This window comes from Kurthia zopfii (genome assembly GCF_003143955.1).
Classification (GTDB): domain Bacteria; phylum Bacillota; class Bacilli; order Bacillales_A; family Planococcaceae; genus Kurthia; species Kurthia zopfii.
Window position 1 is genome coordinate 1 of the sequence record NZ_QFVS01000027.1, and the last position, 40,501, is coordinate 40,501.

A 40,501-nucleotide genomic window follows, 5' to 3' on the forward strand; every position below is an offset into this window, starting at 1 on the left:
AGCTCGGTCAAATAAGAGAAACCGCTGCAAGTAAAGAAATACACTTGCAAGTACGCTCTATTCCCAAGAAGCTCCCACTTCAAGCGTGAAGAACCGCAAGGTTTAGCTAAGTGGTGAGTAGTTCACAGGTTGGCATCTTTTACATGGTCTATATGAAGCAAGCGTTGCCTCCTTCGCCGTTTGAAAAAACTCACAATTTTCTTTTTTAGGCTTTTTCGCAGGGCAGGTCGGTCTGCAAAATATGCCAGTTGTTTTCACCCCTACGAAGAAAATTCCTTCATACTTTGAATTTTTTTCGACAAGCATTTTATAATATTCATCAATTATTCGCTCATTTTGAATCATTCAACTACCCCCTTTTTCTTTCAAATCATACTAAAATTTGTCGACGAAAAAACCAATTTTCTTAACATCAATATTTTATTTCACCACTAAATTAATATCATTTTTGGTAAATGCCACTATACTCACATGTTTATTTAATTTTATGATACTTTTATCTATTAATAAACATTTTTAACAATAGATTCTTTATACCTATATGAATTTGTATCTTTTTATTTCAAAAACAGTAAAAAACTCATACGAAAGTATTAACTTTTCTCCATTGTCATGTTATCTTTAAGGTAAGAGTTTTTATGAATAGAGGCGAACAAATGAAAAATATTTCTGTCAAAACGAAAATTGTTTTCTTTGCATCGATTATTACGTTACTAGTCTCTATTTCTACAACGGTGATTAACTACCATATGAATATGACTGCTACAATCAATTTATTAACTCAAATTTCCAAACAAACAGTTGATGCATGGTCTGATCAAATAAATCCAAATAATGTTGAGAAGTTGGTAAAAACACAGGATCCTGAATTAGAAAAAGAAATGGTCAAGCATTTTGATACACTTAGTAAATTTCAACCTCAAGTTGCCCAAGGTTATTTATTTGGCGTTGAATTAAAAAATGGTACGGATACTAGTGTCATTGCAGGGCCGACCGTATTAATGGATGATTTCAATAAAAAAGGTTTATTCATAGGCGATTATTACACGCAACCAAAATCGATTGCGGACGCAATTACGAAGATGAAGGAAAATGGTCAACAAACTGTTTCTACTATTTATACGGATAGTTACGGTACATGGTTAACTGTTTTAGAACCTCTCTTTGATCATAACGGCAAGGTGTTTGCTTACTATGGCGTTGATTTCGATGCGGACTTATACTTAAATGGTGAATACGAAAAGATTAAAATCACTTTAATTATACTTATTCTCTTACTAATTTTCGTATGCTTTATTCAATATGTGTTTATCAGCTATTTATTCAGACCAATGAATGATGTTCTGAATAAAATAGAAAAAATGAATGAAGGCGATTATTCTACTGAACTGAATGAATCAGATGATGAAATCGGTAAAATATCGACGAAAATTAATGAAATGAGTAATCAATTAAGTAAAAATAATCAAGCAGACGCAAAAAAGAAACGAAAATTTTCGATGACATCTAATATCGACCAAGAAAATAATGATCAATAAAAAAAGAACTTCCACAATTAAATGCGGAAGTTCTTTTTTGTGGTTCTTAAAGCAATTCAAATACTGAAGAACTGTCTTCAAGCGTTTCACTTTTGGTTGTTCCAATGTCTAAAAATAATTAGCAATCTAATACAAATAAATGAACGAAATAGACACAGAGTCTTTTTGATTCTTCCCTATTTATTACTTTTTATTTTGTACTAGCCAAATGACAAATACGAAAAACAAAGCAAATAATGTGCGTAAAAAAATACTAAAAATTATATTATATTCATCGAAAAAACTATCTTTAAAAAGATAAGTTGATAAATAACCTAAAATAAAAATAATGAAATACCTAAACACTGAATACCTCCTACTTAGTAGTTTTAAGAGAAGTTCTTCTTAAATTTTTTTAATGAAAAAATCCACAAATAGATCCCCTTCACATCCATTCTTTCCTAGACCTAAGGATCAGCAAACGAACTCAATTTATTTAATCAATCCTGTGATAAATACATCCAGTTCGAATCTTCAATTTCATGTTCATCCAAATATACATCTGATTTTAAACACTCTAATAACCGATTAAAAAAAGGAATTGTATCAACTCTAAACTCATGATTAAATAAATCATTGACTACAATACTCTTAAAAATCATAGTAGTTAAGTTCGTAATATTTAATAAATCATTGAAAAAGTTCGTCAAAAACAAACGATCTTCTTCACTCAATTCTAAATCACTGGCAAATGTAATTTTAAAAACGTTTAAAATTTTATCAATATCTTCTTCATCCATATAACAAAAAGGATCTATTTTTTTATCCGCATCAGAAAGAGGTTTTCTAGTATCTTCAACAACTATATAACTTACAACATTACGATTTCTTAAAAATTGAAATATCTCTAAATCTCTTGATTTAAAAACTCTAACAAATGATTGCATTTAATTAACATCTCCCTACAATCTCTTTTATTCTATATTTACAGTATACTGGAAATAATGAAACGGTGCTTTTTTTACATTCATCATTGAAAAATGAAGAAAATAACGGAATTTCTGTACTTAAATGAAAAATCATCTATGCTCACTTAGTTTAATTAAATTAATACAGAAAAAAATACAAAAGGAGGAGAAAATGAAAAAGACAATACATAGCATACTTGCAATCATCGTTATTGTACTTATTGCCTTTATTACATATATCGCCCTCACCAATGAGGATAACGGTAAAAGAAAAGCCATTGACGGGACTTCAATTGATTGGAATTTACTTTTAGATGACGAAAGTGTACCTGGAATCCTTCAAATTAAAGTGGATCATGTTGCCGTAGAAGATAGCGCTTTTTACTTTGATTTTATTAAGAAATTCAATGATCACGCGGATCTAATCACTAACAAGAAAAAGAAAGGTTATTCAAAAGTTTATGTCAGATTCGATAAGGCAGGACATTTACAGTTAGCTTATGATAAAACCAAATACGATGGAAAAGAAACAACGTTTTATATCAAAACTTCGGTTATTGAAGAAAATCTAAAAGAAAACAAATACTAACCTGAACTACACAATGACTTCTTAAAAAGTGGCTCTGTGTCAAATGTAGGGGTGAATGAAATTGGATTTTCAATTTCATTCACCTTTTTAATTCAGCCCAGATGTAAACCAACCACTTTGTACTTTATTACAAGCGTAAGCCCGAAATATAAAAAATACCCACCTCTTCAGGTGAGCACGACGAATAGCCAACGAGCCGATGATTTTTTCGGATTGTTGGTGAATTGTACGTCCTGTAGGTTGCCGTAAGCTGCGTAGCCATCACAAATAACGATCCCTTTAAAACCTTCCACTAAATTTTCTAATATAGCGCGACCACAAGAGAGTGCGCTTTTAAAGAAAATGAGGACGCTTCCTTCTTGGGCAACGCTACGACACGATCGATGAAGACCCTAATTTTTCATCAAGCGACACCGGAACGTCTGTTAGATTTGTGGACATAAAAAAGCAGATCCAGTAAATGATGACATCCGTTTACTGAATCTGCTTGCTTGGTTTGATAAATTGAATCTAATCTGAACTTGGGTCATAATTTTTCAAATCTTCAGTAGGAATAGTTTTCCCGCTATGATCATAATATTCGAATTGCCCTTTTACGTGATGTGAAAAATAACTATAGACAATATTCGGTTCGTTTTGAAAAGTAATATTAACATAATATGTTGGTATACCTAGAAAGCTATATACACTTTGCACACTTTTTATGTCACTCTTTTCGTATCCTTTTTCTTCTATTAAATATTGAACTACACTTTCAGAGGCTTGGTGTTTTTTGAACTGAATATACATGAATGAACTACAAATAAAAAAAACAATAATTATGACTACAATCACACTCTTTTTCATATTTTCACATCCTTGAGCTGAATTTATGAATTAAATGAAGTTAAGTAAAATAATTTTGATGTGGTAGTAAACATTGAAGGCAATACCCAGCCGGTAAAAGAATCTGTGTAGCCTGAACCACTAACGTCATAACCGCTTCCGTAATAAAATGCTTGCCATAAGAATTTTGAGCAATAATTATCTTTAATTACCTTTACACTAAGGTTTGAAAGTTTGTAATTAATAGCAGATCCATAATTATTTTTTGCCCATGTAGCTGCTTTTTCACCACCACTACTTGGACGATACACTTTAAGCTTTTCTCCAGTATCATGACGACCCCTGTATTGTGTCAGGGTGTCTCTTTTCCCAGCAACAGAACCTGAAGGATTTACATGATAGATATAATAGTCTGGGCCCACTATCGCTACGTGACCTACTATTTTAGTAGATGATATAAATGTTTTACTTGAGTATATTACGTCTCCAGGCTTAAGAAATGTTTTTGTTCCTGGGTAATAGTTTTCATTATCAACAGCTAGTGGATTTACTATTAGATCCACTTCTTGATTCAGCGTAGTTAGATTCTCTGTAATCAATTCATCGTTATCAGATTCACTTGCAAAAGCAATATCATTTGTCGATGATATTACAAATAATCCAATAACTAGTAAAAATAAAGGGAATAATTTTTTCATCTCACTCACTCCTAACTATTTTTATAACAACCACTAAATATATTATATTCCCACGCGTGTTGATTAACCAAAAATACCCATATAAATTTGATGGACTGCCCTTTGATAGTCTAAAATTTCACGGAGCCTTATTCGCCATTCCACGGGTAAAGTACCACGCAAAAATTGGCGCGTGAAACTAGCGAAAGATAAGCGTTTACAGCGATTTCCCTTCTGTCCATCGACATGTAAAAACTTTAATAATGCATAGGCAATAAGCGCCGCAGCGGCCAAAGATGTTACAGATTTACTTATATTCATTAGTATCCCACCTATCTTTTTTGGAATATTATAACATAATTACATAAGTCTGTAATACTAAAATACCCACCTCTTCAGGTGAGTACGACGAATAGCCAACGAGTTGATGATTTTTTCGGATGGTTGGCTTACTTACAAGCCGGACTTCGGTTTGAAATCAATCAAATCATTTATAGCTTTAGGCATTTCTTTTCAGTCAGAATACGTTTTAAAAAAATAAATTTGTATTCATTTATCGTGAGTTTTCGAAGTAATGGATTGGTGAATCTGTATTTATTTTTGCCTTTTGTCACATAGATCCACATTGAAAGAAATAACGAGGACTCCTGCCGAAAAACAAGTGTGAAGCATTCGTTTCTTTGTCTAGCTTGTTCCACTACTCTCTTTGAGTCACTTCGAAAGGTTTCTCCCAGGGTTTTTGTGTCTAGTTCCAAACGCTATATACTTTGGGATACTTCAGGTTTTCGGACGAAAGTGGTGGGACGTTTACTTTCGTTTCAAACCTTGCAGTACCCTCGTATATGATCAAGCGTTTTTCACTTTTCTTTCTGTGTCTAGTTCCAAACGCTATATGCTTTCAGCTCTTCAAATTCTCGGGGAAAAGTGGTGGGGCGTTTACTTTTCCTTCGAATTCTCCAGATCTTCCGCATATGATCGAGCGTTTTTCACTTTTCGTTCTGTGTCTAGTTCCAAACGCTATATGCTTTCAGCTCTTCAAATTCTCGGGGAAAAGTGGTGGGGCGTTTACTTTTCCTTCGAATTCTCCAGATCTTCCGCATATGATCGAGCGTTTTTCACTTTTCGTTCTTACTTTCCCTTCGTTTCCTCCAGTGCTCTAGAGAGTCCCGAGTGGAAACGCTTTTCGTTATTTCCGAAAGTTACAACGTGAATTGTTTTAAGACCCCAACATATATAATAGAACCAAAAAAGATGAATGAAATTGAAAACTCAATCTCATTCATCTCTATTTTTATTATGCTTCTACTAATTCAACTGAGCGAATAATGTGGTCAAAAGCACTTAAAGAAGCTGTTGCACCTGCACCCATTGAAATAATGATTTGTTTATGAGCCGAATCTGTACAGTCACCTGCAGCAAATACGCCTGGGATATTCGTTTTACCATTACGGTCAACGATAATTTCACCATGTTTGTTTAATTCTACTGAATCTTTCAGGAACTCTGTATTTGGAAGTAAACCGATTTGAACGAATACGCCGTCTAATTCGATATGTTTTTCCTCACCAGATACACGATCAACATATGAAAGACCATTTACAGTTGAATCACCTGTTACTTCAGAAGTTAATGCATCTGTAATAACCGTTACGTTTGGTAAACTGCGTAGGCGATCTTGTAGTACTTGATCGGCTCTTAGCTCATCCATCGCTTGTAATACCGTTACGTGATTTACGATACCAGCTAAGTCGATTGCAGCTTCAACACCTGAGTTACCGCCACCTACTACTGCAACATCTTTCCCTTTGAATAAAGGACCATCACAGTGTGGGCAATATGCAACACCTTTGTTTTTGAATTCTGCTTCGCCTTTAACGCCTAATTGACGGTAGCGAGCACCTGTAGAAAGAATAACTGTTTTACTTTTTAGAACTGCACCGTTTTCTAATTCTACTTCGATTAAATCTTTTTTCTCGATACGCGCAGCACGTTGAGATTTCATAACATCGATTTCGTAGTCAGCAACATGTGCTTCTAGACTTGCGACAAATTTAGGACCTTCAGTCGCTTTAGTACCGATGATATTTTCGATTGAAAGTGTATCATTTACTTGACCGCCGAAACGATCAGCTACGATCCCTGTGCGAATCCCTTTACGAGCTGAGTAGATTGCAGCACTTGCACCTGCAGGGCCTCCACCGACAACTAATACATCAAATGGTTCTTTGCTATCAAATTCAGCTGCATCAACAGTTGAACCAACTTTATCTAAAATTTCATCTAAAGTAATACGGCCACCTTCGAAGAAATCTTCTCCGCGGTAAATTGCAGGAACAGCTAGGATTTCACGTTCTTTGACCTCAGCTTGATAAGCGCCACCTTCGATCATTGTATGTGAAATATTTGGGTTTAGAACAGCCATAATGTTTAATGCTTGTACAACATCTGGACAGTTATGACAAGTTAATGATACGTATGTTTCAAAGTGCATTGGCTCTTTGATTGCTTGGATGCGTTTAATAGTTGTTTCATCAACTTTTGGCGCACGTCCACCAACTTGTAGTAACGCAAGTACTAATGAAGTGAATTCGTGACCAAGTGGAAGACCTGCGAATTCAATACCTGAATCAGATCCAACTGGGTTTACAGAGAAACTTGGCGTACGTTTTAATGACGCTTTTTCAACTGTGATTTTATCTGACATATCATCTAAAGTTTGTACAAGTTCCATCATATTTTTTGAAACTTCATCTTCTCCAACGCTCACTTTTAGGACAAGATTATTTTCAAGCATTGCTAAATATTGTTTTAATTGCGCTTTAATTTGATCATCTAATAACATATTTTCTGCTGCAAATCGTAATTCTCGCAAAATAGTCGTATAAAATATCCGAGATTTTATCTATTGAACAAGATTTTACGCTCTCTGATGCAACAGGTTTTACACCTCTTTAGTTCAAATTTCACCGTTTTTAGAGAGAAATACACGTTGAAATTGATTTTTTGTAAAAACAGAGCGACAAATACCAATCTTCGGACTGATTTTTGTCGCTTGTCATTTTTGTATCTAGATTACAAATCTAAAACTAGATTTTACCTACTAAGTCAAGGCTAGGAGTTAAAGTTTCTGCTCCTTCTTTCCATTTAGCTGGGCAAACTTCACCTGGGTGATTACGTACGTAAGTAGCTGCTTTCATTTTGTCGATTAATTGAGAAGCGTTACGACCGATACCATCGTTGTTGATTTCCATAGTTTGAACGATACCGTCTGGATCGATTAAGAATGTAGCACGTTGAGCAAGACCTGCTTCTTCATCTAAAACGTCGAAGTTACGAGAGATTGTGTGGTTTGGGTCACCAATCATAGTGTATTCGATTTTAGAAATAGCTTCTGAATGGTCATGCCAAGCTTTGTGTGTGAAGTGAGTATCAGTTGATACAGAGTAAACTTCAGCGCCTAGAGATTTAAGTTCTGCGTATTCAGCTTGTAAATCTTCTAATTCTGTAGGACATACGAATGTGAAGTCAGCTGGGTAGAAGCATACTACTGCCCATTTACCTTTTAGTGATTCGTCTGTTACTGTTTTGAATTCTCCACCTTGGAAGGCTTGAGCTGTGAATGGTAAAATTTCTTTGTTTACTAATGACATAATATTGTTCCTCCTATGAATTGAATATATATTTTATTAATAATTACTCCTTAATTAGAATAATTATTGTTTACAATGAAATTATCATACAAAAAGGATCTCTTGTCAACCCTTTATATATATCATAACAAATTTTACGTCATTTTGTCCAAGAATATAGTATTTACAATGATTTACACGCAATTCACGATTCTGATTCAATTGTAACTACCAAACAATTTCTATATGTGAAATAATTAACAATATTCTACTTTAAGTGATTTATTCATCGTTTAAACGAACTTTTTGTCGATTATGCCATACTCTTACAAAATCAGTAAAATTATTGGTACATCAACGTTTTCCTGTCACAATTCCGTCTTATTTAAAGTTTTTCTCATGGAATAAACCTCACTATTCTTGACATTTGTACGAGAAAAGAAGGCTTTATCTCATTTAAAGCGTTTTTTCAGTGTAATTGAGAATGAAAAACCACCCAACATAAGTGGGTGGCTCAAATTTATTTTATTTTAATCGATTTAAAACAGCAAAGAGTTGTGGCATACCACCTTGAGCGCCAAATTTTTCGACTGACAGTGATGCAGCGATATTCGCAAATTGCACCGCTTCTTCAATAGAGTAGTTATTTGTAATGGCGTAAGCGAATGCTCCATTAAATGTATCCCCTGCTCCTGTAGTATCGACTGCAGTCGTCTTAAAGCTCTCGACGAAAACATGCTTGTCACCATCAAAATAACGCGCTCCTTTTGAACCAAGTGTCACAATTAGACGGTTCGGGTATTTTTCAAGTGCTTGATCGACATCATCTTTGAAAATTTCAACACATTCCGTTTCATTTGGCGTGAAATATTCGATTCGATCCATCCACTCCACTTTAAAACTTTCTGCTGGTGCTGGATTCAACAATACTTTCGTTCCAACTTCTTTACAAACGCCAAGTGCATACTCGACAGTTTCCTGTGGAATTTCTAACTGCATGATGACAAGATCACTTTGCTCAATCAATGATTTGGCTGCATCAATATCTTGTTCGTTCAACTCGCTATTGGCACCTGGAACGACAACAATGCGATTATCATTTTCAAAAAGTGTGATATTTGCAATACCTGTCGCTTTTTTCCCTTGTTTCACAAAAGAATGCTCAATATTTTCTGCTGCTAAAACCGATACCATCTCTTTACCAAATGCATCGTTCCCAACTGCTCCAACCATATGAATGTCGCTACCTAATCTTGCTGCCGCAACCGCTTGATTTGAGCCTTTACCACCTGGAACTGTATGGAATGAAGTGCCTAGCACCGTCTCCCCTTGCTTTGGAAAAATAGCTGTTTCAACTACGATATCCATATTTATACTACCGATTACTGTAATCATTCGATTGCCTCGTTTCGTTAATTTCGTCCATTTTAGTATAAATTATTTATCGTTCTTTTGCATGAAAAAAAGTATGCTTGCACATACTTTTCACAACTTATCATTCACTTTCTGCTTTTTTCTTTTTCGTTTTTTGATCAAGCATTACGAGCGTCATAAGCCATACAGCTATAAAGCCAAATAGCCAGATGACAGGACCAAATTTGTATAAAAGGAACATAAAAATCAAAGCGAAAAACAGATTTACGATGAATTTATTCAATGAAGTGCCTCCCAAATATCATAATCTATTGATAATTTTATCATAAATAGGTAGCATATGTAATTCTTTACATTTTTCATGTAACTGAGCTATTGGCAACCATGCGACATCGCTATTTTCATCTTCACAAATTGTTAATGGCAATTGATCATCAGCTTCTACTAAATAAGTTACGTTCATATGGAGATGTTCCGATACGTAAGCACCTTTTTTCATATGACCTAGAACAGTTAGTTGTTCAATTGAGATTGGTTGTTCTGAAACTGGTCGCGCTTGAATCCCTGTTTCTTCTTGTACTTCACGTAAAGCTACTGCCAGGAAATCATCTTCACCATCCGCATGTCCGCCAGTCCAAGCCCATGAATCGTAAATATTGTGATACACCATTAATGCATGCGTGCGTGCTTCATTGACGACGAAAGCTGATACAGTCATGTGAGCAAGCGGATTTTCTCTCGTTAAAACATCATTAAAGGATGTAAATGCATATTGAAATGCTTGTAAATCCTTCTCTTCTTGTTCATTCCCTGCTTCAAATGTTAATAAATCCTTTTGCCATTGCTTCATCTTTTTTCCTCCTAAAAAGCCGACTACACCCTACTAGATGTAATCGACTCGCTTTTAAATTTCGTATTCTAATTTTACCGATTGGTTAATGCTTGGTGATGGTTGTGAATGATACACGCGAGAATGCGGCACGATTGAATGTGTTAACCAAATATTACTACCTAACACTGAATCATGGCCGACCTTCGTTTTACCACCTAAAATTGTCGCACCAGCATAGATTACGACATTGTCTTCGATATCTGGGTGACGTTTGATGCCTTTGATTGGATTCCCATCATCATCTAGCGGGAAGCTTAATGCGCCTAGCGTCACGCCTTGATATACTTTTACATTATTACCAATCGTACATGTTTCACCAATTACGACACCTGTACCATGGTCAATGAAGAATGAATCGCCAATCGAAGCACCCGGGTGGATGTCGATGCCTGTTAATTCATGCGCGTATTCTGACATAATACGAGGAATGATTTTAACATCTTGTTTATATAATTCATGTGCTAAACGGTGGATACATACTGCTTGAATGGAAGGATAGCTTAATAAAATCTCTTCAATTGAAGTGGCAGCTGGGTCACCATTGTATGCTGCTTGAATATCCGATTGCAATGTACGACGAATTTCAGGGAATTTCTCCATCAATGTCATAACAATCTTATCTGCACATTCACGCGCTGCTTTTTCACATGCTTTTTCTTCTGATTCGCTGTAGAATAACGCTTTTTCAAGAACATCTCTTAAATCTAATGCAGCTTTACGTAAATTATTACTAACCGCTACATTTAATCGAACTTCATCAAACGGTTTTTGATCATAAATTCCAGGGAAAAGTGCGATTTGGAAACTTTCGATTACTTTAATTACTTTATCGCGACCTTTAAATCCAATTGAATTTTCCATATCGAAGTATTGTTGATTAATCTCCGCTAAATCAGTTGCGATTTGTGGTACTTTTGTATTTAACCATTCATTTAATTCCATTTAACTCAATTCCTCCTCATCTGCTTCAATGCAGATCTGAACAGCTCTACTCAGCTTATTTCTATATTCTAACGCACCTCTACTACATCTTCCAATAAAATTACTCTAGATTCGTAAATTTTCACCATAATTTCGTATGAGTGATTGATTCAAGGAAAAGTGAAAATAAATAGTGCGACACTTGTCGGCGGAAAGCCTTCGCTATTTCTGAAAATCGAGCGTTTTCCGCTTTTCGTATTATGTCTAGCTCCGGTGGCTTATCTCTTTGAGTCACTTCAAAAACTCGGACAAAAGTGGTGGAGCTTTTACTTTCTCTTCAAACCTTGCAGTACCCTCGCATATGATCGAGCGTTTTACGCTTTTCGTATTATGTCTAGCTCCAAACGCTATATGCTTTCAGCTCTTCAAATTCTCGGGGAAAAGTGGTGGAGCTTTTACTTTTCCTTCGAATTCTCCAGATCTTCCGCATATGGGCGAGCGTTTTACGCTTTTCGTTCTCTGTCTAGCTCCGGTGGCTTATCTCTTTGAGTCACTTCGAAAACTCGGGGAAAAGTGGTGGGGCGCTTACTTTTCCTTCGTTTCCTCCAGTGCTCTCGAGATAAACGAGCCACCTCCGCTTTTCGTTTAAAAAAACTGCTGTCTGTAGAAACAGGCAGCAGCTTTGAATACTTCATTATGGGTAAATACGGTTTAATAAACGTGGGAATGGGATTGTTTCACGAACGTGATCCGCTCCAGTAACCCATGATACAGTACGTTCAAGACCTAGACCGAAGCCAGAGTGAGGAACTGAACCATATTTACGTAAATCTAAGTACCAGTTGTATGCTTCTTGATCTAAACCGTGTTCTTCAATACGTTGTTTTAATAGATCATAATCCCAAATACGCTCAGAACCACCGATAATTTCACCGTAACCTTCTGGCGCGATTAAGTCTGCACAAAGTACGACATCATCACGATCTGGGTGAGGTTGCATGTAGAATGGTTTGATTCCTGTTGGGTAGCAAGTAATGAATACTGGTAAGTCATAGTGGTTTGCGATTGCCGTCTCGTGTGGAGAACCGAAATCATCGCCCCATTTAATATCATCAAATCCTTCTTTATGAAGGAACTCAATTGCATCATCATAAGAAATACGAGGGAATGGCGCTTTCACTTTTTCAAGTTTTGAAATGTCACGACCAAGAATTTCTAACTCTAATTTACAGTTTTTAAGTGCAGATTGAATAATGTGAGAAACGAATTGTTCTTGAACTTCTAAACTTTCATCATGTTCAACGAATGCCATCTCAGGCTCGATCATCCAGAATTCAATTAAGTGACGACGAGTTTTTGATTTCTCTGCACGGAATGTTGGTCCGAATGAGAAAACTTTACCAAGTGCCATTGCAGAAGCTTCTGCATATAATTGACCTGATTGTGAAAGGAATGCATCTTCATCGAAATATTTCGTATGGAATAATTCTGAAGTACCTTCTGGCGCTGAAGCCGTTAAAATTGGTGGATCCATTTTAACGAAGCCATTGTCGTTGAAGAATTCGTATGTAGCACGAATTAATTCATTACGAACTTTCATTTTCGCGTGTTGTTTTTTAGAACGTAACCATAAATGACGGTGATCCATTAAGAATTCTGTACCGTGTTCTTTAGGTGTGATTGGGTAATCAGTAGATTCAGAAATCACTTGAATTTCTTTCACTTGAAGCTCGTAACCAAAGGCAGAACGTGTATCTTCAGTTACTTCACCTACAACATATAAAGATGTCTCTTGGTGTAAACCTTTTGCTGTTGCAAACATTTCTTCTGATACTTCAGCTTTTACGACTACGCCTTGTACAAAACCTGTACCATCACGTAATTGTAAAAATGCAATTTTACCACTTGAACGCTTGTTAGCTAACCATGCGCCCATTTTTACTGTTTCGCCAACATGTTTTGGCATTTCTTGAATCGTAATTTTTTTCATAGTATCCTCCATCACATTTCGTGAATCGAGCAGTTGTTTATATAATCTGCTCACCGTTTTATTATACTTCTCTATTATATACAATATTGCTGAACATTTCTATTTTCGAAATATTATAAATTCGTGATTTTTTTCCACCACTGCCCATTTTCAAAAAGAACATAGACATAGTTTAGCTGGTCATTTTGATCTTTAAAAGACACTTCCCATACAGGGCCTGCTTCTTCTAAGCCAATTTTCGCATGAAGTACTTTCTTCACTTTTTGATCGCGCGTCGCAGCTTTAATTGCTTTTGATTTTGAGATTCCAGATGATAGTAGAACTGTCTCTTTTTTAGCTTTTTTATCATTTTGATCGACAAAAACCGCTTCTTTTTTCTGATCCTTATTGTCACCGATTACAGTAACATATGTTTTCTTACTGTTGTAAACATACGAATCATCAATGGTCGTCAATAGTTTGTCGTTTAATACAATCTTCTCTGAATCATTTGTAGCTTTTGAAAATGGAGCATTCGCTTTAATCGTAATTAACCCCGTTAAAACAACCGCTAAAATGACAAAGAAAATCGATAAGAATTTTATCCAATTTTTCATCTGATCACCTGTATTCCCTTTAAATAATTCACTTTATTTATTATACCAATCTTCTAAATCGAATACCATCTCATCTAATTGAACATGCTTCACATTGACATTTGGCAAAGCTTTTAAGAAATCCTCACCATATGATTTCGTCTCAATTCTTCGGTCGAGTACGATGAACGCGCCTTTATCATTCGACGAGCGAATCAAGCGGCCGAAACCTTGTTTAAATCGAATAATCGCTTCAGGTAATGATAATTTATAGAAGGAGTTCAAACCTTGACGTTGCATACGAATCGCTTTTGCTTTGAAAAGAGGATCTTCCGGTGACGAAAATGGCAATCGAACGACGATTACCGCTGATAATGCATCACCCGGCACATCTACACCTTCCCAGAAACTATTCGTTCCAAACAATACTGAATGCTCGAATCTTTGGAACATCTTCAGTAAACGCATGCGGCTACCTGTCGAAATTCCTTGTGCGAAAATCATATAATCTTCTAGCGAGCCAATTTCTTGAATGAGATTCACCGTTTTTCGCAACATCTCTTGCGACGTGAATAATACGAAACATCTACCGCGCGTAGCAAGAACTGTTTGAATGACTGCTTCTGCGACCGCTTCAATATATTCATGCTGGGATACTTGTTGAATATCTGGCATATCATCCACAACATATACACTAGCACCCTCATAATAAGAATTCGGCGCTTGGAAACGGAATAACTGCACATCTTGAGCCAATCCTAATTGATCCGCGATGAAACGACGATTATTTGGCACAGTTAATGTACCTGACGCCCAAACAATACCAGAGTTCCCTCTAAAGCGGTTAAATACTTCTGTAATATCATCCGCAATTTGAACGGGACGATTATAAATTTGAATACTATTTGGAATACTACGCGCATCTGCTTCAATCCAGGAAGTCATATCTTCAGCTTGTACTAAGAAAATCGCGTCCCACTGCTCTTTCATCGTCGTCAATTCACTTAGCCAATAATTCCAGTCGGTTAATGAAGCTTTTTGCGAAACCGCTAAATCATCATGATAACCTTCGAAAATCGCCGTACAATGTTCTGCTAATTTTAGCCATTGGTCCATACTTTGACTAAATTGCTCCAACAACTCTTTTTTCAAAATTAAATCCTGTAGTTGAATTGTTTTTTTAAGATTTCTTCTATTGGTAATTGGGAGATTCATTTGACTCACAATATGACTAATCGCGTGTTCGAATAACTCAACCGTTTCAAAAAATTGATTTTCCAGTTTTGATAATAGACGAATCGGAACACGTTCTGACGATTGCATTAATTGGACAAAAATATGGTGCAATCGACATTCTTCAAAATGACCGACTTGGCCAAACGAATATTTCCACTTACGATACGTTAACACCTTCTCTTCACGCATCGTAGCAGCTTGAATCATCTGATGTCCTTCATCAATTACGAACCCTTGGATTCTTTCCAACATAGGACTAACACGTTCTAAATCTGCTAATAACATCGCATGATTCGTAATAATCAGCTCTGCATCTTCACAACTCTTAATCGCTTCCAAATAAAAATCAAATGCATCCTTTTGCTTCGTTTCAACAGTAGTCGAAGTACGTCTAATGCGATTGACAGCTGTATTGCCACCACTTGAAACATTCACTTCATTCAAATCACCAGTCGCTGAAATCGCGAGCCACACGAGTATTTGCATCTTCACGAAATTCTCTTCATAGGAATCGTCCACAACCGCCAATGATTCACAAAAACGATCCAGGTCAATATAATGCTCCATTCCTTTTAAAACAGCCGTTTTCGTCACTGTACTTAATAAATCATTTGCTTTTGGTAGTTCTTCTTGAATTAATTGATCAAGCAAATGTGAAGTATACGTACTAACTACGACAGGCTGTTTCTGCTGCTTCGCAAATAAAATACTTGGAATTAAGTAAGCTAGTGTTTTGCCGATCCCAGTAGATGCTTCCGTCATCACTTCAGTGCGGTTATTCAAACTATTCCAAACCGCGTCCATCATTTGGAATTGTCCTTCTCGAACTTCAAAATTCTCGATTGTTTTTGAGAAAAGCTGTTGTTTTTCTTCCGTGCTATATGGATATTGAACTGCTCGTACTTCATTTTCTACTTTGGCATTTTGGAAAATCGGAATACCTCTGTAGACAAAATGATTTTCAAGTTGTTCGACTTTTTTTCTTTTAATTTGAACAGCTTCAAAAAATAAATTCGCAAGTCCTGACTTTAATTTAAATGAGCGTGTATGTAATTGTTGAACAGTATCTAAAGGTAACGCGACTAATTGTTCCCAACATTTTTTTAATAGCAAGGCTGTTGCCATCGCATCATCATCTGCTCGGTGTGCATTTTTCAAACCTATTTCTAATTCAAGTGCAATTTCTGAAAGTTTATAGCTGTACGCAGTTGGATATAGAATTTTCGCTAGTTCCACTGTATCCATACTATTGCCATGCCATTTCGGTAAATCACAACGCTTAAATTCATCTTGTAAAAATGGCAGATCAAAATCGATATTATGCGCCACAAACACACAATCTTGAAGCTTTTCATATACATCCTCTGCAATTTCTTCAAATGCAGGTGCAGATTTAACATGTTGGTCATTAATATGAGTCAAATCTTGAATAAATAGCGGGATTTTCTTTTTCGGATTTACGAAAGATGTGTAAGTATCGATCACTTGCCAATCTTGCATAAAAACAATCGCAATTTGTATAATTCGTTCACCTTGTTTCGAAGAATTCCCTGTTGTTTCTAGATCTACAATTGCATATTTTTGGCTTTCCATTTATATTCACGTCTTTCGATCATTTTATATAATGTAGATTTTATCATAGTTTCAACAAAAATGGTTATGAGGAAGATAAGGTTTCATATGTACGAACGAAAAAACCGAACCACTTTATGTGATTCGGCATTTCGATCAAATAACTTATTTTATTTACCTCTAATTAATTCAAAGCAAAAGTTGGTTTCTTCCCAACTGATTTCTCAATAAGATTTTGAACTGCTTTTTCTCTTATTTCTCTGTATGCATCTTCTGAATACCAAGCTGCATGTGGAGATAAAATCACATTTTTCATTTCACGAAGTGGGTGTACGTCAAGTAATGGTTCTTCTTCAGTAACATCTAAAAATGCTCCCGAAATAGTTCCAATTTCCAACGCAGCAATCATCGCTTTTTCATCTATAATCGGTCCTCTTGCTGTATTAATAATATAAGGACTCCTCTTCATTAAATTAAACTGCTCCTTACCAATTAAATGATGTGTTGCCTCAATTAATGGTACGTGGACTGAAATAAAGTCACTCACTTCCATTAACTCGTTGACAGTTGCTTTAACAACACCATCCTCTTGCATTTTTTCTGCAGAAACAAATGGATCATATGCATGAACTTGATATCCTATTACCTTCAGTTTCGCAGCAAGCCTTTTAGGGATTTTCCCATAGCCTAATAATCCAACAACTGCTTTCGAAGCTCTTAATGGCCTTGCCACAGACTTAAAGTCCCATCCTCCTTTTTCCGTATGGAAGTTGTATTCAAATAGTTTTCTTGAAGCAGCTAAAATGCCCGCTAAAGCGTGATCAGACACTTCATCTATACAATAATCATTCACATTTGCAACTTGAATCCCTAGTTCTGTTGCAGCATCAACATCAATCATATTGACACCAATCCCATAACGAGAAATCAATTTGAGATTAGGTGCTGACTCCATAATTTCTCGATCAATATTGGCATACATTACAAGTAGGGCATCAGATTCTTTTGCCGCTTCAATTATGTCTTCTTTATTTTTTGATTGTAAAATATTTAGCTCTACACCTGCTTCGCTAAAAAGATTCTCCTCAATATTCAAATCTTCCCATTCATGATCGACTAATGTTACTTTAAACATTTCCATTCCCCCTACTTAAATGCAAGTGCGAACCAAGGTATATATGTGATAATCAACAATACACATACGAGTACTGCAAACCCCGGAATGATTGCTTTACTTAGTTGTACTATTTTTATTTGAGAAATACTCGATGCCACAAAGAGATTTAATCCTAAAGGAGGCGTAATAAACCCTAAACTTAAATTGACAATCATAATGATGCCAAAGTGAATCGGATCAATTCCTAATTGTGTGACAAGTGGCAGTAAAATTGGTGTAAGAATAATTACTGCTGCAATTGTTTCCATGAAAGTCCCAACAATTAAAAGCAATACATTTACTAATAATAAGAACAACCATGGATTATCTGTGATTGACATCATCGCATTTGCAACATTGTTTGGAATTTGCTCTAATGTTAAAATTCTTCCAAATACTGCTGCAGCTGCGACGATAATCATGATGGAACCTGTAGATAATGCTGAATCATAAAATAATGCAATTGTACTTTTCCAATTTAATTCACGATAGACGAACAGACTTAAAATCAAGCCATATACTACTGCAATTACTGCGGCTTCTGTAGGTGTGAAAATCCCACCATAAATACCACCTAAGATGACGATTGGCATTAACAATGCGCCTTTACCTTTATTAATAAAATGCATTCTTTCCTTCCAAGTGGCTTTCGGATCAGCTACATACTTTTCTTTTCTCGCATGAATGATCACCCATACGATTAATGCGCCACCCATGAGTATTCCTGGGATAATCCCAGCTTTAAAAAGTTCGCCAATTGAAGTTCCTGAAGATACGCCATATATTACTAATGGAATACTTGGCGGAATTACAATACCAATTGTTCCTGATGCCGCAATTAATGCCGTTGCAAAAGTCTTTTTGTAACCGCGCTTCACCATTTCAGGAATCATAATTGAACCAATCGCCGCTACCGTTGCAGGGCCTGATCCAGAAATTGCCGAGAAGAACATCGCCGTCAAAACTGCTGCAACTGCAAAACCACCTCGATAATGCCCTACAAATGAATTAGCGATATTCAATAACCTTTCCGAAACGCCACCCTTTCCCATTAACACGCCAGCCAAAATGAAAAATGGAATTGCCATTAAGGGAAATGAGTCGTTTGAAGTTACTAATACTTGCGTTAAAATACTAAATGGTATTGAAATATCAGTAATAACAATTGTGCCAAGACTTGCTAGTAACAATGCAAACCCGACAGGAATTGATAGTAATAAAAATAAGATTAGTAATGCGAATAACACGACAGTAGGTGTCATCATATATGATCAACCTCACTTTCTTTATCTGGTCGATCAATATAAAGTAAGATCGAAACATGAATCAATCTTAAAAAAGCTATGCCGAAACCAACTGGTAATGAAAGATACACAACCCACATTGGAATTTGAAGTGTAGATGATTTTTGTGAGAATTGTTGTAAGTTCTCCACAAGATCCAGACCTTGCTTCAATAAAAAGATTGATAATATCATCAAGATAATATAGCTGATTTGCATGATTATTTTTTGAACAATAGTTGGTAATACATCAAGTAAAATATCTATACTAATATGTTTTTTATCTACAAATGCAATTCCAATTGAAAGAAAAATCAACCAAATGAATAAATAGCGTGAAGCTTCTTCCGTCCACCCCAATGAGTCACTCATGACATACCTAGTAAATACTTGAACAAAAATCAAAATAACCATTACCATCATCATGATTGTAATTGCTGCTCTCTCAGCATGATCGAGTATTTTTAGTAGTTGTTTCATAATTCGCCAACCCCTTTTAAAAAAAGGCAAACTTTCACGCGCATCTCCATTCAAACCCACAAATCAGTGTTTTGAAGTATTTCACACGATCTAGTTTGCCAAATTGATTATTTCACTGCATCCATTAACTTCTCATAGACTTCTTCACCAGCAAGTTTGCTGATTTCTGGATATACTACTTTCATCGCTTCTTGGAACTTAGCTTTCTCTTCGTCAGAGAGTTCGTTATACTTCATTCCGCCTTCTTCAAGAAGTTTTAATGATTTTTCTTCATCAGCAGCCGACAGTTTACGATTTTCTACTTTTGTCTCTTCAACGGCTTCATCAACCGCTTTTTTCAGAACATCAGGTAAGCTGTTATAGAAATCTTTGTTCATTAATACCGGCCATGGTGAATATAAATGCCCAGACTTTGTTAAGTACTTTTGAACTTCTTGGAATTTTTGAGCATACATTAATGCAAGTGGTGATTCTGCACCATCGACAGTTCCTTGTTGTAATGCTGAATATAATTCAGTGAATGCGATCGGTGTTGCATTTGCGCCTGTTGCATTCCACATTTTTATTTGTTGCTGACTTTCTAATGTTCTAAACTTCAAGCCCTTCATGTCTTCTAAAGTTTCAATCGGCTTTTTATCATTCATAATGTGTCTAAAGCCATTTTCCCAATAACCTAATCCTTTAATACCTACTCCATCTAAATCTGCTAATACTTGTTTACCAACTTCACCATCCAACACTTCATGTGCAATTGCAGCATCTTTAAATAGGAATGGTAAATCCCATAGGAACATACTTGGAGAGAATGCCGTGACTACTGAACTCGAAGGAGCTGCCATTGTTAAATTACCAATTTGTAAAGCTTCAATCATTTCACGTTCTCCACCTACTTGACCATTAGGATAGATTTCCACTTTAATTTTGCCATCTGACTTTTTCTCAACTAATTCTTTGAATTTCACAAAAGTGTCTTGTGCAAAATGTTCTTCTGAAGCAGCATGTCCCGCTTTAATGACATACGTTTGACCTTTTGAATTATTACCACTTGCGCTGCCCTCTTCTTTTTTCTTACTATCTGAACCTCCACAAGCTGCCAGTACAACCGTCAATAATAAAACACCTAATAGTACGCCCCATTTTTTCATCTTTAACATAAACTCTCCTCCTATACTTTTTGTTTTGCTAGTTCTTGAGCTACTCCAATAATCCAGTCCTCTTGTCCACCTACCGCATTCATTTCCGCAAGCTTCACTAAGATGTCACGTGCATCCACGCCGTATTCTTCGCCTGCTCGCTCTGCAAAGAGTAAGAAACTTGAGTAAACGCCTGTATAGCCTAGCATTAAACTAAGTCTGTCAATTTGAACTGGCCTTTTCATCATTGGTTTCATTAAATAATCTGCTGCATCCATTGTTTTATATAGATCAACACTATGTTGAATATCTAATTTATTCATTACTGCAACAAGTTGTTCAAGCGAAGCATTTCCTGCTCCTGCTCCCATTCCAGCTAAACTGGCATCGATTCGATCGGCGCCTTCTTCAATTGCAACAATTGAGTTGGCAACTCCGAGCGATAAATTATTATGTGCATGGAAGCCAACTTTTGCAGAAGTTAAATTCTCTTTAAATAGTCGAATCCTACGCCTCACACCTTCCATCGTTAACGCACCTGCAGAATCAACAACATATATTGTTTGTGCGCCATATGATTCCATTTTCTTAGCTTCTTCCAAAAGATTTTCAGGAGATGTTCTATGTGACATCATCAAAAATCCTACTGTATCCATTCCGAGCTTCACACCAGCTTGAATATGTTGTTTGGATACATCCGCTTCCGAACAATGCGTTGCAACACGTACTGTTTGAGCTCCGAGTTGATTGGCATTTTTTAAGTGATCGATCGTACCAATACCAGGCACAAGTAACACACCTACTTTTGCATTGTTACTATTTTCGACTGCTGTTCGAATAATGTCATCTTCTGTTTCTTTTGAAAAACCATATTGAATCGAACTTCCTCCAAGGCCATCTCCATGAGTCGCCTCAATAATATCCACACCCGATTCATCCAATACTTTTGTTAATTGTGCAATTTGTCCAACACTATATTGATGAGAAATTGCATGCATTCCATCTCTTAAAGTGACATCATTAATGATTATTTTTTTAGTCATTTAACATTCCTCCATCGACATTTGCTGAGCCATCATTTCAGCTGTTTTTACTGCAGCAGCTGTAATAATATCTAAATTACCAGCATATTTTGGTAAGAAATCTCCCATGCCTTCAACTTCGATTTGAATTGTAATCAAATTCTTTTTCATTACAGGTTGAGATTTTAATCTATAACCTGGTACATAAGACTGAAGAATTTCAACCATATTATTTAGCGATTCTCCAATTTCACTATATATTTTTTCGGAATATTCCGAAATTTTAACATATACTGTATTTCTCATTAATATAGGTGGATCTGCTGGGTTTAAAATAATTATTGTTTTAGACTGTTTAGCTCTACCGATTTCTCTTAAAGCATGAGCTGTCGTTTCTGTAAACTCATCTATATTTTGTCTTGTTCCCGGACCAGCGCTTTTACCTGAAACCGAGGAAACTATTTCTGCATATTCGACAGGAATAACATTTGAAATCGCTCTGACAATAGGAACTGTTGCTTGCCCGCCACAAGTAACCATATTTACATTATCTACATTTGCACTTTCCAAAAGTTCTAAATTGACTGCTGGAATAAGGAATGGTCCAACTGCTGCTGGTGTTAAATCTACAACTTTTTTGCCCCATTCTTTAAAAATTGGAGCATTCTTAATATGGGCATTTGCTGAAGTTGCTTCAAAAATGATAGCGCTATCATTTTTGAATTCAGCTAAACCTTCCACTCCATTATCGATTATTTTTAAACCCTGTTTTTTTGCTAGCGCTAATCCTGATGAAGCTGGATCAATCCCAACCATAATGGCTGGTTCAAGGACTTCACTACGAAGTAATTTGTACATTAAATCCGTACCTATATTTCCTGAACCAACAATTGTACATTTAATTTTTTCTACCATTTAAACTCATTCCTCCTCGTTTTGTAAACGGAATACTGCTTCTCTGTAGTAATCTGAAGCACTTCGCAAATGTTCTTCAAGAACAATACTTGCTTGATTGAACTGACCTTCACGTATTGCATTAATAATTGAATCATGTTGCTCAATTATGTCATTTTGTCTTTCACTTGAAGCTGTAGTGGTTACTTCAATTAAAGTTAATAATAAGTCTTTTAGTGAGTACCACGATTGGATTAATGTCTTATTTTGAGAAAGTTTTACAAGTGAAAAGTGAAAATTAATATCTGCTTCTCGGTAGATATCGCTATGATCCTTTTGAGTTTTCATTGTATCAACGTATGATTGAAGCTCTTCTAAGGCATCATTATTTACACCTTTAACAAGTGTTTGAATCGCAAATTTCTCCAACATAATACGCACGTCATATAGATTTTCTACATATTCAATATCAAAACGAGATACCATTGTTCGACCATTCGCTGCTCTAGTTACTAATCCTTCAAGCTCTAATTTAGCAATAGCTTCTCTAATTGGTCCACGACTGATTGAAAATTCCTCAGCCAATTTATTCTCTTTAATATGCTCACCTTCACTAAACTCTAATAGCATAATTCTTTTTCGAATTACTTCTTCTATTTGTTCAGATAAATTTCTTTTAATCATTTTCATAGCAGACATCCTTTTCAAAGTGTTAACAGTTAACTAAGTTCAGTGTACATAATGAATTTTGGAAAGTCAATGCTAATTGTCGAAATATTCTTCTTTATGCATAAATTTGTTGTATAAGACTTAAATATGCTTTATAAGACAGACGACTCCAATTCAACCTACTATTTTGGTCTTGATTACTAAACATAATTTGATTCTAAATCGATTTGGTCGACAGTAGAATGTGAAAGAAATAACGAGGACTCTTGCCGAAAAACAAGCGTGAAGCAATCCTATATTCTCACCTAAAGTGGAAATAAATAGTACGTCACTTGTCGGCGGAAAGCATTCGTTATTTCTGAAAATTAAAACGTGAATTGGTAGAAACTCATACCATTTACATTACAAACATAAAAAAACCGAACCACTTTATGTGCTCCGGCAAACTCTTTATTTACTTATTTCAATATCTGCTGAATAGACGCTTCTCGTTTCGCCGTCTGGTAATTGTACTTTCAATACACCATCATTCGTAATTGCAACCGCTTTTCCATAAAATACTTCATTAATTGTCGATACTTTAATTTGTTGACCGATTGTACAAGAATAGTTTTCCCATTCCTTTTTAATTGGTTGGAAACCTGATTCAACATACATATTCGAGTAGTTTTCTAAATGAAGTAGAATACGGGCAATTAATTTCGCACGATCGATTTCCTTGCCTGTTTGCAGTTTTAACGAAGTCGCTATGTCACGAATATCTTCTGGGAAATCATCGGTTTCATGATTCACATTAATCCCAATCCCCATAATTAAGGCATTCACGCGATCTGGATCTGCTTGTAACTCCGTTAAAATCCCTGTGATCTTCAAGCCATCAATTAATAAATCATTTGGCCATTTGATCTCCGGGCGAATGTCAGCTACTTCTTCAATCGCTTTCGCAATCGCAACTGCTGCAACTAATGTAAATTGTGGCGCTTCATATGGTGGCACATTGGGACGTAAAATGACACTCATCCAAATGCCCTTTCCTTTTTGCGATTTCCACTCACGCTGCATTCTACCTCTACCCGAAGTTTGTTCTTCACAAATGACGATTGTACCTGCTGGTGCACCTTGTTGTGCTAACTGATGTGCTTCAGGTTGAGTCGAAGGTAATGTTTCTTTAAAAATAATTTGCTCACCGAAAGTTTCTGTTTCAAGTGCTGCTTTGATTTTTAAAGCATCAATTAAATTTGGTTGTGATTTTAAAATATACCCTTTTTTACGAATCGTTTCAAAAACATAGCCTTCTTCTTCAAGTTGCTTAATATATTTCCAAATTGCTGTACGCGATAATTCAAAATCATCTGCTAGTTGTTGGCCCGAAATTGCTTCTCCATTTGCGTGTTGTAATTTTTTAAGTATTTCATGCTTATACGTTCCACTCATCCGTAAACCATTCCTTTATCATTTGCTCATCATTCGGTAATTCTTTTTCTAATACTTTATTTAATATTTCATCTAAAACTTCTCGCAGCCATGGACCACCTTTGCGCCCTGACCATTGCATAAGTTGCTTACCATCTACTTGAATTTCATTTTTATTATGAATCGGTAATTCTGCTTTTAATTTCAAAATACTTTGCGCAAGTTCATGTTCATTCCCTTGAATAATCGTGTAACTATTCAATGCGTTCAGCCAACAATCTTCATCTAGTTGGAATAATTCCAATTTCGTCGGTGCGCCAGTCAATAAAATTTCGTAACATTGCATCACTTGTTTAGCGAATAATTTTTCATCATTAGAACATTTGAATAATGATAAAACTTCACGCGAATTCGTTAATATACACCAATGAGCCCAGCCAGATTTCGCATCACTAATCGATTGGAAATTTAGCCACTTACTTACGTGATCATAGTCTCCTGGAAGTTTTTTCGCGATTGTATATTGTTCAATGATTCGCATCGCATTATAAATATGTGCACTCAAAAATATTTTATCAAACTCTGCTTTCAAACGTTCCACCGCAATATCTTGTAAAAAATCGGCGGTTTTTGTCATCGCTAATGCTGTTTTTTCTTCAATTTTAAAATCTAACTGCGCTGAAAAACGAATCGCTCGAATAATTCGCAATGCATCTTCTGAAAATCGCTCTTCCGCTTCGCCAACCGCTTTAATAAGTCGTTTATCCAAGTCGTTTTGACCACCGAATAAGTCGACAAGCGTGCCATCTGGTCGAATTGCCATCGCATTGATTGTAAAATCGCGACGTTTCAAATCTTCGGCTAATGATCGGACGAATTGCACTTCATCTGGTCGACGGTGGTCGCTATACGTTCCTTCTGTTCGGAATGTCGTCACTTCGACCGGTTCATCAAAATCGACGATTAAGACCGTACCATGTTCAATTCCGACATCAATTGTTTTCTTGAAAACTGATTTCACTTGCTGTGGCAATGCGCTCGTAGCGACATCGACATCATTCGGTTTTTTATGAAGTAAGTGATCACGTACAGCACCACCCACAATCACCGCTTCAAAACCGTTTTCTTCGAGAACTGTCATTACATTTTGTGCTGCACCCCAAGTAAGTTCTGTCATTTTTCTCGAACCACACTTTCGTATAATGCTTCATATTTTTCGACAATTTTTGAAGAATGGAATCTCTCTTTCACGCTTTCAATTGCCGTTTCTTTAAATGCTTTTAATTTTTCTTCATCAGAAAGTAATTTGACTGCATATGCTGCGGCTTGGTCCGTATCGCCTAATTCGACAATATAGCCATTTTTTTCGTGGCAAATGACTTCTGGAATTCCACCAACATTTGTTCCAATACCAGGTACACCACATGCCATCGCTTCTAATAGTACAAGTCCAAAAGCTTCTTTTTCAGACATTAGTAATTTTAAATCAGCCATCGCATATAATTCCGCCAAGTTTTCTTGCTTCCCTAAAAATAATATATCACTGCAATAAGGCGTGTTTTTAGCAATTTGCATCGCCTCATGTTTATCAGGACCATCGCCAATTAATACTAATTTCGCTGGGATTTTCTCTCTTGTTTTGACAAAAGTTTCGATGATATCCGGCACATGCTTCACTTTTCGGAAATTAGATACGTGAACTAATACTTTTTCTTCTGGTTTAATGCCAAAAGCTTTGCGAAGTTCACTTCCATCTCTCGGATAATATTCACGTTCGTCAACGAAATTATGAACAGTCGTTATCTGTTGATCTGGCTGTATTAATTCCATTGTTTGATTTTTTAAAGAGTCTGACACTGCTGTTACTAAATCTGACTTTTCAATACCATATTTAATGGCAGTTGATAATAATGAATCATCACCTAATACTGTTATATCCGTACCGTGTAAAGTCGTTACAATTCCTACATCTTGCCCTGCCATATCTCGACCAAGTACCGCACATACTGCGTGTGGAATCGCATAATGAACATGCAGAACATCTAAACCTTCATCACGAATAACATCTGCCATACGACTTGCTAAAGCAATATCATACGGTGGATATTGAAATACAGAGTAATTATTTACTTCGACTTCATGGAAGAATATATTTGGATACACTTTATTTAAACGAAAAGGCATACTCGACGTAATGAAATGAATTTCATGTCCTTTTTCTGCCAACATCTTACCTAACTCTGTAGCCATAACACCTGAACCACCAACAGTTGGATAACATGTGATCCCTATTTTTAATTTTTTCATAATGATCACATCACTTTCCTTATTTTAAACGTCGATCAGCTAGGAGTCTGAAATCGATTAATCCTTTTTCTAAACCTTTTAATAACACTTCCGCCGTACCCATATTTGTAGCTAAAGGTACTTGGTACACATCTGATAAACGCATTAATGCTGAAATATCTGGTTCGTGAGGTTGCGCTGTCAAAGGATCTCTGAAGAAAATGACCATATCCATATCATTGTTTGCAATCATTGCACCAATTTGTTGATCTCCACCAAGTGGACCTGAACGGAATCGCGTAATTTCTAAACCAGTTGCATCCATAATTCTCTGACCTGTAGTGCCTGTCGCATATAATGTATGCTTTTCAAGTATTGTTTTGTACGCAATAGTAAATTCTACGATACTGTCCTTCTTTTTATCATGTGCAATTAATGCAATCTTCATAGTTAAATCTCCCTTACAATATGTTTTCTAAACCATATACTAAATGGTCTAATTGAATAACTTTTTCTACACATAGTTTAACACCTGACATGAACGATGTGCGATTATATGAATCGTGACGAATCGTTAACATCTGACCTTCTCCACCAAATAGCACTTCTTGGTGTGCCACTAACCCTTGTAAACGCACACTATGAATTCTCATGCCATCAAAGTCTGCACCTCTAGCTCCAGCGATTGTTTCCTTCTCATCTAGATGTCCTTGCGCATGACTTGGACGATTTTCTTGAATTAATTGCGCTGTTTTCACTGCAGTTCCCGATGGCGCATCTAATTTTTGATCATGATGAAGTTCAATGATTTCAACATCTGGCATATATTTTGCTGCCATTGCCGAAAATTTCATCATTAATACTGCCCCAACCGCAAAATTCGGCGCAATGATTGCTCCGATTTTTTCTTTTGCAGCTAATTCCGTTAATTCTTGTAGCTGTTCATCTGTAAAGCCAGTAGTTCCGATGACTGGGCGAACACCATTTTCTAATGCCACTTTCGTATGCGCATAAACTGCTTCTGGTGTTGTCAAATCAATAAGTACATCTGGTTTTGTTGTTGAAATCAATTGTTGTAAATCCAAATACACAGGAACATCATATGTAAATTGATCATAGTCTTTTAAGTTACTCGCCAGTTCTCGATGGTCTAAAACCGCAACAAGTTCCATATTGTCTTTTTCCATAATTGTATGTACTGCTTCTTGGCCCATTCTACCCCTTGGTCCAGCAATTGCTACTTTAATCATATCTATATTCCTCCCAAAACCCTGTTATTTTAAAATACTTCCCTTTGTTAGAATCATTTTAATATTGTAATAATAGCGAAAATACATGATAATAGTAGTCTACGGGTGCTTTTTACGCCCCACGGTCTATTTTGCTTTAATGTGTCATCACTTCATCTTATTATACATTAAAGGGGACATATTAGTGAGTTTGAAAAATCGGTTATTTCATTTTTAGGGGGACTTCTATGCGCTTAATTAAGTTAAAAAACACATTATTTATTTTACTTGGGGCCGCTATTTTCAGCTTCGGTTTAGTCAACTTCAACCTTGAAAATAAGCTTGGTGAAGGCGGTATTACTGGTATTACATTAATTCTATACTTCATGTTCAAATGGGATCCAGCACTTATGAATATTTTATTAAATATCCCGATGTTCATAATCGGATGGACAATACTTGGTAGACGGGCATTTGCCTATACTTTAATCGGGACATTCGGTGTATCGATTTTCATCAAAGTATTCCAAATTTTAAATTTACACATTGAATTGCATGATGATTTACTACTTGTTTCACTATTCGCAGGGGTATTCCTCGGTGGTGGACTCGGCATTATCTTTAGGTACGGAGGTACAACGGGTGGCTCGGATATTATCGCTCGACTTGCTGATAAATATTTTGGATGGAATATGGGGAAAACAATGTTCTTAATCGACGCCATTGTACTTGCTGTTTCATTCCTAACATTCCTCGATGCTCGCTCAACGATGTACACTTTAGTTGCTGTATTTATTTCTGCTCGTGTTATTGATTTTGTACAAGAAGGTGCATATGCAGCACGTGGAGCGATGATTATTTCTGATCATCATGAACAAATCGCTGCTAAAATCACAACGCAAATGGATCGCGGTGTTACATACTTACATGGCGAAGGCTTTTATAAAAAAGAAGATCGTAAAATCATTTACTGTGTTGTATCTAAAAACGAATTATTCAAACTGAAAAGTCTTATAAACTCTGTCGATCCGCATGCATTCGTCTCCATCTCTGAAGTGCATGATGTAGCAGGTGAAGGCTTTACACTTGATGATCAAAAACGCCCGATCGATAACTAATCGGTGTAAAACACCCATATTTTTTATTTTATTGCTTTTTGGTGGCTCACCAATTTGTTTGAACAGTTTTGCTGTATAAAAAATCGGTCATACTTTTTTATCTTCTATTCTCTTCTGTAGTAAAATGAAGGCATAGAAAAAGCCGAGTGCTAGTACACTCGACTAATGGGTATCACCACGAAATTACAACATTATTTCTCATTTTGAGAGATAAACATCAAGCTATTGGAGCAGCTTAATGTATGCTTTTCTGTTAAAAGGATCGTAACTACTTGTTACGGTCTTTTTTAGGTTCTATTATATATGTTGGGGTCTTAAAACAATTCACGTTGTAGCTTTCAGAAATAACGAATGCTTTCCGCCGACAAGTGCCGCACTATTTCTTTCCACTTTAGGTGGACAGAAAAAAAGCGGAGGGGGCTCGTTCATCTCGAGAGCACTGCAGAAAACGAAACGAAAGTAAGCGTACCACCACTTTCGTCCGAGTTTTGAAGTGACTCAAAGAGATAAGCCGCCGGAGCTAGACAAAGAAAGGATTGCTTCACACTTGTTTTTCGGCAGGAGTCCTCGTTATTTCTTTCAATGTTGATCTATGTGAAAAAAGGCAAAAAAAAGCACAGTTTCACCAATTCCTTTATACTTAAAATGCTAAGTAATAAGCTAAAGAAGGGTGAGCTGTACTAGTATGAAGTCTATCATGAATATTCCACGATTAAAAGATGTTTTAATCACAAAAATTGAAGGAATTGAAGGAAAGTATACCCTTTATATTGAGATACCTAAAATTCCTCACGATTGTCCATCTTGCCATTCCAGTACTTCGAAAGTACATGATTATCGAATCCAAAGAATTAGCCATTTAAAATGGTTTGAAAGATTAACGGTGCTTTACTATAAACGCCGTCGCTATTTTTGTTCTTGCGGAAACACATGAACCAATCGATATACTGCCCAATCGAAGAAAAGATACGATTAAACAATACTTACAAAAATAGGGTGATCAAGTAGAAATCGTTGTAATGGATATGAATCAAAGTTTCAAAGCAGCTGTTAAAGAAGCTTTGAATCGACCTGTCATAATTGCGGATCGATTTCATTATTGTCGTTATATCTATTGGGCTTTGGATAAGGTACGTCGTTCTGTTCAAGGTGAATGGCATGTATATGCTCGCAAACGATTGAAAAGAATGCGTTATATATTTTATAAAAGAGAAGCTCAATTAAATGAAAAACAATTGTGGGAATTAAATCGTTATCGCTCATTATCGCCTCTTTTAAAAAGCGCATATGAATTAAAAGAAGCTTATTGTGAATGATTTGATTGAGCTAAAACATCGACAGACATGATTGAAATAAAAGAAAGGTTATCGCTTTTTTACCGTAAGGTAATAGAGAGTGATATCCCCGCATTTAATCAGGTCATTAAAACAATGAAGAACTGGCAGACAGAAATACTAAATAGTTTCGCTATTGGTTATTCAAATGGCTTTTTGGAAGGCATTAATAACAAAACAAAAGTTATGAAACGCAATGCATATGGCTATAAACGATTCGATCGATTTAGAGCCAAAATACTATTAGCAATCAAGTACAAAAAGGTTGGTTCACATCTGGGCTGAATTAAAAAAGGTGAATGAAATTGAAAACCCAATTTCATTCACCCCAACATTTGACACAGAGCCCTTTTTTATTGCTTAATCCTGGGGATACCTATACTTATTATACTATTCACTTCCATGTTAATTTTTAAATCCCCCTGTATTCATTAAGACAATTCGCCAACCATCTGGATCAGGAATTGTAACACCTTTTTCATGCCAATATGGATTTTCGGGTGGTACTTCAATATAACCCATTTCAGATAATCTCGATTGAATTGCAGTAATTTGTTCTTTTTCGGGCATATAAAATACAAGTAAATTATCTTCTGTTGGAGCTGGACATGGGCTTCCATCTTCATGTTCCGTAAACTCCAAATGATACGATGCATCTGGTAGACCAATCATTAATCCTGTATAGCCTTCATGCCCGCTAAATCCACCTATTTTCTGAAGACCTAACCCTTCGCAATAAAATTTCTCGATTGCTGCGATTTGATCTGTTGGTCTCGCGATTCTAAATTGTGCAACTTGAAGTGTTTCTGACCATTTATTCATATACATCCCCCTTTTTCCTAATTGTAATATGAAATTCTATGGAAAACCCTCCAACTTTTGATTGAATCCAATAAAAAAACTCACTTCGTTTTGAAAGTGAGTTTTGATCGGCATTTATTCACTTTCCTTTGATTCATTACATAGCGCTACCCATTTTTGAATGGAGCAAATGACTTCTTTAAAAGCTAAGCCGTTTTTCGTTAATTTATACTCCGTTTTTTTAATAGAGTCATCAATATATATTTTTTCAATCATTTTATATTCTACTAATTCATTCAGTCTTTGCGTAAGTAAGCGATCTGAAATCCCTGTGATTTTCGCATGAATTTCATTGTAGCGGAGAGGTCCGTCGATCAGACTATATAAAATGGCGCCAATCCATTTTTTACCGATGAATTCTACTGCTTGATGGTAGTTTTGACAAATATGCGTTTGTTCAGGTGTTTGTACCATTTACTCTCCTCCTTTTAAAAAAATTGTACCATATCATTGACAGTAAAACTAACTTAAAGTAAGATACTTTTATAGAAACTTACTTTAAGTTAGTTAATTAGGAGGATTATATTATTATGTCTACTCAAACAAAATCAGCTTTCACAGAATTAATGTACGCTCGTAAATCAATCCGTAAATACGATGCAGACTATAAATTATCAAAAGAAGAAATTTCGGAAATGTTAACGGATGCTATGACTGCTCCATCAACTTCGAACCAACAACCTTGGCGCTTCATCGCAATTACAGATGAATCTGCTAAAAAAGAACTTCGCGGTATGGCTTATAATCAAGAACAAGTTGAAACTGCATCAGTAGTAATCGCTGTACTTGGTGACGCAAACTTCCATGAACAAGCTGAAAAAATCAACCAACTAAGTGTTGATGTTGGCGTAATGACTCCAGAAGTAGCAGTTGCACAAACTGAAGGTTCTGTAAAATTATACAGCGGTGTACCTGTTGAAGCACGTCGTTCATTAGCAATGTATGATGCTGGTTTAGTATCAATGCAATTATTACTTGCTGCAAAAGATCGCGGTCTTGATTCAGTTGTTATGGGTGGATTCAATAAAGATGCTTTCGCAAAAGCATATGAATTACCAGAAAATGAATTCCCAATCGTCTTAATCGCAATTGGTAAAGGAACTGGCCTTCCTCGTGGAACTTCACGTCTATCAGTTGACGACGTTGTCAAATTCGTTTAAAATTTCTTCCATTTTGAAAATCTAAACAAATGAAATCCTTAATAAGCACAGTTCACCCTTCTATTACTTACAGCATTTCAAGTATAGAAAAATTGGTGAATCTGTGCTTCTTTCACATAAATCAGCATTGAAAGAAATAGTACGGCACTTGTCGGCGGAAAGCCTGCGTTATTTGGCAAAAAACAAAAAAATCTGAAACCGGCCTATTATTAGGTCTCAGTTTCAGATTATTTTTTATATAAAATTATTTAGTCTCCTCAGCTAAATAATTCGATTAACGAGTTGTACCGTAACTAATTACGCGTTTATCCCAGTAACCACCAAGTGATTGGAATTTAACACTGTTACCAGCTGCGTGCATTACTGTATTATTACCTGCATAAATACCAACATGTGTTACGCGGCTTCCACCTGGATTAGCAGAGAAGAAAATTAAATCCCCTACTTTTGGTGAGCTAACACGTTTAACCGCTGCTTTTTGTTGTCCACTTGTACGTGGTAAAGTTTTCATACCTGCTTTTTTGTATACATAGCTTGTGAAACCAGAGCAATCAAATCCTCTTGGTGTTGTTCCACCCCATACATATGGTGTTCCTACATATTGACGACCTGCATTGATGATCGCGTTACCTGATGCATTTGATGCTTTTTTAACTGTTTTCTTTAAATATTTACCTGTAACCCAGCCTGCTTTACCATTGTACTTTACTTTATACCAGTATGTACCTTTAGTTTTTTTACGTTTGTATGCATGTACTGTTTTACCTTTTGTTAATGTACCAACTTGTTTAAATGAAGTGCTTCCACCTTTACGCATTTTAACTGTTGCTGTTGATTTGTAGTATTTATTGATTTTTACTGCTTTCGTTGTAGATGCTGATGCATGTGCTTGTTCTGGTGCTACTCCTGTAAATGCTACTGATAGAGCAACTGCTCCCGTGAGAAATCCTGTAATAAGTTTGTTCTTAATCATGTGTGTGTACGCTCCTGTTTTCTTTAAATTTAATATTTATATGCTTTTCGCTTAATGTCTTTGCTTAACTTACAAGTAACACTTTACACGATTCATCTTACGACACAACGACAATTACATTACAACGTTATTACAAATTATTACGAAAAATATCAGATTCTTATCCAACGAACTGTTTTTAGACCTAAAAAAGAAACATAGTAAGCGCTAAAAATAGCGTCCTCACTATGTTTCTCTATAAAAAGACTAGTCGTCTCTGTTGCCCATACCAGTATAAATTAATACTAATCGAGCAAGTTCCATTACAGCTGTTGCTGCTGCTGCAACATAAGTTAATGCTGCTGCTGTTAGAACTTTTTTAGCTTTAGGGTATTCATCGTTGTTAATAATCCCATGTTCACTCATTTGTCTCATTGCGCGTTTTGAAGCGTCAAATTCAACAGGAAGTGTAACAACTTGGAATAATACACCGATTGCTAATAGGATGATACCTACTAACATTAATGGTTGGTAAGTGGCGATCATACCAATCATAATGAAAATCCATGAAGCGTTTGAAGAAATATTCGCAGCTGGTACTAATTTAGCACGAATATTTAAGAATTTATATGCTTCTGCATCTTGAATCGCGTGACCACATTCATGGGCAGCAACTGCATTACCTGCAACTGATGCTTCATAGAAGTTATGTGTAGAAAGTCGAACAACTTTTGTTGTTGGATCATAATGGTCTGATAAAAAACCATCTACAGCTTCAACACGCACATTCCCTAATCCATTCTCATCTAAAATTTTTCGAGCTACTTGAGCGCCAGTCATTCCTGACGTTGAAGTCTCTTTTGAATAACGTGTGTAAGTTGATTTTACTTTACGCTGTGCATACAAAGGTAGCAACATTAAAACTGCAAAGTAAATGATATACATCACTAATGACAATATAACCATCCTCCTAGTTCGTTCATAGTTTTATTTTAAGGTCAAACGATATTCCGAGCAACCGAAAACCTCTTTTTCATTGTAAATATTGCTAAAAGAAGACATAAAACCGACATCCAGAACGTAAAATAACCAATCTCATTCATATATTGTGTCAGCATTGAGTACTCTGGCATTTGTTTGAAGACATAGTCGATGACATCATTATGCAATGTCCAAATTGCTGTAATAATAATATGCGGTGTTTTGAAATCATACATTGGTAAATAAAGAACCCCTTGAAATGCCATTAGGAAGTGACTTGCAACGAGCATCCAGCCCATCCAGCCAATTGAACCCGTCTCAACGAATGCTAATAAATTCATCGCAACTGCCCAAAGTCCATATTTCACTAATGTAACTAATGCTAAAGCTTCAAATATTCTAAAATGCTTGCCGATTAACCAACCAAATATTGCAATCGAGAAAAATAAAGTCGCTGTTGGACTGTCTGGAACGAATACATAGAAAAGTGCATCCGTATGTTCCAATTGAGGACCGTACCATATGTAACCATAAACTGTACCTAAAACATTAATAATGAATAGTAGAATCAAAAATGATTTTGATGTAAGAATCGTCCATGCGCTCGCGAATATGTAATTCATGTGTACCTCCCAAACCTTTTCTTCTTATTATATAGTAGAAACTATGCTTCCGTTAGTAAAAAAAGCTACATTCTTCGGCATGAATGCGCGTGAATGTAGCTAAAAATTATTATTCTGACTTAAGTCCAGATATAAATTTAGCAAGCTTCTCTAAATCCTCATCTGAGCCTTTATATTGTCCTGCTGGCATTGTACCAACACCATCATGAGCAATCTTAATAATTTCCTTATCTGATAGACCTGTGTCAATTAATTTTGGTCCAGCTCCACCTTGTAATTTGTCACCGTGACAGTTAATACAAGATTGCTTCGAATACACTGCGTAGCCCGGATCTGCCTCATCAATCTTCACTTCTTTGACGATTTCACCTTGACGTTTCGCTGCTGCCCAGTCATGATTTGCAACTGATTCCCAAGTTAAGAAAATCATTGATGCAAGTGCCAGTAACATAAAGGCTACAGGTAATGGACGCTTCAGTGGTCGTCTCTCTGGTCCGCGATCTAGGAATGGTACAAGTAGTAATGCACCGAATGCGATTCCTGGAATAACCATTGCGCCAATAATATTGTAAGGACCTGATGCAAATTCATATTTTAGTAATTGATACAAGAATAAGAAGTACCAATCCGGCAATGGGATATAACTAGTATTCGTTGGATCTGCTTGTCCTTCTAACGGTGAAGGATGTGCTACTGTTAATATTAAATATCCGATTAAGAACACTGCCCCAACCATCCACTCTTTTAATAAGAAGTCTGGCCAGAAAGGTTCATTTTTACCAGGATATTCGGAATAATCTGGTGGGTACACTTTTTGTCCTTTTTTGTCTTGGACGCGAGAATCCCCAACAAACTTCATTCCTTTACCTTTGTGCATACTGTCCCCTCCTTTGGAAGTTCATAAGTAAGGCCTATAAAGGACCTGAAATACCTTGTCTACGAATCATAATAAAGTGAGCTGCCAGCAACCCAAGCAATGCAGCCGGTAAGAAGAATACGTGAATCGCAAAGAATCTTGTAAGTGTTTGCGCACCTAATATGGTCGAATCCCCTGCAAGTAAAATCTTAATTTGTTCACCTATAAATGGTACGGAAGCTGCTATTTCGATCCCAACCTTAGTCGCAAATAGTGCTTTCATATCCCACGGTAATAAGTATCCTGTGAAGCCTAATCCAAGTATGACAGCGAAAATCAATACGCCGACAATCCAGTTAAGTTCACGAGGTTTTTTGTAAGAGCCTGTGAAGAATACTCTCAATGTGTGCAGGAACATCATAACGATTACGAGAGAAGCCCCCCAGTGATGCATGCCGCGGATAATTTCTCCTGCTCCTACTTCATTTTGTAAGTAATAAACGGACTTCCATGCATTTACAACATCTGGTACATAGTACATCGTTAAAAACATACCCGATAAAATTTGAATAACTGTGACAAAGAATGTTAAGCCGCCAAAACAATATACGAATGCAGAAAAATGATGGGCGGGGTTAACATGCTCAGGTACTTCATGATCAGCAATATCACGCCAAATTGGTGTAATATCCAATCGTTCGTCTACCCAATCATAAATTTTATTTAGCACTTGATTTCCCCCCTCTTATTTAACCATCGTATTTGGCACAACTTTACCAATCATTAGATAGCCATCTTTTTCTTTTACTTGGAATTCATCAAGTGGTCCAAGCGGTGGTGTTTTCGGTACGTTCTTTCCATTTTTTTCATAGCGTCCACTGTGACATGGGCAATAGAACTGATTCGGTTCTTTTTTGTCGCCGCCCCAGTTCACTGTACAACCTAAATGCTTACAAACTGGTGATAGAGCAATAATTTTATCGCCGTCTTTGTAGACCCAGGCATTATCAGTTACATCTGATTTATACCAAGCATCAACTTGCTCATACGTAAAGTCTACCTTTACTGGTTTTTCAGTTAATTCTGAAATTTTCTGTTCCGTTAGAACAAAGTCTCCGCCACCTTTTTTGGCTAGTACAGGATCTACAGCAAAACGAACCATTGGCATGAGCATTCCAGCTGCCATGAAGCCGCCTACACCCGTCAAAGTGTAGTTCAAAAATTGACGTCTTGAAACGCGATTGTTACTCATTATTTTCCCCCCTCTAGCTTTTAACAGGTCGTCCCAATAATTGGGCAAACTTATACAAAATAGAAATAACTAGGACAATTATATGATATATCATAAAAAATGTAATTACAACAATACTACTTACACTTTTGGATAAATTTGTGAACAAATGTATAAAAAGGGAATATGTTGTTTTTTAAGAACCCCATTTTTGAGAGAAAATCGGGATAATTTGACGTAATTGATCACCTAAGACAGATTGTTTCATCTTTTGATCCATCGATTCAAGTGGAATGGATGGCAACCAAATAACGTTATATTGCTGATTAAACGAAGAAAATGCATGGTCCGAGCTGACAAAGAAGGTATGTTTGAATCCTGCAATTTCCAATTGTTCTGCAATATTTTGAAGTAGTAGCTGTTGATCCATTGCCGCTGTATATAATACAGGTGGTGTAACTACAACCCTTCCTTTGAATTGCTGCTCAATAAAATTCGTTAATGATAATAAGAAATCCGATGAAGAAGCACTTTGCTTAATGCCCTCCATTGAGCCATCTAATTTTGGTAATGGGACGATTGCTGTATCAATAAATTCCTTATGCGCCATAAACTGCTCTAGGTCTTTACCGTTCCAAAACATATGAAACATCTCCCTTTCCTTTAAAACCCATTTTTATAATTGTAAGTAAATTATACACTTTTTTCTTTCATTAATGTAGAAATATGTAAATTATATTAAAAAAGGAATCAAGACAATACCGCTCGTCTTGATTCCCATCGTTATGCATTTAGTTGATTTAATTCATTCGTTAATTCAAGAAATCTCTCTTTATTCCCCGCGTCGATTGCCTCATCAATTTGACGTAACAACGTTTCCTTTTGGAAATTCATAATACTCGCATCAAGCAATTGTTCAGCAACTTCTCGATCTCCAAAGTTAGACTGCAAATACTTTGGAATATGAGGATTGTCTTCAAGCACTGCCAAGTAATTTGAATTCGGTGGAAGTTTCTGGAAATTCACTTGAATATACATATCTTCATTCGGATTTAATCTTAAATCATGGAATGACTTTTCAGCATCAGCTGTCATAATATTGCCTTTATAAAAGCGAAACGGAATACCTGAAGAATCTGTTGTAGACATGACCATTGCCCTCGGACAGAAATGGGCTTCTTCGACAAAATGAATACGTTCAAGTAAATCATCATGTCCAACGATATAATTTAAGATCCAAACACATTCTCTACGTTTCATGTCATAACGCTTTAGAAACCATCGAATAAATGCCTTCTTTTCAGTATTTGTTACAGATGTCTTCATCAATATCCCTCCTTTAAGTAAGTAATCTTAAATCACTTGCTGTGTGGATGTTGATTACGCTTCGAATCTTTGGACTAAGTCAGACCATTGTGGTTCATCGGGTTGTAGCTCTACTAAAATTTTGGCGATTTTAGAAGCTTCTTCTCTTTTCCCGTCCTCTATTAAAAAGTAAACATACTTCTCTAAAAAGCTTACATCATCTTGATAATCAGAGAAGGCAATTTGATAATGCTTGTACGCTAAATCAAATTGTTCTAGGCGATCATAAGATGCTGCGGCGAAAATTGATAATGTCGGCCATTCAAAATCATCTTCTGATAAACCTTCAATTAACTCTGCTACTTCCTCATCTCGCTCATTTTGAGAAAGAATCGATACGAGAATATGAACGGCTTCCATATATTCAGGGTCCAATGCTACTGCTTCACGTAAAAACTGCTCCGCTTCTTCAGGAAGACTGTTTTTAAGTGCCATTTTCCCAGCGAATAGGAATAATTCCTTATCATATTCATCTCGACTAATACCCTCTTTAATGATTTCTAAAGCGGTCTTATTATCTTCCATCATCGCATAGCTTTGCGCTAGTAATAAATAACCTGCAAAGTAATCTGGATCTAAAACGCGTAAATCTTCGCCATGTCGAATGGCAGCTTCGTACATTTCAAGTTGGAATGCGCTATAAGTCGCACCGAATAATAAATCAGGTGAAGTACTATTTTTAAGTGCTTCTAAATAGTAATTATATGCTTCTTCATACGATGCACCTACGCGGTGAACTTCCGCTAAACGCTCAACTAGACGGATGCCAGCAATTTCACTTTGCTCTTTATACAGCCCCTCATAAAGTCGAGCTGCTTCAGATAACCTACCCATCTCCATTAATAATTCAGCTTTCGCAAATTTTAATAATGGCTCATCTGGTAGAAGATCCAATGCTTCATCTAATTGCTTTTCAGCCACTTCATAAAGCCCTTGCATTTGATAATAATCGGCAAGAGCCAATAATACTTGTGGATACTCATCTGCATCTTTCGGGATTTCTAAGAAAATATTTAACGCTTCATCTTCTTGATTCGTATCCATTAATAATGTGGCACGATCAATTTTTATTTGATGTTCATCCGGGAAAAGGAATTGTAAATGTTCTAAAACTCCTTCCGCTTCATGGACGAAGCCTAAGTTTGTTAAATAACCTGAAATTTCATACTGTGTATCAGGGTCTACATCTAATTTAAATTGCTCCATTAGTGCATGGATTTTATCTAAATCACCTTGCTCAATTGCGTCGATCATTTGTTGTTGGATTTCCATCGTTCATCCACCTATTTCTAATAGTATTTTCATTTATAATGCTACATGACATAGAGCTGTTTCACAAGAAAAAAAGCTTGATCAATTTTGATTTATGATTGAAGTCACGCGTTCTACTTTTATTTTCAAGATAGGGATTGCTCCTGACGATGTACAGCAGTTTTTTGCTCGCTAATTCCAAGCATTTTTACGACTCTATAGAATGACTTTCTTTTTTCGTGAATAGTTGCATGTTCAAATAATATTTTTAAGACACACTGATCCATCTAAATCTAATTTTCAACTATAGAATAGTGAACTACTCGCCACTTAGCTAAACCTTGCGGTTCTTCACGCTTGAAGTGGGAGCTTCTTGGGAATAGAGCGTACTTGCAAGTGTATTTCTTTACTTGCAGCGGTTTCTCTTATTTGACCGAGCT

At 36.2% G+C, this 40,501-nt stretch carries 40 protein-coding genes and 2 pseudogenes; 5 read left to right on the forward strand and 37 right to left on the reverse strand.

Translation table 11 applies throughout. The features are described from left to right. Nucleotides 1-120 precede the first annotated feature (120 nt). Nucleotides 121-345: pseudogene (locus tag DF281_RS10000) on the reverse strand (Ada metal-binding domain-containing protein); the annotation flags it as partial. Between the two features lie 311 nt (nucleotides 346-656). Here DF281_RS10000 and DF281_RS10005 point away from each other — a divergent pair. Further along, complete coding sequence (locus tag DF281_RS10005; protein WP_166636118.1) at nucleotides 657-1,538, forward strand: HAMP domain-containing protein; 882 nt, start codon at nucleotides 657-659, stop codon at nucleotides 1,536-1,538. A 479-nt stretch (nucleotides 1,539-2,017) separates the two neighbouring features. Here the strand turns inward: DF281_RS10005 and DF281_RS10010 are convergent, their stop codons facing one another. Further along, the gene (locus DF281_RS10010) at nucleotides 2,018-2,464 is read right to left on the reverse strand and encodes a terpene synthase (RefSeq protein WP_109350121.1); all 447 of its coding nucleotides are present in this window, start codon (nucleotides 2,462-2,464) and stop codon (nucleotides 2,018-2,020) included. A gap of 193 nt (nucleotides 2,465-2,657) precedes the next feature. On the opposite strand from DF281_RS10010, the gene DF281_RS10015 reads away from it, so the two are divergent. Next, entirely contained in the window at nucleotides 2,658-3,074 is a 417-nt protein-coding gene (locus tag DF281_RS10015; RefSeq protein WP_109350122.1) for a hypothetical protein, read from the forward strand. 510 nt (nucleotides 3,075-3,584) lie between these two features. Here the strand turns inward: DF281_RS10015 and DF281_RS10020 are convergent. From DF281_RS10020 to dapB, 24 genes are all read right to left on the reverse strand, one after another. Beyond that, nucleotides 3,585-3,920, reverse strand: coding sequence for a DUF3139 domain-containing protein (locus tag DF281_RS10020; protein WP_109350123.1), 336 nt, complete (start codon nucleotides 3,918-3,920; stop codon nucleotides 3,585-3,587). A 23-nt stretch (nucleotides 3,921-3,943) separates the two neighbouring features. Then, on the reverse strand, nucleotides 3,944-4,597 hold the full coding sequence (locus DF281_RS10025) for a hypothetical protein (protein WP_109350124.1): 654 nt from the start codon (nucleotides 4,595-4,597) through the stop codon (nucleotides 3,944-3,946). A 63-nt stretch (nucleotides 4,598-4,660) separates the two neighbouring features. Beyond that, on the reverse strand, nucleotides 4,661-4,897 hold the full coding sequence (locus DF281_RS10030) for a hypothetical protein (protein ID WP_109350125.1): 237 nt from the start codon (nucleotides 4,895-4,897) through the stop codon (nucleotides 4,661-4,663). Nucleotides 4,898-5,870: 973 nt separating this feature from the next. Continuing rightward, nucleotides 5,871-7,418, reverse strand: coding sequence for an alkyl hydroperoxide reductase subunit F (gene ahpF, locus DF281_RS10035; RefSeq protein WP_109350157.1), 1,548 nt, complete (start codon nucleotides 7,416-7,418; stop codon nucleotides 5,871-5,873). A 244-nt stretch (nucleotides 7,419-7,662) separates the two neighbouring features. Further along, nucleotides 7,663-8,226 carry an alkyl hydroperoxide reductase subunit C gene (ahpC, locus tag DF281_RS10040; RefSeq protein WP_109350126.1) on the reverse strand — a complete coding sequence of 188 codons (564 nt, stop codon included), beginning with the start codon at nucleotides 8,224-8,226 and terminating at the stop codon, nucleotides 7,663-7,665. A gap of 504 nt (nucleotides 8,227-8,730) precedes the next feature. Then, nucleotides 8,731-9,600 (reverse strand): ribokinase, encoded by an 870-nt coding sequence (rbsK, locus tag DF281_RS10045; protein WP_109350127.1) that lies wholly within the window; start codon nucleotides 9,598-9,600, stop codon nucleotides 8,731-8,733. 100 nt (nucleotides 9,601-9,700) lie between these two features. Continuing rightward, nucleotides 9,701-9,862 carry a hypothetical protein gene (locus DF281_RS14750; protein ID WP_166636117.1) on the reverse strand — a complete coding sequence of 54 codons (162 nt, stop codon included), beginning with the start codon at nucleotides 9,860-9,862 and terminating at the stop codon, nucleotides 9,701-9,703. An 18-nt stretch (nucleotides 9,863-9,880) separates the two neighbouring features. Then, complete coding sequence (locus DF281_RS10050) at nucleotides 9,881-10,429, reverse strand: NUDIX hydrolase (protein ID WP_109350128.1); 549 nt, start codon at nucleotides 10,427-10,429, stop codon at nucleotides 9,881-9,883. A 54-nt stretch (nucleotides 10,430-10,483) separates the two neighbouring features. Further along, on the reverse strand, nucleotides 10,484-11,413 hold the full coding sequence (epsC, locus tag DF281_RS10055) for a serine O-acetyltransferase EpsC (protein ID WP_109350129.1): 930 nt from the start codon (nucleotides 11,411-11,413) through the stop codon (nucleotides 10,484-10,486). Between the two features lie 673 nt (nucleotides 11,414-12,086). Then, nucleotides 12,087-13,382: an asparagine--tRNA ligase gene (gene asnS, locus DF281_RS10065; protein ID WP_109350131.1), complete on the reverse strand. Its 1,296-nt coding sequence runs from the start codon at nucleotides 13,380-13,382 to the stop codon at nucleotides 12,087-12,089. 113 nt (nucleotides 13,383-13,495) lie between these two features. Next, complete coding sequence (locus DF281_RS10070) at nucleotides 13,496-13,978, reverse strand: cell wall elongation regulator TseB-like domain-containing protein (protein WP_109350132.1); 483 nt, start codon at nucleotides 13,976-13,978, stop codon at nucleotides 13,496-13,498. Between the two features lie 33 nt (nucleotides 13,979-14,011). Next, the gene (dinG, locus tag DF281_RS10075; RefSeq protein ID WP_109350133.1) at nucleotides 14,012-16,786 is read right to left on the reverse strand and encodes an ATP-dependent DNA helicase DinG; all 2,775 of its coding nucleotides are present in this window, start codon (nucleotides 16,784-16,786) and stop codon (nucleotides 14,012-14,014) included. Between the two features lie 163 nt (nucleotides 16,787-16,949). Next, complete coding sequence (locus tag DF281_RS10080) at nucleotides 16,950-17,900, reverse strand: C-terminal binding protein (RefSeq protein WP_232025798.1); 951 nt, start codon at nucleotides 17,898-17,900, stop codon at nucleotides 16,950-16,952. An 11-nt stretch (nucleotides 17,901-17,911) separates the two neighbouring features. Continuing rightward, nucleotides 17,912-19,186: a TRAP transporter large permease gene (locus DF281_RS10085; protein ID WP_307725178.1), complete on the reverse strand. Its 1,275-nt coding sequence runs from the start codon at nucleotides 19,184-19,186 to the stop codon at nucleotides 17,912-17,914. Then, nucleotides 19,183-19,683: a TRAP transporter small permease gene (locus DF281_RS10090; protein WP_109350135.1), complete on the reverse strand. Its 501-nt coding sequence runs from the start codon at nucleotides 19,681-19,683 to the stop codon at nucleotides 19,183-19,185. The genes DF281_RS10085 and DF281_RS10090 overlap by 4 nt, the downstream gene beginning before the upstream one ends. Before the next feature lie 107 nt (nucleotides 19,684-19,790). Next, nucleotides 19,791-20,837 (reverse strand): TRAP transporter substrate-binding protein, encoded by a 1,047-nt coding sequence (locus DF281_RS10095; protein ID WP_109350136.1) that lies wholly within the window; start codon nucleotides 20,835-20,837, stop codon nucleotides 19,791-19,793. An 11-nt stretch (nucleotides 20,838-20,848) separates the two neighbouring features. Further along, complete coding sequence (dmpG, locus tag DF281_RS10100) at nucleotides 20,849-21,859, reverse strand: 4-hydroxy-2-oxovalerate aldolase (protein ID WP_109350137.1); 1,011 nt, start codon at nucleotides 21,857-21,859, stop codon at nucleotides 20,849-20,851. After that, complete coding sequence (locus DF281_RS10105; RefSeq protein ID WP_109350138.1) at nucleotides 21,860-22,753, reverse strand: acetaldehyde dehydrogenase (acetylating); 894 nt, start codon at nucleotides 22,751-22,753, stop codon at nucleotides 21,860-21,862. It abuts the gene before it with no gap. A 6-nt stretch (nucleotides 22,754-22,759) separates the two neighbouring features. Then, on the reverse strand, nucleotides 22,760-23,422 hold the full coding sequence (locus DF281_RS10110) for a GntR family transcriptional regulator (RefSeq protein ID WP_166636116.1): 663 nt from the start codon (nucleotides 23,420-23,422) through the stop codon (nucleotides 22,760-22,762). 429 nt (nucleotides 23,423-23,851) lie between these two features. Continuing rightward, nucleotides 23,852-24,835: a biotin--[acetyl-CoA-carboxylase] ligase gene (locus DF281_RS10115; RefSeq protein ID WP_109350140.1), complete on the reverse strand. Its 984-nt coding sequence runs from the start codon at nucleotides 24,833-24,835 to the stop codon at nucleotides 23,852-23,854. Continuing rightward, the gene (locus tag DF281_RS10120; protein WP_109350141.1) at nucleotides 24,819-25,991 is read right to left on the reverse strand and encodes a CCA tRNA nucleotidyltransferase; all 1,173 of its coding nucleotides are present in this window, start codon (nucleotides 25,989-25,991) and stop codon (nucleotides 24,819-24,821) included. The genes DF281_RS10115 and DF281_RS10120 overlap by 17 nt, the downstream gene beginning before the upstream one ends. Further along, nucleotides 25,988-27,121, reverse strand: coding sequence for an N-acetyl-alpha-D-glucosaminyl L-malate synthase BshA (bshA, locus tag DF281_RS10125; RefSeq protein ID WP_109350159.1), 1,134 nt, complete (start codon nucleotides 27,119-27,121; stop codon nucleotides 25,988-25,990). Before bshA ends, DF281_RS10120 begins: the two co-directional genes overlap by 4 nt. 19 nt (nucleotides 27,122-27,140) lie before the next feature. Continuing rightward, complete coding sequence (gene mgsA, locus DF281_RS10130) at nucleotides 27,141-27,548, reverse strand: methylglyoxal synthase (protein ID WP_109350142.1); 408 nt, start codon at nucleotides 27,546-27,548, stop codon at nucleotides 27,141-27,143. Nucleotides 27,549-27,561: 13 nt separating this feature from the next. Beyond that, nucleotides 27,562-28,350, reverse strand: coding sequence for a 4-hydroxy-tetrahydrodipicolinate reductase (dapB, locus tag DF281_RS10135; RefSeq protein WP_109350143.1), 789 nt, complete (start codon nucleotides 28,348-28,350; stop codon nucleotides 27,562-27,564). Between the two features lie 227 nt (nucleotides 28,351-28,577). Here dapB and DF281_RS10140 point away from each other — a divergent pair, with 227 nt between their 5' ends. Then, nucleotides 28,578-29,447: a YitT family protein gene (locus tag DF281_RS10140; protein WP_109350144.1), complete on the forward strand. Its 870-nt coding sequence runs from the start codon at nucleotides 28,578-28,580 to the stop codon at nucleotides 29,445-29,447. 685 nt (nucleotides 29,448-30,132) lie between these two features. Then, a pseudogene (locus tag DF281_RS10145) lies at nucleotides 30,133-31,066 on the forward strand (ISL3 family transposase). Nucleotides 31,067-31,186: 120 nt separating this feature from the next. Here the strand turns inward: DF281_RS10145 and DF281_RS10150 are convergent. Beyond that, nucleotides 31,187-31,603 carry a VOC family protein gene (locus DF281_RS10150; protein WP_109350145.1) on the reverse strand — a complete coding sequence of 139 codons (417 nt, stop codon included), beginning with the start codon at nucleotides 31,601-31,603 and terminating at the stop codon, nucleotides 31,187-31,189. Nucleotides 31,604-31,717: 114 nt separating this feature from the next. Further along, on the reverse strand, nucleotides 31,718-32,056 hold the full coding sequence (locus DF281_RS10155) for a winged helix-turn-helix transcriptional regulator (protein WP_109350146.1): 339 nt from the start codon (nucleotides 32,054-32,056) through the stop codon (nucleotides 31,718-31,720). Between the two features lie 116 nt (nucleotides 32,057-32,172). On the opposite strand from DF281_RS10155, the gene DF281_RS10160 reads away from it, so the two are divergent. After that, nucleotides 32,173-32,802, forward strand: coding sequence for a nitroreductase family protein (locus DF281_RS10160; protein WP_109350147.1), 630 nt, complete (start codon nucleotides 32,173-32,175; stop codon nucleotides 32,800-32,802). Nucleotides 32,803-33,076: 274 nt separating this feature from the next. Here the strand turns inward: DF281_RS10160 and DF281_RS10165 are convergent, their stop codons facing one another. The 9 genes from DF281_RS10165 to DF281_RS10205 all read right to left on the reverse strand — a co-directional run bounded on the left by DF281_RS10165 (nucleotide 33,077) and on the right by DF281_RS10205 (nucleotide 40,082). Next, nucleotides 33,077-33,775: a C40 family peptidase gene (locus DF281_RS10165; RefSeq protein ID WP_109350148.1), complete on the reverse strand. Its 699-nt coding sequence runs from the start codon at nucleotides 33,773-33,775 to the stop codon at nucleotides 33,077-33,079. A 246-nt stretch (nucleotides 33,776-34,021) separates the two neighbouring features. Beyond that, nucleotides 34,022-34,720 carry a zinc metallopeptidase gene (locus DF281_RS10170; RefSeq protein ID WP_109350149.1) on the reverse strand — a complete coding sequence of 233 codons (699 nt, stop codon included), beginning with the start codon at nucleotides 34,718-34,720 and terminating at the stop codon, nucleotides 34,022-34,024. 32 nt (nucleotides 34,721-34,752) lie between these two features. Next, a complete protein-coding gene (gene lhaT, locus DF281_RS10175) occupies nucleotides 34,753-35,358 on the reverse strand; it encodes a lipoprotein heptaprenylglyceryl N-acetyltransferase LhaT (protein ID WP_109350150.1) in 606 nt (201 codons plus the stop codon). 109 nt (nucleotides 35,359-35,467) lie between these two features. After that, nucleotides 35,468-36,235 carry a menaquinol-cytochrome c reductase cytochrome b/c subunit gene (locus DF281_RS10180; protein ID WP_109350151.1) on the reverse strand — a complete coding sequence of 256 codons (768 nt, stop codon included), beginning with the start codon at nucleotides 36,233-36,235 and terminating at the stop codon, nucleotides 35,468-35,470. 34 nt (nucleotides 36,236-36,269) lie between these two features. Continuing rightward, nucleotides 36,270-36,944, reverse strand: coding sequence for a menaquinol-cytochrome c reductase cytochrome b subunit (gene qcrB, locus DF281_RS10185; RefSeq protein ID WP_109350152.1), 675 nt, complete (start codon nucleotides 36,942-36,944; stop codon nucleotides 36,270-36,272). A gap of 15 nt (nucleotides 36,945-36,959) precedes the next feature. Beyond that, nucleotides 36,960-37,466, reverse strand: coding sequence for a QcrA and Rieske domain-containing protein (locus tag DF281_RS10190; RefSeq protein ID WP_109350153.1), 507 nt, complete (start codon nucleotides 37,464-37,466; stop codon nucleotides 36,960-36,962). Nucleotides 37,467-37,641: 175 nt separating this feature from the next. Continuing rightward, nucleotides 37,642-38,088, reverse strand: coding sequence for a DUF2487 family protein (locus tag DF281_RS10195; RefSeq protein ID WP_109350154.1), 447 nt, complete (start codon nucleotides 38,086-38,088; stop codon nucleotides 37,642-37,644). 140 nt (nucleotides 38,089-38,228) lie between these two features. After that, nucleotides 38,229-38,771 (reverse strand): ReoY family proteolytic degradation factor, encoded by a 543-nt coding sequence (locus DF281_RS10200; protein WP_109350155.1) that lies wholly within the window; start codon nucleotides 38,769-38,771, stop codon nucleotides 38,229-38,231. Nucleotides 38,772-38,825: 54 nt separating this feature from the next. Then, a complete protein-coding gene (locus DF281_RS10205) occupies nucleotides 38,826-40,082 on the reverse strand; it encodes a tetratricopeptide repeat protein (RefSeq protein WP_109350156.1) in 1,257 nt (418 codons plus the stop codon). Nucleotides 40,083-40,501 lie beyond the last annotated feature (419 nt).

What these genes read in the sequence shown, in the direction of transcription:
- DF281_RS10005 (WP_166636118.1), top strand. Translation starts at nt 657, where the DNA reads ATGAAAAATATTTCTGTCAAAACGAAAATTGTTTTCTTTGCATCGATT.
- DF281_RS10010 (WP_109350121.1), bottom strand. Translation starts at nt 2,464, where the DNA reads ATGCAATCATTTGTTAGAGTTTTTAAATCAAGAGATTTAGAGATATTT.
- DF281_RS10015 (WP_109350122.1), top strand. Translation starts at nt 2,658, where the DNA reads ATGAAAAAGACAATACATAGCATACTTGCAATCATCGTTATTGTACTT.
- DF281_RS10020 (WP_109350123.1), bottom strand. Translation starts at nt 3,920, where the DNA reads ATGAAAAAGAGTGTGATTGTAGTCATAATTATTGTTTTTTTTATTTGT.
- DF281_RS10025 (WP_109350124.1), bottom strand. Translation starts at nt 4,597, where the DNA reads ATGAAAAAATTATTCCCTTTATTTTTACTAGTTATTGGATTATTTGTA.
- DF281_RS10030 (WP_109350125.1), bottom strand. Translation starts at nt 4,897, where the DNA reads ATGAATATAAGTAAATCTGTAACATCTTTGGCCGCTGCGGCGCTTATT.
- ahpF (WP_109350157.1), bottom strand. Translation starts at nt 7,418, where the DNA reads ATGTTATTAGATGATCAAATTAAAGCGCAATTAAAACAATATTTAGCA.
- ahpC (WP_109350126.1), bottom strand. Translation starts at nt 8,226, where the DNA reads ATGTCATTAGTAAACAAAGAAATTTTACCATTCACAGCTCAAGCCTTC.
- rbsK (WP_109350127.1), bottom strand. Translation starts at nt 9,600, where the DNA reads ATGATTACAGTAATCGGTAGTATAAATATGGATATCGTAGTTGAAACA.
- DF281_RS10050 (WP_109350128.1), bottom strand. Translation starts at nt 10,429, where the DNA reads ATGAAGCAATGGCAAAAGGATTTATTAACATTTGAAGCAGGGAATGAA.
- epsC (WP_109350129.1), bottom strand. Translation starts at nt 11,413, where the DNA reads ATGGAATTAAATGAATGGTTAAATACAAAAGTACCACAAATCGCAACT.
- asnS (WP_109350131.1), bottom strand. Translation starts at nt 13,382, where the DNA reads ATGAAAAAAATTACGATTCAAGAAATGCCAAAACATGTTGGCGAAACA.
- DF281_RS10070 (WP_109350132.1), bottom strand. Translation starts at nt 13,978, where the DNA reads ATGAAAAATTGGATAAAATTCTTATCGATTTTCTTTGTCATTTTAGCG.
- dinG (WP_109350133.1), bottom strand. Translation starts at nt 16,786, where the DNA reads ATGGAAAGCCAAAAATATGCAATTGTAGATCTAGAAACAACAGGGAAT.
- DF281_RS10080 (WP_232025798.1), bottom strand. Translation starts at nt 17,900, where the DNA reads ATGTTTAAAGTAACATTAGTCGATCATGAATGGGAAGATTTGAATATT.
- DF281_RS10085 (WP_307725178.1), bottom strand. Translation starts at nt 19,186, where the DNA reads ATGATGACACCTACTGTCGTGTTATTCGCATTACTAATCTTATTTTTA.
- DF281_RS10090 (WP_109350135.1), bottom strand. Translation starts at nt 19,683, where the DNA reads ATGAAACAACTACTAAAAATACTCGATCATGCTGAGAGAGCAGCAATT.
- DF281_RS10095 (WP_109350136.1), bottom strand. Translation starts at nt 20,837, where the DNA reads ATGTTAAAGATGAAAAAATGGGGCGTACTATTAGGTGTTTTATTATTG.
- dmpG (WP_109350137.1), bottom strand. Translation starts at nt 21,859, where the DNA reads ATGACTAAAAAAATAATCATTAATGATGTCACTTTAAGAGATGGAATG.
- DF281_RS10105 (WP_109350138.1), bottom strand. Translation starts at nt 22,753, where the DNA reads ATGGTAGAAAAAATTAAATGTACAATTGTTGGTTCAGGAAATATAGGT.
- DF281_RS10110 (WP_166636116.1), bottom strand. Translation starts at nt 23,422, where the DNA reads ATGAAAATGATTAAAAGAAATTTATCTGAACAAATAGAAGAAGTAATT.
- DF281_RS10115 (WP_109350140.1), bottom strand. Translation starts at nt 24,835, where the DNA reads ATGAGTGGAACGTATAAGCATGAAATACTTAAAAAATTACAACACGCA.
- DF281_RS10120 (WP_109350141.1), bottom strand. Translation starts at nt 25,991, where the DNA reads ATGACAGAACTTACTTGGGGTGCAGCACAAAATGTAATGACAGTTCTC.
- bshA (WP_109350159.1), bottom strand. Translation starts at nt 27,121, where the DNA reads ATGAAAAAATTAAAAATAGGGATCACATGTTATCCAACTGTTGGTGGT.
- mgsA (WP_109350142.1), bottom strand. Translation starts at nt 27,548, where the DNA reads ATGAAGATTGCATTAATTGCACATGATAAAAAGAAGGACAGTATCGTA.
- dapB (WP_109350143.1), bottom strand. Translation starts at nt 28,350, where the DNA reads ATGATTAAAGTAGCAATTGCTGGACCAAGGGGTAGAATGGGCCAAGAA.
- DF281_RS10140 (WP_109350144.1), top strand. Translation starts at nt 28,578, where the DNA reads ATGCGCTTAATTAAGTTAAAAAACACATTATTTATTTTACTTGGGGCC.
- DF281_RS10150 (WP_109350145.1), bottom strand. Translation starts at nt 31,603, where the DNA reads ATGAATAAATGGTCAGAAACACTTCAAGTTGCACAATTTAGAATCGCG.
- DF281_RS10155 (WP_109350146.1), bottom strand. Translation starts at nt 32,056, where the DNA reads ATGGTACAAACACCTGAACAAACGCATATTTGTCAAAACTACCATCAA.
- DF281_RS10160 (WP_109350147.1), top strand. Translation starts at nt 32,173, where the DNA reads ATGTCTACTCAAACAAAATCAGCTTTCACAGAATTAATGTACGCTCGT.
- DF281_RS10165 (WP_109350148.1), bottom strand. Translation starts at nt 33,775, where the DNA reads ATGATTAAGAACAAACTTATTACAGGATTTCTCACGGGAGCAGTTGCT.
- DF281_RS10170 (WP_109350149.1), bottom strand. Translation starts at nt 34,720, where the DNA reads ATGGTTATATTGTCATTAGTGATGTATATCATTTACTTTGCAGTTTTA.
- lhaT (WP_109350150.1), bottom strand. Translation starts at nt 35,358, where the DNA reads ATGAATTACATATTCGCGAGCGCATGGACGATTCTTACATCAAAATCA.
- DF281_RS10180 (WP_109350151.1), bottom strand. Translation starts at nt 36,235, where the DNA reads ATGCACAAAGGTAAAGGAATGAAGTTTGTTGGGGATTCTCGCGTCCAA.
- DF281_RS10190 (WP_109350153.1), bottom strand. Translation starts at nt 37,466, where the DNA reads ATGAGTAACAATCGCGTTTCAAGACGTCAATTTTTGAACTACACTTTG.
- DF281_RS10195 (WP_109350154.1), bottom strand. Translation starts at nt 38,088, where the DNA reads ATGTTTTGGAACGGTAAAGACCTAGAGCAGTTTATGGCGCATAAGGAA.
- DF281_RS10200 (WP_109350155.1), bottom strand. Translation starts at nt 38,771, where the DNA reads ATGAAGACATCTGTAACAAATACTGAAAAGAAGGCATTTATTCGATGG.
- DF281_RS10205 (WP_109350156.1), bottom strand. Translation starts at nt 40,082, where the DNA reads ATGGAAATCCAACAACAAATGATCGACGCAATTGAGCAAGGTGATTTA.